49 protein-coding genes and 1 pseudogene (2 of these 50 cut by a window edge) are annotated in these 57671 nt (G+C 64.1%); 14 read left to right on the top strand and 36 right to left on the bottom strand.

Going from position 1 to position 57671, the window contains the following annotated elements; genetic code table 11:
- The 21 genes from traC to TBU01S_RS04450 all read right to left on the bottom strand — a co-directional run.
- Positions 1–526: the 5' end (the start) of a type IV secretion system protein TraC gene (traC, locus tag TBU01S_RS04550; RefSeq protein ID WP_068635450.1), read on the bottom strand. Its footprint begins 2036 nt before the window's first position; 526 of the gene's 2562 nt are visible here — the first part of the coding sequence; the start codon lies at positions 524–526; its stop codon lies off the left edge, out of view.
- Between the two features lie 7 nt (positions 527–533).
- Positions 534–1121: a type IV conjugative transfer system lipoprotein TraV gene (gene traV, locus TBU01S_RS04545; RefSeq protein WP_068635449.1), complete on the bottom strand. Its 588-nt coding sequence runs from the start codon at positions 1119–1121 to the stop codon at positions 534–536.
- Complete coding sequence (locus tag TBU01S_RS04540) at positions 1118–1921, bottom strand: DsbC family protein (RefSeq protein ID WP_068635448.1); 804 nt, start codon at positions 1919–1921, stop codon at positions 1118–1120. Before TBU01S_RS04540 ends, traV begins: the two co-directional genes overlap by 4 nt.
- Positions 1908–3275 (bottom strand): TraB/TrbI/VirB10 family type IV secretion system protein, encoded by a 1368-nt coding sequence (locus TBU01S_RS04535; protein ID WP_068635447.1) that lies wholly within the window; start codon positions 3273–3275, stop codon positions 1908–1910. Before TBU01S_RS04535 ends, TBU01S_RS04540 begins: the two co-directional genes overlap by 14 nt.
- A complete protein-coding gene (locus tag TBU01S_RS04530) occupies positions 3272–4060 on the bottom strand; it encodes a type-F conjugative transfer system secretin TraK (RefSeq protein WP_245650849.1) in 789 nt (262 codons plus the stop codon). The genes TBU01S_RS04535 and TBU01S_RS04530 overlap by 4 nt, the downstream gene beginning before the upstream one ends.
- A 70-nt stretch (positions 4061–4130) precedes the next feature.
- The gene (gene traE / locus TBU01S_RS04525) at positions 4131–4697 is read right to left on the bottom strand and encodes a type IV conjugative transfer system protein TraE (RefSeq protein WP_068635445.1); all 567 of its coding nucleotides are present in this window, start codon (positions 4695–4697) and stop codon (positions 4131–4133) included.
- Between the two features lie 15 nt (positions 4698–4712).
- Positions 4713–5012, bottom strand: coding sequence for a type IV conjugative transfer system protein TraL (gene traL, locus TBU01S_RS04520; RefSeq protein WP_068635444.1), 300 nt, complete (start codon positions 5010–5012; stop codon positions 4713–4715).
- A 28-nt stretch (positions 5013–5040) separates the two neighbouring features.
- Entirely contained in the window at positions 5041–5391 is a 351-nt protein-coding gene (locus TBU01S_RS04515) for a hypothetical protein (protein WP_068635443.1), read from the bottom strand.
- 134 nt (positions 5392–5525) lie between these two features.
- Entirely contained in the window at positions 5526–6206 is a 681-nt protein-coding gene (locus TBU01S_RS04510) for an OmpA family protein (protein WP_068635442.1), read from the bottom strand.
- Entirely contained in the window at positions 6203–6739 is a 537-nt protein-coding gene (locus TBU01S_RS04505) for a lytic transglycosylase domain-containing protein (protein ID WP_083953463.1), read from the bottom strand. The genes TBU01S_RS04510 and TBU01S_RS04505 overlap by 4 nt, the downstream gene beginning before the upstream one ends.
- Before the next feature lie 189 nt (positions 6740–6928).
- Positions 6929–7426 carry a hypothetical protein gene (locus TBU01S_RS04500; protein ID WP_068635441.1) on the bottom strand — a complete coding sequence of 166 codons (498 nt, stop codon included), beginning with the start codon at positions 7424–7426 and terminating at the stop codon, positions 6929–6931.
- Between the two features lie 149 nt (positions 7427–7575).
- Positions 7576–8709, bottom strand: a complete 1134-nt coding sequence (mcrC, locus tag TBU01S_RS04495) for a 5-methylcytosine-specific restriction endonuclease system specificity protein McrC (RefSeq protein WP_068635489.1) — start codon at positions 8707–8709, stop codon at positions 7576–7578.
- Complete coding sequence (locus TBU01S_RS04490) at positions 8709–10934, bottom strand: McrB family protein (RefSeq protein WP_068635440.1); 2226 nt, start codon at positions 10932–10934, stop codon at positions 8709–8711. The genes mcrC and TBU01S_RS04490 overlap by 1 nt, the downstream gene beginning before the upstream one ends.
- Before the next feature lie 13 nt (positions 10935–10947).
- Positions 10948–11673: a hypothetical protein gene (locus TBU01S_RS04485; protein WP_068635439.1), complete on the bottom strand. Its 726-nt coding sequence runs from the start codon at positions 11671–11673 to the stop codon at positions 10948–10950.
- Positions 11674–11677: 4 nt separating this feature from the next.
- Positions 11678–13672: a BREX-3 system phosphatase PglZ gene (pglZ, locus tag TBU01S_RS04480; RefSeq protein ID WP_068635438.1), complete on the bottom strand. Its 1995-nt coding sequence runs from the start codon at positions 13670–13672 to the stop codon at positions 11678–11680.
- Complete coding sequence (locus tag TBU01S_RS04475) at positions 13669–16497, bottom strand: helicase-related protein (RefSeq protein WP_068635437.1); 2829 nt, start codon at positions 16495–16497, stop codon at positions 13669–13671. Before TBU01S_RS04475 ends, pglZ begins: the two co-directional genes overlap by 4 nt.
- A complete protein-coding gene (locus TBU01S_RS04470; protein ID WP_068635436.1) occupies positions 16497–19265 on the bottom strand; it encodes a DNA methyltransferase in 2769 nt (922 codons plus the stop codon). Before TBU01S_RS04470 ends, TBU01S_RS04475 begins: the two co-directional genes overlap by 1 nt.
- 33 nt (positions 19266–19298) lie before the next feature.
- Entirely contained in the window at positions 19299–20648 is a 1350-nt protein-coding gene (locus TBU01S_RS04465; protein WP_068635435.1) for a hypothetical protein, read from the bottom strand.
- A gap of 9 nt (positions 20649–20657) precedes the next feature.
- A complete protein-coding gene (locus TBU01S_RS04460; protein ID WP_068635434.1) occupies positions 20658–24383 on the bottom strand; it encodes a DUF6079 family protein in 3726 nt (1241 codons plus the stop codon).
- Positions 24384–24401: 18 nt separating this feature from the next.
- Positions 24402–24860 (bottom strand): BREX-3 system P-loop-containing protein BrxF, encoded by a 459-nt coding sequence (brxF, locus tag TBU01S_RS04455; RefSeq protein WP_068635433.1) that lies wholly within the window; start codon positions 24858–24860, stop codon positions 24402–24404.
- A gap of 9 nt (positions 24861–24869) precedes the next feature.
- Positions 24870–25784, bottom strand: coding sequence for a WYL domain-containing protein (locus TBU01S_RS04450; protein ID WP_068635432.1), 915 nt, complete (start codon positions 25782–25784; stop codon positions 24870–24872).
- A 152-nt stretch (positions 25785–25936) separates the two neighbouring features.
- Here TBU01S_RS04450 and TBU01S_RS04445 point away from each other — a divergent pair, with 152 nt between their 5' ends.
- The 5 genes from TBU01S_RS04445 to qatD are packed head-to-tail and all read left to right on the top strand — an operon-like array spanning position 25937 to position 31861.
- The gene (locus TBU01S_RS04445) at positions 25937–26899 is read left to right on the top strand and encodes a hypothetical protein (protein ID WP_068635431.1); all 963 of its coding nucleotides are present in this window, start codon (positions 25937–25939) and stop codon (positions 26897–26899) included.
- Between the two features lie 9 nt (positions 26900–26908).
- On the top strand, positions 26909–28861 hold the full coding sequence (gene qatA / locus TBU01S_RS04440; RefSeq protein WP_068635430.1) for a Qat anti-phage system ATPase QatA: 1953 nt from the start codon (positions 26909–26911) through the stop codon (positions 28859–28861).
- A complete protein-coding gene (gene qatB, locus TBU01S_RS25050) occupies positions 28789–29733 on the top strand; it encodes a Qat anti-phage system associated protein QatB (protein WP_369404193.1) in 945 nt (314 codons plus the stop codon). The genes qatA and qatB overlap by 73 nt, the downstream gene beginning before the upstream one ends.
- A complete protein-coding gene (gene qatC, locus TBU01S_RS04430) occupies positions 29730–31106 on the top strand; it encodes a Qat anti-phage system QueC-like protein QatC (protein ID WP_068635428.1) in 1377 nt (458 codons plus the stop codon). Before qatB ends, qatC begins: the two co-directional genes overlap by 4 nt.
- Positions 31103–31861, top strand: coding sequence for a Qat anti-phage system TatD family nuclease QatD (gene qatD / locus TBU01S_RS04425; RefSeq protein WP_068635427.1), 759 nt, complete (start codon positions 31103–31105; stop codon positions 31859–31861). Before qatC ends, qatD begins: the two co-directional genes overlap by 4 nt.
- A 238-nt stretch (positions 31862–32099) precedes the next feature.
- Here the strand turns inward: qatD and TBU01S_RS04420 are convergent, their stop codons facing one another.
- The 11 genes from TBU01S_RS04420 to TBU01S_RS04370 form a co-directional block, all read right to left on the bottom strand.
- Positions 32100–32723 (bottom strand): IncC plasmid conjugative DNA transfer DtrJ family protein, encoded by a 624-nt coding sequence (locus TBU01S_RS04420; protein ID WP_068635426.1) that lies wholly within the window; start codon positions 32721–32723, stop codon positions 32100–32102.
- Positions 32720–34624: a conjugative transfer system coupling protein TraD gene (gene traD, locus TBU01S_RS04415; protein WP_068635425.1), complete on the bottom strand. Its 1905-nt coding sequence runs from the start codon at positions 34622–34624 to the stop codon at positions 32720–32722. The genes TBU01S_RS04420 and traD overlap by 4 nt, the downstream gene beginning before the upstream one ends.
- Position 34625: 1 nt before the next feature.
- A complete protein-coding gene (gene mobH, locus TBU01S_RS04410; RefSeq protein WP_068635424.1) occupies positions 34626–36287 on the bottom strand; it encodes a MobH family relaxase in 1662 nt (553 codons plus the stop codon).
- 96 nt (positions 36288–36383) lie between these two features.
- Positions 36384–37013 (bottom strand): FlhC family transcriptional regulator, encoded by a 630-nt coding sequence (locus tag TBU01S_RS04405; protein WP_068635423.1) that lies wholly within the window; start codon positions 37011–37013, stop codon positions 36384–36386.
- A 12-nt stretch (positions 37014–37025) separates the two neighbouring features.
- Entirely contained in the window at positions 37026–37325 is a 300-nt protein-coding gene (locus TBU01S_RS04400) for a hypothetical protein (RefSeq protein WP_068635422.1), read from the bottom strand.
- A 336-nt stretch (positions 37326–37661) separates the two neighbouring features.
- A complete protein-coding gene (locus TBU01S_RS04395) occupies positions 37662–38726 on the bottom strand; it encodes a DUF932 domain-containing protein (protein WP_068635421.1) in 1065 nt (354 codons plus the stop codon).
- 285 nt (positions 38727–39011) lie between these two features.
- Complete coding sequence (locus TBU01S_RS04390; protein WP_068635420.1) at positions 39012–40022, bottom strand: DUF7146 domain-containing protein; 1011 nt, start codon at positions 40020–40022, stop codon at positions 39012–39014.
- Positions 40009–41631 carry an ATP-binding protein gene (locus TBU01S_RS04385; protein WP_068635419.1) on the bottom strand — a complete coding sequence of 541 codons (1623 nt, stop codon included), beginning with the start codon at positions 41629–41631 and terminating at the stop codon, positions 40009–40011. The genes TBU01S_RS04390 and TBU01S_RS04385 overlap by 14 nt, the downstream gene beginning before the upstream one ends.
- A gap of 71 nt (positions 41632–41702) precedes the next feature.
- On the bottom strand, positions 41703–42020 hold the full coding sequence (locus tag TBU01S_RS04380) for a hypothetical protein (RefSeq protein WP_068635418.1): 318 nt from the start codon (positions 42018–42020) through the stop codon (positions 41703–41705).
- A gap of 10 nt (positions 42021–42030) precedes the next feature.
- Positions 42031–42285 carry a hypothetical protein gene (locus TBU01S_RS04375; RefSeq protein ID WP_068635417.1) on the bottom strand — a complete coding sequence of 85 codons (255 nt, stop codon included), beginning with the start codon at positions 42283–42285 and terminating at the stop codon, positions 42031–42033.
- A gap of 64 nt (positions 42286–42349) precedes the next feature.
- Positions 42350–42862, bottom strand: a complete 513-nt coding sequence (locus tag TBU01S_RS04370; RefSeq protein ID WP_245650848.1) for a hypothetical protein — start codon at positions 42860–42862, stop codon at positions 42350–42352.
- 611 nt (positions 42863–43473) lie between these two features.
- Here TBU01S_RS04370 and TBU01S_RS04365 point away from each other — a divergent pair.
- From TBU01S_RS04365 to TBU01S_RS04340, 6 genes and pseudogenes are all read left to right on the top strand, one after another.
- On the top strand, positions 43474–44232 hold the full coding sequence (locus TBU01S_RS04365; RefSeq protein ID WP_068635415.1) for an AcaB family transcriptional regulator: 759 nt from the start codon (positions 43474–43476) through the stop codon (positions 44230–44232).
- Positions 44233–44377: 145 nt separating this feature from the next.
- Positions 44378–44737, top strand: coding sequence for a helix-turn-helix domain-containing protein (locus tag TBU01S_RS04360; protein WP_083953467.1), 360 nt, complete (start codon positions 44378–44380; stop codon positions 44735–44737).
- Between the two features lie 664 nt (positions 44738–45401).
- Positions 45402–45677, top strand: a complete 276-nt coding sequence (locus TBU01S_RS04355) for a helix-turn-helix transcriptional regulator (RefSeq protein WP_217999564.1) — start codon at positions 45402–45404, stop codon at positions 45675–45677.
- Positions 45678–45934: 257 nt separating this feature from the next.
- Positions 45935–46879, top strand: a complete 945-nt coding sequence (locus TBU01S_RS04350; RefSeq protein WP_068635413.1) for a site-specific integrase — start codon at positions 45935–45937, stop codon at positions 46877–46879.
- Between the two features lie 7 nt (positions 46880–46886).
- A complete protein-coding gene (locus TBU01S_RS04345) occupies positions 46887–48095 on the top strand; it encodes a DUF1173 family protein (protein ID WP_068635412.1) in 1209 nt (402 codons plus the stop codon).
- 836 nt (positions 48096–48931) lie between these two features.
- Positions 48932–49401, top strand: a pseudogene (locus TBU01S_RS04340) (enoyl-CoA hydratase-related protein); the annotation flags it as partial.
- Between the two features lie 109 nt (positions 49402–49510).
- On the opposite strand, the gene TBU01S_RS04335 reads toward TBU01S_RS04340, so the two are convergent.
- From TBU01S_RS04335 to TBU01S_RS04325, 3 genes are all read right to left on the bottom strand, one after another.
- Positions 49511–51106: a hybrid sensor histidine kinase/response regulator gene (locus TBU01S_RS04335; protein ID WP_068635411.1), complete on the bottom strand. Its 1596-nt coding sequence runs from the start codon at positions 51104–51106 to the stop codon at positions 49511–49513.
- A gap of 139 nt (positions 51107–51245) precedes the next feature.
- A complete protein-coding gene (locus TBU01S_RS04330; protein WP_068635410.1) occupies positions 51246–51569 on the bottom strand; it encodes an EthD family reductase in 324 nt (107 codons plus the stop codon).
- Between the two features lie 207 nt (positions 51570–51776).
- Complete coding sequence (locus TBU01S_RS04325; protein WP_068635409.1) at positions 51777–53204, bottom strand: OmpP1/FadL family transporter; 1428 nt, start codon at positions 53202–53204, stop codon at positions 51777–51779.
- Positions 53205–53430: 226 nt separating this feature from the next.
- Here TBU01S_RS04325 and TBU01S_RS04320 point away from each other — a divergent pair, with 226 nt between their 5' ends.
- Positions 53431–54060 carry a helix-turn-helix domain-containing protein gene (locus tag TBU01S_RS04320; RefSeq protein ID WP_217999563.1) on the top strand — a complete coding sequence of 210 codons (630 nt, stop codon included), beginning with the start codon at positions 53431–53433 and terminating at the stop codon, positions 54058–54060.
- Between the two features lie 172 nt (positions 54061–54232).
- Here the strand turns inward: TBU01S_RS04320 and folE2 are convergent, their stop codons facing one another.
- On the bottom strand, positions 54233–55042 hold the full coding sequence (folE2, locus tag TBU01S_RS04315) for a GTP cyclohydrolase FolE2 (RefSeq protein ID WP_068635408.1): 810 nt from the start codon (positions 55040–55042) through the stop codon (positions 54233–54235).
- Positions 55043–55211: 169 nt separating this feature from the next.
- Here folE2 and TBU01S_RS04310 point away from each other — a divergent pair, with 169 nt between their 5' ends.
- Positions 55212–55847 (top strand): helix-turn-helix transcriptional regulator, encoded by a 636-nt coding sequence (locus TBU01S_RS04310; RefSeq protein ID WP_068635407.1) that lies wholly within the window; start codon positions 55212–55214, stop codon positions 55845–55847.
- Between the two features lie 460 nt (positions 55848–56307).
- Positions 56308–57671: the 5' portion of a sigma-54-dependent Fis family transcriptional regulator gene (locus TBU01S_RS04305; RefSeq protein WP_068635406.1), read on the top strand. 646 nt of this gene lie beyond the right edge of the window; the window shows 1364 of its 2010 coding nt (coding positions 1–1364); its start codon is at positions 56308–56310; its stop codon lies off the right edge, out of view.

The raw sequence follows: 57671 nt of genomic DNA, 5'->3' as shown, positions 1-57671 counted from the left end.
CTTCTGCGTCGCCCGGGAAGGCGACGGAGAGCATCAGGCGAAAGTCCCGGATCGTGTAGTGGAAGCCCGCCGTGAGCGACTTCTGCGCGCCTTGCAGCAGGTGGCCGACGCGCTGGCGGGCGAGCTTCCGAAACAGGTTGCCGTTACGGGCCGGGCGGCCCCAAGCTTTGGCCTGTTCGGCCTGGGTCGCGTCCTCGACCCGCAGGTTGGCGTAGCGGCGCAAGGGCTCGTGCACCTGGGGCGAGGCGAAGAGGTGGAACTGGATGCCAGTGCCGGTCGGGCAGTTGGCGTAGAGGGAGACCAAGACTTCCGCCATGCGCTCGTCGGCGCCGGACTGGGGCATGACTTCCAGTAGGAAGCCCATGCTGTCGCGGTTCACGAAAATCTTCTCAGTGGCGAGGTAGGCGGAGTAGGGGAGCCAGTTGGCGAACTGCTCGGCCGGCGTCTCCACCGGCTGGCCGAAGGGGAAGCGCGGCGCCTCGCGGCGGCTGCGGGGTGTAGGGGTGTCGAGATGCGGGGTGCTCATGACGTCCTCACTGTGCGCGGCTGGCGCCGGGTCCGGTGATGGGCGGCCGCTGCAGCAAGCCCGGTGCGGCCGGCGAGTTGCCCCCGGGGTTCGCGTCGGTGGCGCCATCAGGCGCGGACTGGGGCGGCGGCTTCAATGGCGCATAGGCGTCGAGGATCTGGCGCTGCAGGTGGTCGATCAGCCATTGGCCATTGTCGACTTGCACATACACGTAGCCCTGGTCGTACAGGTCACCGTCCGCGTCTTCCCAGGGCTTGATCCACAGGCGCAGCACGCGGGCCTGGGAGCGCAGGGGGGCGGGCGTCACGCCGGGAACGGCATCGTCGGCGGCTGCGGACGATGCGGCGCGCATCGTCGCTAGAGGCGCCCGCTCGCCGGATTCCTCTTTCTGCACGGCGGGGGAGCGCCGCGCCCGCTGGCTGGGCAGGTTGTGCTGAAGGGCGTTGGCATAGGTGCCCGACACCGATTCGCAGGCGACCCCTTCGGGAGCCTTGCAGGCGTACTTCGAGTCGCCGCCCAGTCCCGACATGTTCATGCAGGCGCTCAGGGGGAGGAGCAGGCAGGCCGTGGCGATGCGCAGGACAAGGGCCTTCATGGTTGCCGCTCCGGGATGCCGGCCTGGGCGAGTCGTGCCTTCAGTACCGTGCGCCCCACCAAGCCTTCGGTACGCGTGCCATCTGCCCAGACCAGGGTGGGCGTGCCTTGCACGCCGAGGCGGCGGGCCAACTCCAAGTTGCGGGCGATGGGGTGCTCGCAGGTTGCGCCGGGGCTGAGGAGCGTCTCGTCGCCCTGGAGCATCAGGCGCTCCCAGGCCTGCTCACGATCGGCCGCGCACCACACCGCGATCGGTTTGGTCTCGCCCTGAAAGGGCACGAGGAAGGTGTAGACGGTGACGTTGTCGAGGCTCGCGAGCTCCGGCTCCAACTGCCTGCAGTAGGGGCAGTTGGGATCGCTGAAGACGGCGAGCCGGCGCTCGCCCTTGCCGTGCACCGTCTTGATCGCATCGGCGAGCGGCAACTGGTCGAAGGCAACCGGAGGGATTGGTGCTTGCACGCCGGCCGATTCGCCCGAGCTGCCGGTGCGCGCGGCCTGCGCCAGCTTCGGGCCGGTGAGGTCCCGCAGGGTATCGGTGTCGAACAGCCGGCCGAACAGGAAATAGCGCGGGGTGTTGGCCGAGACGTAGGCGACGTTGCCGTCCATCCAGACCTCAAAAAGGCCGGCCACCGGGGAGCGCGTGACCTCGGTGAAGCGCGTGCCGGGATGGGCCTTCTGCAAGGCGGCCAGGAGGCGGGATTCGTCGGACGTCGCGGCGTGCGCCGGCGGGAATGCGCCCGCGAACGCGGTGACCAGCGCGATCGCCGCGTAGCGGCCGCGCACGGCTTCAGTAGTTGCCATCGTCGGAGGTCTCCAGGTAGCGGGTTTCGGGAGCGGCGGGGAAGCGCGATGCCGGGGCGGCATTCGTGGCCATCGGCACGTCGATGCGCACGCCCTTGGTGATCACCACGTCGATCTCGCGGCCGGCATCGACCTCGATGACCGGGAAGGTGTTCTCGGCGAGCTTGATGTAGTACTGGGCCAGGCGGTCCAGCGCCTTGCCGACCCCGGTGCCGAGGCCGGCACGGTAGGCTTCGGCGCCGGTGGCGCTGGCGACAGTGCCGAGGGCTGAGGTGCTGTATTCGGTCGACGAGGTCGCCAGCCCCTGGCCGATGCCGCTCACCACGCCGGCCAGTAGCGCATTGGCGAGCATCTGGCCCTGCTTGGTGACCAGGCGCCCGCGCATGCCGACCTTGCCGTCCTCGCCATAGACGCTGCCCTGGATCTTCACTTCGAGGGTGGCGCCGTCGGGCCGCACGCAGGACAGGTTCTCGGTGCGCAGGTAGGCGCGCTCGGAGCTGATGTCGCCGTAGCCGGCCGCGATCACGAAGCAGTCGCGGTATTCGCCGCGGAAGCGGTTCGGCAGCACGCTGTTGTCCGAAAGGCGGATCAGCACCGGGTGGGGGTTGGCCTGGGACTGGCCGCCGGTGGGCGCATCGAGCCCGCCCAACAGGGTGCCGCGCGTGAAACTCACCGGCAGGAAGGTGGAGACGGTGGGCCTGGTCCGGGCACCCGGGCCCGATGCCGAGGCCGCTCCCGTGTTCAATGTTGCGCCGGGGCTTGTGCCGGACCGGGATCGATCGCCCAGGGAGATGCGGGTGATCGTGGGGACGGCCGGCGCGATCGCGGGTGTATCCACGTTCCCCGGGGCGCCAAGAGGCATCACGCCTGCCGATGATGCCTTGGGCAGCGGTGGCGCCGGCGGCAGGGATGTCGGCGGATCTGCCGGCTTGGGTGCAGGGGGCGCCGGTGTGGCGGCCGCCTGTTGGGCCGAGGTGAGCCGCTGTTCCAGCTCCGCGAAGCGCTGCAGGGTCTTCGCCTCGAAGGCCTGGCGGTCCTTGTTGAGCCGTGCTTGCTCCTCGCGCTCGGCTTCGTACTGGGCGAGCTTGCGTCCTGCCGTGCCGACCCATTGGTCCACCGGGTTGACCGGGCCGCCGGGCGGCATGACGCCTATGTTGGTGACGGTGCCGGGTTGCCCAGCGGCAGTGCGGGCCTCGCCGTTCCTGGCACTGGAGCCGGTGAAGGCGAAGATCAGCCAGAGGATGCCGACGCCGCCGGCGACGATGGTCCCCAGCATCGCGTACTGGCGCTGCTTGGGCGACAGGCGTTCCGCCAGGGCGCGCAGGGCGTGGGCGGGTTGGCGCGGCGCGTTCATCGCCCACCTCCGCGCCGGATCACGTAAACGCTGGTGCTCTCGCCGGGGCGCAGGTTGTGGTGCTCGATGGCGATTCCGGCGACCTCACCGCCGTCTCGGTCGAACTCCTGCTCCGCCAACACCATGGGTTCGGTGCCGACGTTCTGCAGCAGGAACTTCTCCCCGATGAGACCGCGCCCCTCGTACTGGCGTACCAACGAGAAGCGCACTTCCGTCCAAAGCTGGATCGTGCGGTGGGCTTCCTCCACCTGGACATCCGCCGGCACACGGTCCGTGGTCATCGCCACCAGCAGGGCCTTCATCGCCCGGATGGGATTCGGCGACGGCCCGGCCGCCGCCTGAGCCGCCCCCGTCGCCCTGAACGCCTTGGGCGTCTTGTCGCGGATGACGATGGTGTCGGCTGGCGTGTCGGCACGGCGCAACAGCAGCGTGTAGGTGGCGTCGGCCGACGAGACGAACAGGTTGACCGGCTTTGCCGAGTCGCCCACCGGGCGGATATAGACCTCGCCCTTGTCGCGGTCGCACTCCAGCACGATCTCGCCGCCCGGATTGATCGTCGGCAGGCCGGCCCCGGGCGCCGTGGTGCCGGGGTTCGTGGGCAGCGCCGGAGACGGGCCGCAGTTGCTCGACAGAATGTTGCCGAATACGTCGGTGATCGGCGCGTTCTCGATGCGGATGCGCGTCGGCTCCTTGATCGAGAGGATGGCTTCGACGGAAACGCCGTCGCTGGCCTCGACGAGCTGCAGGGCATGGACGGGCGCTGCCAGGATCACGGCGGCGACCATGGTAATCGCCGACAATGCCTGTCCAATGCGCTGCCGCGGCAGCGGTGTCGTGGCTGGACTACTTGCTGATCTATTTGCTCGCATAGGGCACCTCCTTGAAGGCTTTCAGGTGCATCCGCGCGCCGGCGTAGCTGAACTCGATCAGGTATGCCTTGAGCTCGTTGGCCGTCTCGAAGCCGTTGACCAGGGTGCGCAGGCGCCCGCGGATGACGACGCTCTGCGCCGCCTCGCTGGGGACGAGTTGCTGGGGCGCGAACACGGTGGCCGCGTTGATGCGCTTCAGGCGCTCGGCTTCCACATCCTGCCGCGTCTTGAGCGGGCCGTACTGCTCGGGCTCGACGTAGCCCAAGAGGACGTCCTTCTTCCAGTCGATCGACGCCGGCGTCACGTCGAGGATCAGCCAGGCGATGAAGCTGCCCATCTGCTCGAGGTATTCATGGCTGGCTTGGTCGCGGGTGACCCAGAAGGTCTGGTTGAGGGCAGGCGGCACAACGACCGTGCGTACCGTCCCCAACAGGTTGAGGATGACCACCAGGGCGAGAATCTGGCCGGCAGCCAGCACGCCGACCGCCAGGCCGAGCCCGCGATTGCGGCGCCGCATCTCCTTGATGTCGCCGTTGAGCCGTTCGAAGTCCATGGGCGCTCTCCGGGCTCAACCGACCATGCGGCGAAGGTGCGAGGGCGGTGTGGCGCGCATCGCGGTCAGGGGGCTCGCGGGCAGATGCCAGTACAACCAGTGGATGGCATAGGCCGGGTGCTTGTCTGCCTTCAGCCGCGAGATCCAGCGCGAGAGGAAGATGCCCGTCGCCAGGCAGATGGCGAAGGACATCCTCGTGCCGGACAGGTAACCGACGAAGAACATGAGAGCGACCGGCGCCGCGACATCGACGTCCCAGAAGCCGATCTTCCACTGGTCGTCCAGACGACGGGGAATGTAGGTGTCGGTGCGCATGCCGGTCTCCCGGGGCTAGAGGCCGGCGTCAGACCACCGCGCCCATGATCGCGCCGGCGATCACCAGGCCGACGGCGGCGAAGATCGCGAGGCCGACGTAGAACAGAACGGGACCGAAGTTGCGCAGCGCGGAGAGGGAAATCAGCGCGACGACGAAGCCTATGAAACCGACTAGCGCCTTGATCCCTGGCCCCAGATCGGCGAGCTGGGTCAGGGCCGAGGTGAGCGGCCCGGTGATGCCGGTGAAGGCGACTAGGTCCAGGGCGTAGCCGGGGAAGGCCGCGCCGAGGCCGAGCACGATCGCCGCGAGCAGCATCGCGACGGTTATCGGCTTGCGCGGGGAAACGCGGGGGGAAGCGACGAGTACTGCAGTGTTCATGAAAACCTCCGGGCAGGCATAGAGTGTTGAAAGGGGATAGGGGAGACGGGTGGGCGTAGGGGAGCGCCGGCGGGTGGGAGCGCGAGGGCTCGACGGGTGAAGGACTTCAAGGTCAGGGAACGAGCGGCATGGCGTCATGGCTGGTCCGTCTCGTCCATCTGGAAGACCACCTCGACCCGGCGGTTCTGCGCACGGCCGGCCAAGGTGTCGTTCGGTGCGATGAAGCAGCACGCGCCACGGGCCCGCAGGGTCAGCGTGGCGGCCAGCGCCGGGTGCGTCCTGCGAAGATGGTCGCGAACAGCGAGGGCGCGTGCCAGGGCGAGTTCCTGGTTGAACGCCAGCGGCCCCGTGCTATCGGTGCGGCCAATGATGGTGATGCGGCGCGCTCGGAGCAGGTCGCCCATGCTCCCGTCCAATCGGGAGCGCGCGGCGGGGCTCAGCTTCGCGCTGCCCAGGGCGAACTGCACAGTGATCGTGCGGGAGAGCTCGGCCTGCGTCGCCGGGGATGGCGGCACCGGGGCGGGTGCAACGGGTTCGGCCGGGGCACGCAAGGCAGCGGGATCGATTGGCTGCCTGGGCGCTTCGCTGGCCAGGGTCTTGGGCGTGCGCGTGGGGCAGGCCGGGGGCACGCACTGCGCGAACACGGCGTCGCGGCCGAAGTCGAGTTGGGCCAGCCGTGCGGGTGCCGTCGCGTGCCGTCCGGTTGCGGAATTGGCCGGCACCGGCGTCCGGAACAGGCTGCACGACGCTGCGACGGCCGTGCAGCAGCCGACAACCGCAAGCCAACCGGCGCGATGCAGAACGCGAGCCGTCATGGCGAGACCCTCACCGACATCAGGGCAGGGGGCGCCGCCGTCGAGACCGTCTGCGAACCCGAGCGTGCGCCGCGTTGCCGAGGCAGCTGGCGGTACACCCGCCAGGCGTAACTGGCGCGGGCCTCGACGCAGTCCTTGCCCTTGAGTCGCGAGCAGGCCGCGTTGTAGGCGCCGACGGCATCCCACGTCGCGCCCCGCCGCGAAAAGCTGTCGGCAAGCAGCCAGGCACCGACATGGATGTTGGTGCAGGGCTCGAAGAGATCGGCTTCCCGGATGCCGTGGCGCGACAGGGTCCGCAGGTGGCCGCTGTTGATCTGCATGAGCCCGATGTCGTAGGACCCGGTGCGCCGGAGGTGCGAGCGGTTGACCGCCCGGGGATTCAGGTTCGACTCGACGCGGGCAATGGCATAGAGCAGGTCGGCCGAGATGCCGTAGCGCTGGGCAGCCTCCTCCCAGCAGGCCTGCGCCCCGGTGGGTACGAGCACCAGGAAGGCGAAGGCAGCCAGGGCAGCAAGATGCGGCAGTCGACGCATGGATCACCTCTCCAAACGAAACCGGACCAGCCCGCAGGGAAGCCGGCAGCGAGGTCTGGGCCGTCGGCGGTGCGCAGACGGTCAGGGTCGGGTTCGGGTCGGTCCGGCGTCTGGCCGGGCGAGGTAAGCGAGCGGGTCAGGAACGGGTAGGTATGCCGATCAGGAACAACCGTTGAGGCGAGCGAAACCTCAACGGGGCGGCGCATCCCACCCGTGATGGGCTCTGTCGGCCATGTTGCGGCGCGCCTGCTGCAGAATGGCGGTACCTGACGGATCCGCTGTCCGGGACAGGGCGACGCAGGCCGTCGTCAGTTGGTCGAGTTGAAACTTGGGGTTGGGGTGTCGGTTGGCGGGGGAACGCTGCAGTTCCAGCAGCAACTGGTACTGCTGCCGCCACATCGATTCGCGGCGGCGCGGCGTCTGGGGCGAGCGAAGAATGAGTTCGGTCCCGAGAAATTGGAAGATGCTCGCAGACGCATCCTGGCGCGTGAAGACAAGCGAGACGCAGGAACTGATGAGATCCGGGAAGCGGAACGTCGGTGACACGTTCTTGTCGCTGCGCAGCAGGCCATAGAGCCAGTCGTGTTCCTCGAGCCACAGTCGCGTTTCGACGATGTCCTGCCGATCGATTCTTGGTGACTCAGACTTTGCCCTGTCCGGATATTCCTTCGGCGTAGCGATGAGCATGATGTTGACCTCGGGTCGATGGCTGTCGATCGCTGCTGCAATCGTATGGCTCGAAGAGTAGGTGTTGTCTGCTGAGGAGTCTCCCAGGAATGAGGGCCTTCTGAGGGGGTTTTCGGACTCAGCGCGAGGTCGATGACCGCGGTCGACCGTTACGAAAGAGCTTTCCATACCGGCGCGCACAGACTCAGCAGTCGTGCCCGGATGTCAGAAGGCGATGTCGCCAGGTCGACCGTCGCAAATCGGATGCTGTGCCCTTGGATCACGGCCGTTTGATCCACTTCTTCGCCGACCGACGGATGCAGAAGCAGGCCGCTCGCAGAATCAGCGAGGGCGTCACCGCGTCCCGTTTGTGATCGGAGGTAGGCATAGATTTGGTAGACGTAGCCGCTGCGAAGGGTTTCCTCGCGATACCAGCCACTCGTCACAATCGATGTGAACTTGGTGTCAATGACGATTCTGCGTTCGGAAGTCTTGTGTTCGAGAACCATGTCCGTCCGCATCGTCGGGAGGATCTTGTCGATGCCGTCCGTCTTCCGGTCGATTTGCCACGTCAACGTGCCTCCGCATTGCACGCACCAGCCCAGCGGGCTAAGGACGACGTCGTAGAACCCTCCGATGGCCTTCTCGAAGAGCCGTCGCACCCAAGTCACTTCGCGCTCAGGCAACGGGAGCACCTGGTTTCCGGCAGTCTCGGTCGGCAACGCCATGTCCATGGCGAGTTTGGCCGCAGCAACCATCATGCGGTCATCTGCATCGTCTCTGCCGAAGCGGTCGACGCTCATTTCGGCTCTGCCAGGTGCTTCTCCGGAGACGCCCATGGCCTTCATGCCAGTGGCAAGCGATCGGCAGCGATGCGCGATGTCCTGTCGCCGGACGATACGGCAAACCGATTCCAGGGCCGCACGCACGAATCGGTTGCGAGGCGTGTCAATGGTCAGTTCATCGAACTCGCATGCCACAAGGCCCCGCGATAGCAGTAGATGGCGTTCGGTTTGCAGGATGTCAATCCGGCCCCGAACGCGGTTCAACACTGCATCACGACGTCGATAACCCTGGCTTAGTTGCCGTCGTTGCCGCTTTTCCACCGAATGGGCAAGGATCTCGGCTACCAGATCGGGTAAGTCATCGGGACTATCTTCCAGGCCGACCAAGCCCGCACCACGCGCGCGAAACAGGTCCGACGCGTAGAGCATCAACAGCCAAAGATTCCGGACCGGTATTCGTCCGATATGGCCCGCTTCGGGCGATGGCTGGCCGGGCGTAGTCGTGGCCGCGAGAGACATCACCACCCCTGGATCAGGCGCTCGCAGGCCTTCTTCGCTTCACCTGGAGCATCGAACCAGTACTCTTCTAGCAAGGGACCGATCTCAGTCTCGACGACATCCTGAAACCACTGACGAGTTTCACCAACCTCCAAGGGATACGCTGGTGTGACGTAGCTGTGGCCGATGCGGAACTGCTTGCCCAGCCTGGCGTCAGCCGTGATCAGATCGTTGAGATCGCGGATCCGACGTTCGACATCCGCGGCTAGCGCGGGATCCACCGCTCTTTCCCCAACGACAAACTCCCGCCACGTGGATCCGAGGCGGGGCTCCAGGTCCACAAAAGCGAATCGACGCCTCAGCGCAAGGTCGACCAATGCCAGAGACCTGTCGGCGATGTTCATTGTGCCGATGACGTAGAGGTTCTCGGGAATGTGCACCGGACGACGTTTACCGTCCGGATCGGGGTAACAGAGCTCGAGTGCCTCGTTTGGCGTACGTTTCCCGGCTTCCAACAGGGTCAGCAGTTCACCGAAGATCTGCGCCGGGTTGCCGCGATTGATCTCCTCGATGACTACAACAAATCGCGCCGTTGAGTCCTTCGATGCTGCCTTGATGGCTTCCATGAAGACCCCGTCTACGAGGGATAGACGCCCGTCTCCCGTGGGACGCCAGCCTCTAACGAAGTCTTCGTAGGAAAGATTGGGGTGGAACTGGACAGCGCGCACCTTGCTTTCGTCACGCTGCCCCATCAGGGCAAACGCGAGCCGCTTGGCCAGCCAGGTCTTGCCCGTTCCCGGAGGCCCCTGAAGAATCAGGTTCTTCTTCGTACGTAATCGCTGCAGCAGGCGGTCGATCTCGGATCGATCCAGGAAGCAGCCATCGTTGAGAACGTCGTCCGCCGCGTAAGGGACGATCGGTACAGCGCTCTTTGCCGCGCCTTCGCCGAGGTCGTCTCCCGGATCGTCGCTTTCGGCGTCATCTCCCGGCTCTGTCCCCTCATCCTCAGCGGGCTCCGCTGTGGGGTCCTTGTACATCCAGGCTTCCAGCGATAGTTCCGGATAGGAGTGCACGGGGTACGACGCTTCTTGAAAGCGGGGCTCCAAGGCGTCCATGACGTCGAGGTAGTCCGCAGCGCTGCAGCGCCGCTTGGGCCCATGACGACCGATCGGCACGCTGAGCTTTTTGGTGACATAGACCTGCGAGTTGTGGTCAAGACTCGGGAATGCCCATGGTCTCGCCCAGTAGAGCCCGAACGTCAAATTCCATCCCACCCCTCGGCGGCCATTCGCGTCATCGAACGCGGCGGCGAACTCATCCTTCCCATCCTCGTTGTCTACATCTGCGAACTTGATGCCCGCCGCGAAGACGGCCCACAAGGAGTCGATATGGTCCGGATCCCGATTGTTTTCGCGTGGGAAGTACCAAGACTTCATGTTGTTGAGCAGAGGAATGCCCTCGAAGCTCTCTGGCACCGCTTCCTCGACGCCCAGGAATTTGGCGAGCTCGACCGCGACGATCTTGCGGTTGGAGTCCTTCATTCCCCGGTTGAAGATGCCCATCGCGGTGAAGGGACAGATATCCTTCACGAACCCCTTCGTGCCGTTCGCGTACTGGTCTTCGGCGAGATACCCCAGACCATCGACGCGCGATGCTATCTCCTGGATTCCTTTGACCAACGCTGATCGGTTGTGACGGAAGTCGAGCAACTTGTCTGCAACGGCTTCATAGAATTTCGTCCACCCGAAGCGGCGCTTATCGGGTGCGACTGATCCGAACCGCTCCTTCCAGTAGGGCGCGTTACGGAACCGATCGATGTCCTGGGGATTATCTTCAAAGGTGAAGGCGATCAGTCCATCGGTCATCCACTCGCCAGGTAGTACACGCCACACGGTGCCCCGGTGGGTGTAGAAGTACCACTCCCGGGCCGGTTCGACCTTCGTCCACTCCACACGCACATGGCGACCGTCGTTCAAATTCTCGGTGATGGTCCCGGTCGCCTTGATGGCCATCACGGACACCGACTGGCCACGGTTGTCGAAGGGCAAGCCGTGCTTACGTGTGTATGACGACTTGACCGCAATCCGGTCCCCCGGGCGCATCGACCGGACCACGTCGAGGTGCTTGTCCTCGTAGCCGTTTTCCCAGATGCCTTCGGACAGGAACCGAGGAAGCTGATCGTCAGTTCCTCCGAAGCTGGCTCCCACAAACCAGGTGGCCGCGACATGTTGCGACTCTTTATTCATTCACCCTCCCTAACTAAATGCTTGACCTCAGTGCCACGAACTGCTGGGTTGGTCCTTCCGACCGAACCTCCAATTCAGTGCTGTAGGAGATGACATAGGCCAGCGGGGGTTCGAAGGCGAAGGGATACAAAACAGCGGTGGACTGCAGGGTTGCCAGCGCGATGGCGCGGCCCTGGTAGCGCAGCGCCGCTTCGATCAGCCAGGAGACTCGTGCCGGATCCGTCAGTTGTATCGGTGCCAGCCGCTCGATTCGATTGCCTTTGGTGACCCGGCGTATGACTCCCCAGTCCACCTGTGTTTGAATAACGGCTCGGGTAGCGGTTTTGACGTTGCCGCGCTCCCCGTACAGCTCGCTCATGCGTCGGTGCACCTCGGGCATCGAGCAGTCACCTTGCATGGCGGTCAGACGGCCCGTGAACTCGGCAACCTTCCCGAAGTACGGGTAGGCTGCCAACGCGGCGCCCCACGCAAAGCAGGCGATGTCCTGACGGGAATTCGCTTCGGACCAAAGGCCGGCGCCGCGGCTTATGAACTCCTCAAGCTCGGATCGAGGTTCGAGCACCAAAGCGTTCAGTTTCGTCCGAGTCTTGATCTTGGCTTCTTTGCCGAGGCCGGCGGCGCCGAGCAGCGCATCCAGATCGCCCTGGTCGGCCAGCCCGTTTCGCACGCGCAGCGCGGCAGCTACCCAATCGAGCTGGATGAACCGATCGAAGCCAATTTGAGGGGCTATCGAAATCATACAGTCAACTCACATGACTCACGCTGACGAACGGCACCAAGAGTTCTTCGACCGAGATGCCACCGTGGACGACAGCCTGATCTCCCTGGAGCAGAAAGGCAGTCCGTCCGCCAGCGAATAGGGCCAAGAAGTTCGCCGGTAGTCCAGCGACATCGAGGCGGTAGGCGTTGGTCGTACTCGCCGCCGACTCCGCAGCCAGCGCTTCGTTTCGGTAAGTGCGAACCCGCTCGCCTCGCAACTCGGCCGCCACTCCCTGCTTCGGGCGGCCCTGTCCGACTGCATCCACGTTGCCGTGATCTGCCGTCAAGTAGACGTGGAAGCCCTTGCCGAGAAGTAGGTCCAGCAACCGCTCGACGAATCCGGTATCCACCCAGCTGGCGATCTGCGTGGCGACACCGCGCTTGCCAAGGACAGCGCCATGAACAATGTCGTCGACGGTGTCGACGACCAGGCCGACGACCTTCACATTCGGGCTGGCCAGCGCCGCTGTCAGCTCTTCCAAATGGTCATTGCGCTGCAGACCCTTGCGGTAGATGACCTCATTGGCACGCAGGCCCTGGTCCAGCCAGAAGCGAGACCATTGGGCTGGCTCCGCACTCGTCGTTTCGATGGAGTCGGGGAACTCGCGCGGCCTCATGCCCGAAAAGATGGCCTGCCGGGAAACGGAAGTCAGCGTCGGTGCCCACGCGAAGCAGGCGCCTTCGTCGAACCCCATCTTCGGCGCACGCTTGGCCAACGCCTCACGAATCTGTACCCACTGGTCGATCGCCAGTCCGTCGAACACCAGCAGGGCGATCCGGTCCTCGCCAGAGCTTCGGCGCATCGACAGGTAACGCGGGATGTGGTGAACCATGACCGGCGCCTTGGCCGCCGGCAGCGACGGCAGATCTGCGTAGTGCTTGCGAACCCACTGTTGCAGCGATTCGTCCGCTGCCACCTGCAGCTCGCTCATGGCCGGCTCCAGCGCCTGTGCGCGGGCCGAATCCAATGAATGAAAGCGTGCGATCAGCTCGCCAAGCTTGCGCGCCGTGCTCATCCAGTCGCGGAAAGACGACTCCAAGCCGGGTAAGGCCTGCCGGAGACCCTTAATCCCTTCCTCAACCAGATTGCGCAGCGCCAGCGGGTCTTGCACGATGCCGACCTTCGCCCAATCAGGAATCGCCGGCAGCGCACCCGACACCGACAAGGGATGCAACAGGCCTTCCAGAAACATCGAGTCGACGATGACCCGGACGTCCGGGTGCTCGAACGGAATTTCGGCGTTGCCCGCAAACTCGGCCGGAAGTGGCTCCCCGGTGCGTGTACCGGTGATGCCGCGTTCCGCCAAGTAGCGATACCAGGCGTCCTGCACGACTCGCAGCAAGGTCATCTTCGAGGCGAACAGTTCTTTCAGAGGCAGCGCCTTGAAAGCAGGGATATCGCTGAGTACCTGCGCCACATACTCGGCCAACACCGAGGGTAGCGCTGCATCCCGGTAATGCAATCGGAGTAACTCCCGCCAGATGTCTTCGGATCTTCCGATCAGGTGCGGGCTGAGCTTGAAGATGTGCGTCAGCACAAAGTCCTTGGTCGCGGACTCTCCCAAGGTCTGGGTGGCGTGGCGAGCCTGTGCGGCATACAGCGCATCATGGTGCTCCGGGTCGATCTGCCGAATCACCGAGTAGCTCAGTTTCGGGAACAGATCGGCCAGCGTCAGGCTTACCCGTCGCGCACGCTTCAGGTAGTCCCAAGGCAAGTTGCCGGTGTTCGTACTGCGCAGCTGAAGGATCAGCGCCTTCGCCGGGCCATCATCACCACTGTCCCAAGCGGCCCGATAGCGCCCTTCATACTCTGCCCGGAACGCTATCGAATCCTCGAAGGGCAGAAGGTCAAAACCACGCTCTCGCAGGCCGGCAAGAAGGCCCTCGTCGAGCAGCACGCCATCCGGATCCGCGGCGATCCACAGCCGCGACAGGTCAGCGGTGAACTCCTTCAGAATGCGATCGACCCAGGCGCTCATGCTTTGCTCTCCGCGCCTTCGATCGCACTGAACCTGAGCATCAGCACCGCGTTCAAGTCGGGTATGCAGGCTGCTGCGTCCTCCAGTGCCGCCATGCGCGCCTCGTGCTCGGCGTTCAGGCGCTTGCGGCGGTGCTCTCGCACCGCAGGCAGGCCGATGCGGCCGATCGCCTGTTGTCTGGACTCGAAGGCATAGCGCGTGCGTTCGCGCTCCTCGTTCAATCGGGTGCGGTGTTCATCGAGCAAGCTCGAAAATAGTCGCTCCCCTTGGTTTTTCGCAGCAGCCAGAGACGACTCGTACCGTTCGGCAGAACCCTCAGCCGCAAACGTGCCCCAGCACTCGACCCTTTCCGTCAGCAGCAGATCCCACACCCGCTTCGCGGTGGGCATGAAGGCACGGCCATCGTCGTTGACGAACACCGGCAAGAAGCGCCGGCGGTTGAAACCTGGCGCTGACAGGCTGACTTCCCAAAGCGACCAGATCCCCTTGACGGCGTCCGGCAGGCCATCCACTCGCACGCAGGGCAGGGGCTGTCCCGCCACCCAGCGCGGCAGTTCGCTGATGACGGCGCGTGCGCGCGGATCCTCCAGGGTAATCCACTCCAGGTCCGGCCGTTCCTCGGACGTCCGTGCGTCAAAGCAGGCCCGGGCCGACTCGCTGCCATCGGCCCACTTGATTCGCCAAGCATCTCCCTCGCGGATCGCGGCACCGCCGCGCGCAGGCAGACCGGCAGTCAGCGCGCGCTCAAGCCAGAACTGGGCAGGGTGATCCCGCCACTTGCGCGCATCGTCGGCCTCGAGCACATGGCCATCGCTCAACAGCTCGCCGGTCTTGCGCGCATCGACCACCTTTTCCCGTACTTGATCGATGACGGCATCGCACTCCTGCTCGATCGATGTCGGGTTCTGCAAGCCGTGCACGAACAACTCGTCGAAGAGCGGCTCTGCCTCGACGGAGTCCATCACGTCCGATGCCTTGTCCACGCCGAACTCTTCGGCGATGACGGCCAGCTTCTCTTCCAGCACCTGCCGGACTCGATGCTCGACGGTGTCTTCCAGCACGAAGTTGATGGCCCGAACCACATGCCGCTGCCCGATCCGGTCCACCCGGCCAATGCGCTGTTCCAGCCGCATCGGGTTCCACGGCATGTCGAAGTTCGCGATGACATGGCAGAATTGCAGGTTCAGACCTTCACCGCCCGCGTCGGTCGAGATGAGCACTCGCACATCGCGCGAGAAGGCCTGCTGCGCCTTGGCGCGGGCATCTAGATCCATGCCGCCATTGAGCAGCGCCACCGAGAAGCCCCGACTTTCGAGAAAGCCTGCCAGCATCGCTTGCGTGGGCACGAACTCGGTGAAGACCAGCACCTTGAGCGCCGGGTCGTTCTCTTCCTGCTGCAGCTTGTAGATCAGCTCCAGCAGCGCCTCGGCCTTGGCGTCGGTACCCTGCGCTTCGGTTTCGCGCGCCAGATCGAGCAGTAGATCGACCTCGGCCTTCTCCTGTGCCCAGCCGGCCGTTTGAACCGCGATGTCGGCTTGGGCTTGTCCGTCCAGCTCGGCCCACTCATCCCAGTCCGCTGTCTCAAAGAGATCGGATTGAGACTGCGGCGTGTCGAGAAGTGCCTGCCGCTTCTCCAGCGTGGCGCGGATGGCGGCGGTGCTGGAGGTGACGAGGCGCTGCATCAGGATCATCAGGAAGCCGATGTGGCGCTGCTTGGCGGCCAGGGCCTGGTTGTAGCCGTGGCGCACGTAGTCGGTGACAGCCTCGTACAGGCGCTGCTGGGCCGTGTGCCGTTCCTGCCAGGCAACCGGAAAGAGGCGCGTCATGCGCGGCTTGAAAAGCGGCTCGCCTTCGGCGTTGATGGCCAAGCGCTTCTCGGTGCGGATCACGTAGGGGCGTACGCGGTCGCGGCTCACACTGCCTTCGTCGGGGAAGGCCTCCCGGTCGAGCAACTGCATCAGGCGCAGGAACTGGTCGGTCTTGCCCTGGTGCGGCGTGGCCGACAACAGCAAGAGATAGGGCGAGGCTTCAGCCAGCGCGGCGCCCAGCTTGTACCGGGCCACCTGGTCGGTGCTGCCGCCCATGCGGTGGGATTCGTCGATGATGACCAGGTCCCACCCCGCGGAGATCAGGTCCTCGAAGCGCTCGCGGTTGTATTGGTTGAGCTGGTCCAGACTCCAGCCACGTCTCCCCTCGATCGGTTTCACCGAGTCGAGCGAGACAATTACCTGGTCGTGCATGCGCCAGAGGTTGTCCTCGTCGTTGCGCCAGGGCCGGAAGGCCACCAGCTCTGCCGGGTCGATGTACTGCAGCTTCTCATTGAAGTGCAGTCGCATTTCCGCCTGCCACTGGCGTACCAGCCCCTTGGGCGCCACCACCAGGATGCGCCGTGCCATGCCGCGCAGCTTCAACTCGCGCAACACCAGGCCGGCCTCGATCGTCTTGCCCAGCCCCACCTCGTCGGCCAACAGGTACCGCACGCGGTGGCTGCTCATCGCTCGGTTCAGTGCATAGAGCTGGTGCGGCAAAGGGACGACGCTGGACTGGATCGGCGCCAACAGCAGATCGTCCTCCTGCGCGTCGAGCAGCTTGGCGGCCGCTGACGTATGGAGGATGTGGTCCACTGACGGTGCCACGCTGTCCAGCGTTGCCAACTCGGCTGCGCGCGCGCGCACCACGGCGTCCTTGGCTGGCAACCAGACACGGTAGGCCAGCTCACCCCACATCTCCTGCCGGTCGATCACCCGGCAGGGTGTGGCATGGCGCTGGTGCCAGCACCACGTGCCGATGTCGTGCCCGGTGGTTGCGGGCTGCGCTTCTGCCATCAGGCACCTGCCTCCGCACGGGTCAGCGCCTGGTCGTACCAGAGCAGCAGCTTCTCGTCTTCCTGCAGCGCCTCTTCAGGGATCTTCTGGGCCACCTTGATGATGGTCTGGTAGTCCTTGTTGCCCCAAGCGGCCTTGAAGCCGGCGCGCAGCGCTTCCAGCCGGAACTCCTTCAGCTTGCGGCCGGTGGCACCTGCGTAGGCCTCGAACTCCTTCAGCAGCGCCTTCTCGCGCTTCTTCTCCAGGTCCTGCGCCTTGTTCGGGTCGGGCACATACCAGCGGTCTTGAGCCTTCGCATTCAGCCGAGGGTCGGACTTGTCTAGCCCCCGCAGATCCTTGTGATTGGTGGAGAGGTAGCTGTGAACCTGGCTCGGCACCTCGCCAGTGCCGTCGTACTTCAGGAAGTTGTTCTCCAGCAGCGCAGCCAATTCCGGCTTGGCCTCGTGCTTCTTCCAACCGGCGCCCAGTTGCGTGATGAACTCCGGGTGGATCTCCTGATAGGTGGAAGGCCGAGCCTTGAGAAAGTCGGCCAGCCAGTCGATGGCGCTTCGTTCGTCGCTGACGAACAGCTCCATCTGTGGCGCTTGCGTCACCTGGGCGCGCTTCTTGTCGTAGACGGCTGCTTGCTCTGGCAGGAATACCATTCCATCACGTTCCGGGAAGCGGCTGCGCAGCCCGCTCAGGAACTCGTCACTGGATAGCGGAACGGGCGCATCGTGGCGGACGAACCAGGCCACCAGGCGGTCGTAAATGCGGCGCGGGTCGCGCTCGACGATGAACTCCAACGCGCCATTCTTCACTTTCGTGACGGAGAGCTGCCCCAAGTGGGTCTGCACGAAATCCCAGGCCGATTCCGGCGTGGCGCCACGTTGGGCGAGGCGCTGCTCCAGCCCGCCGTTGGGCTTGTAGGCTGAAATCACCAGATCCTGCTTGACGGCGGTGGTGGATGTCACCTGGCGGTAGCTGCCTTGCACCTTATCCAGCGCCGTCACCTCAGCCACCACGAAGCCGGCCTGCTGCAAGGCGACCTGGATCGCGTTCCACACTGCCGCCTTGCTGTTGGAGAACACCACCGTCATCCAGCGCCCAGGTTTGAGCACGCGGTGGTATTCCGCGAAGCAGCGTTGCATCAGATGCTGGTAGTCCGGCAATGCCTTGTTCTTGAACCGGTCGATGATGGCTTCGGGTTGGGCATCGGTGGCCACGCCATGCCATGACTCGACCAGGAAGTTCAGGTCGGCGTAGTAGATGTTCTCGCCGAAGGGCGGGTCGGTGAAGACGTAGTCGATGGACGCGTCTGGCAGCGGCAAACGCGTTGCCGTGCCGGTGTTGACAACAGCATTGCCTTGCGTTGCCCGGTATGCCTGGAAGGCTTTCGTGAGGCGATCGAGCTTTCCGCCAAGGTTGTAGGACGGGCTGCACTCAGCGTGCTGTGATGCCACGTAGTAGACGCCGTTGAGTGCACGGTTCACTTGCGAGAAGTGCGAGGGACTATATCGATTGAGAACCGAAAAGCCCCAGATCGCCTGCTCAACCATGAACAACAGGAAGGCCCGGATTCGCGCATCCGGATGCGCACGAGCCTTTTCCCAAAGCTTGCCTATGGCCTGCGCCGCGCGGGGAAGGAAGAAGTGGTGGACGTGCGTGATCCCTGCATAGTCCATGCGCGCCCGCTCGTGCGTCATGTGCATGGGCGGTATTTCGATGGTCGGCACCTGGGATGGCAAAGGCAGTGACTCGATACGCTGGAGCACCGCCAAGTCGTCAGCGGTCGGTTTTTTCTCGTAGCGGGTTTTGCCGACGGTATAGGAGATCAGCGTTGCCGCACGCTTGGGTACCTGGATCGTCTTGCCTGTGCTCGGGTCGCGCTTTGTCGTATACAGCCGGTCGAGTCGAGACTTGGTGAGCTCGGCTCCACAGTGCGGACAGGGGAAGGCATCTTTGATCCGCTTGGACTCGTCGTCCAGCGCTTCCTCGGTAAAGTTCACTTCGCCGGCACACTCGGGGCAGCTGTAGAGCTGACTCCAGGCGGTGAACTCGATGCGCCCCTTGGTTTTGCCGTCGGTGTGTAGGGTCTCGTACATCCAGCCGATGTCTTGCTCGACCGACTTGAGCAATTGTTTGCCGGCCTGTGCGAAGGTATCCACGTCGAACGGCAGGTTGTAGTTGGCGCCGATGAAGGTGGCCGCGGGCGACAGGTCATTGAGCACCACACGCCGTGCGCCCCATTGCGGCGCCGGTCGGCCTACTTTCTTCCACGCCAGCTCGATTTCGTGCCGATAAGTGGCCGGTGCCGTACCGCACCACTGGGCCGCTACGCCCGTCATGCCTGAACCTGCGAAGCCATCCAGCACGACGTCACCCGGCTTCGTGTAGTGCAGGATGGACGGCACGATAGCGAGGTGTGGCACCTTGGTGTGATAGGAGTGCGCCTTGTAGATCGCGTCGGTCTTGCCGACCGACACGTCGATCGCCGACGGTTCGCGGCTGTACTTGTCCTGCGGGTCGTATGGTTTGCCGTAGTGCTTGACGAAATCCGCCAACCACGGATTGGGGCAGGCGGTGTAGTACGGCGGATCGGACATGGTGAGGATGGCCTCGTCCGTTCCCTTCGGGAAACCGTCCTGCTTGCGGAAGGCTGGATCCTTGAGCTTCTCGGCCAGCAGCTTCAGGAAGTGCTCACGTCGGGCCTGGTCGCTTGGGAACTTCAGCCCGAGGCACTCGACTGGGCCGGTGTTTTGTTCTTGGTGTTGGAGGAGATCATTCATCGGGGCATTCCCAAGATCAGTTGTCTGAGAAGGTCAGGCGGCAGCCAGTTTGGCGCGGATGCCTGGGTAGGAATAATGGGCATCAACCTTGCCACCGTGCTGCGCGGTCATCTCGTCGACGAAGCGCTGCCAATCGGGCCGGGTTTGCTCGAGAAGCCCCTGGGTAAGCCTGAACACCTCAGCGAGTACATCTGGCGAACCAGATGCGTAGGAGATCTGGCTATTGCCCAGAACCGCGTCTAGGCAGGTCTTGATGTCCTCTGCCGTGAAGAACGCCGCTAGCGGGACAATGAGGGCTTGGCCCTGCTGCTCTGCCGTTCGATAGTTGCCTGCCGACGCATAGATGGCGATGGCCTTGCTCACGAACTCCTTGCGTGGCGTGTCCGAGATCAGCTCGATCTGCCCGTTCTGATCCAAGCCCGAGAATTTGGCCAACAGAAAATCGGCCAGATCCGGGACCGCGAATGCGTCGAATGCCATGAAGGACTTGAGGGTCGGAACGTCAGCGTTCTCTAGGAGCCGCGTCACGCGCAAGCGCACTGGCTCGGAGAGCCACGCCCACATCCGAGGTTCGGCTCCGAGGTGCACACACAGATGGAGGAGATTGGCATCGTCGACTCCGTCGAAGAATGTCGCCACCAAGGGCCGGCCTACCTCCTCGAAAATTGCCGTTTTGGATGTGGCGACTTCGCTGAGCGTCCATGCAAGCTGCCGGCGCTTCGCTAGGAACTCCTGCGCATCCGACAAGAACAAGGCCTTAAGTAGCACCTTGACCAAGTTCGACACCAAGGCATCCTTGGCTCGGTTTAGGTACTTCGCAGCGACATAGGTGCCGATACCTTCGCGAGTCACTGGGTAAGACGGGCTGAGGATGTCGACCCGAATGCGGTTGAGCGCGCTCTTGCCCTGTAACGGCGCATGTACCAGCAGGCATTGCAGTGCGTGAACCAGGTGGGAGCGGACCAAGTCCGGCGCCGGTTGGAACAGCTCGTCTTCTGTGATGAAGGCTGGGTGCGCGCAGAGGTTGCGGTCAGACTGAATGCGCGCCAGGACTTCTAACTCGTGCTGCGTCGTCAGTTGGAGCTCGGTTCGTGCTGTGGTGAGCAGATCTCGCTCGATGGCCTGCATCTGGGCCACATTCTTACGTTCGATGGCTGCATCGAGCGTAGCCACGAACGCGGCCGCTGCCGGGTCGCCTTGAGCTGCCAATTCACGTGCCTTAGAGAAGACGTCGTAAACCACAGCAATCCAGACGGACATGATGGCGGATCGCAGAGCACCACCCCGGTAGGCGGTGATGGCTTCGAGAATGAGGCGGCGCGATTCGCGATCACGTACCGCCAGCGCCAGTACGTCAATATCGGTAACTCCGTGGGCTGACATGACTACACCTCACTCAACCACAAAGCGGAGCTTGCTGGCATCCTTACCTTTGCTGTGCTCGCGCAGGAATGCCTCGAAGCGGTCTCGCAGCTCCTCGGGCTTCGCGGGGGATCCGCCGCGCAGCAGGGCCGCCTTGATGTCGTCTCCTGTGAGGCGAACTTTTTCAAGCCCAGAAAGCGCCTCCTGAACGGCGCTGACGAAGTCGGGCGGCACCGGATCCGGCAGCTTCTTCGATGCAATGAACTGCTTGATCAGTTCTCGGGCCGATGACTTCAGCAAATCAAAGTTGGCCTGGATGGTCGGATCATCGAGGTTGTCGAGCAGCGTTTGCTGCCAGCCGTCAAGCAAGCGGTCCAGTTCGTCGTCGAGCGCCTTGAGTACGTTGGCCGCTGGCAGTAAGTCCCCTTGCTCGTTGGCGGGACGGAAGTTGCAGTGCGGGCAGTACGGACTGGCGGCGAGGTCCGCTTCGACCAGTGACGCGCAGCTCTTGAGCTTGTCGAGCTTGTCGTCGAAGGTCGTGAGCTGGGTGGTGGGCATCAATGAGATGCCGGCCAGCGCCCGCATGGAAGCGAGGCGCGGATCCTTACGAAGCGCTGACTTGGTCTTGTCCTCGGCTACACCCAGCCGTGCCTTGCTGTGCTGGGCGATGTACGCGGCCAAGTAATCCTTCTTGAGCCGCTCCAGTGCCTTGCGGTATTCACCAGCATGCTGCGCGCTGCGGTCCGTGGCCAGCTTATCCAGGATGTCTTTGCGCGTGGCCTGGGCCTGTTTGACCCAGGGGTGGTCCGAGGCCAACACCAGCTCGGCTGACGACAGGTAGCCAGCCGTTGCGCCCAGCTCGGCGACGAGTTCCTGCAGACGCTCGACGGATGCCAGTACCTCCAGGTTCTTCTTCTGCGCGTCGATGTCGTCCGAGCCGATGCGCAGATTCTTCAGCTTGCCCACCGTGTTGTACGGGGTGAGGCTCTCGGTGAAGGTCTTGAGCTGTTCCAGCCGCATGCGCCAGTCTCGGATCTCGTCATCCGTGAGCAGCGGCTTTCCCCAGAAGCTGAGCTTGCCTTGCAGGTCGGTGCCCGCGGTCAGCACTCGCCCGACCAGCTTGGCCACGGCCTCCAGCAATTGCTTGACCGGCTCTTCCGAACCCTGCGTGGCCAGCTGGGCAAGCCCTGGCGACAAGCCCAGCAACTCGAAGAGCGAGCGCAGGACGGCGACGTTGATCTCCTTCGGGGCTTCTACATGCTTGAACGACTTCAGCTCGTCCAGGCTGCGTTCAGCCAGCTGGGTGATCTTCCCGGAGTCGATCTTGTCGCCGGTGATGGCTAAGACGACGTCGCCCGAGTACACCAAGCCCCCGAGCACAGCAACCAGAAGGTCAGGCTCCAGTCGGAATTTGATCGGATGGAAGTACTCGACGTCGGTCGCACCACTCAGGAGCTCGCTGCGGTTGAGCACTTGGCCGTGCCCCTTGGCCTTAAGGCGAGCCAGCACCTCCTGGGCATAACGAGACCGTCCCGCCTCGATGCGGTCGCCGTCAAGCATTTCCAGGGCATCCAAAACGGCGGTGGCGTCTTTGGTTCGGGTGCCGCCGGCCAGGGCCTTCAGTGTGTTGCCTACCAGTTGCTTGCGGTTGGACTCAGTTACCAGCACCGAGAACACCGGGTAGTCGGGGGCGACGTCGGCGAAGTGCTGATTGAGCGCCAGGCCGGCGATGACGTTGACGATGTCGCGGAAGTTGGCGCGCTCGTCGGCGCCCAGACGCAGCTTGTCCCGGATGGAGACGCCCTTGGTCCCCTCCTGCAGCGTTTTGGTCTTGCCCTGGTACGTGACTTCGTAGGCGGTCATCTGCTTGTCCTGCAGCCACTTGCTCATCTCGCGCAGGGCATCCTTAGCTCTGTCGAGATAGATGGCCTTGGCGCCACCACTGGCGGTGGACGCAAGGTCCTGGGCGGCGGCGTAGAACGACAGGTGCCGTTTGATCGCGTCGTCCAGACCCTTGAGGCGGAGGAAGACTTCGTCGGCCTTGTTCTCATCTCGAAAGCGCGGCGGCTCGAACGGCTGGATGAAGTAGACGTAGAAGTCGCGCTCGGGCTGGGCGGTCGGGCGGTCGTTAGGGGCGCCGAAGAACAGGTAGCCATTGCGGTCCACGCGATGTTCCTGCCACTCGATCTGGTACTGCCAAATCTGATGGCCGGTGACGTAGGTGCTCTCGTCAGTGCGCTCCATCAGCTGCTTGATGGCGCCGTAGTAGGCGCGGTCCAGCGCGTCGTCGGACAGGGCTTCTGCGCGTTTTTCGATCTGGGCGTCGTAGTCGACGTCTTTCTTGAGGTCGAGGTAGTACTGTTCGGTGTCGGGCGCCTTGGAAATGAACTGGCCGTTGACCGTCTTGACGATCTCGCGCAGGGTCGTCTGGACCGCAGTGAGCAGATCGTCCGCCGGATCGCCACCCATCTCTTCGATACCTGGCTGGTACAGGCACAACGTGTCGCGCAGCTCGACGGCCGTCGGCCCGACCGGTACGTAGATGTCACCCCCGGTGGTGAGCCGATGCACGGACAAGCCGTTGATGACGCGAGTCGCCATCGCCTTGTAGGTTGGGCGGGAGAAGGCCTTCTGGACCCGCTCGGACAGCACCTCGGAAACCTTCAGCACGGGGCCGATGCTGGGATCCGAGCGCAAGACCGAGTTGGAAGTGACGGTCTCCCAGAATTTGTCGTAGCCGATCAGGCCGGGCCGATCCTCGGGCACGTCGGTGTTGAGAATCGCCTGAATCTGGTCGCGCAAGGTGACCAGTGCGCCCCGCTTTTCGGTAAACACCAGTCGCTCGAAGGTGCCGATGTACTCCGGGTGGACGGGAAACAGGCGCACGTACTCGTCCATGCGCTCGTTCATCGCGCTGTAGAACTTGGCGAACTTGGTGAGATAGGTGCTGATGCGGTTCTGCTGGTCAGCGGTCTTTTTCAGCAGCCGCTCTGCCACGACGAAGCTGACGTCTTGGCGGGCAAGCAGCACCTGCGTAAAGCGGTCTTTCACGCGGCGCAGACTGTCGGCGACATGTTGGAAGCGGCTGCTGTCGAAGATGGCTTCCTGCACGCCGGCCACGAAACGGAAGCGCAAGTGCTTGGTGACCTCGCCGATCTCGCGCAGGAACGACAGATCGAGGACAAGATCATGGTCCTTGCGCGAGCGCAGGTACTCCAGGAACTCATCCACCACGAGCAGGACCCCGTGGTTGGGGTGGACTTCGGCGAAGGCGGCCATCATCTCCTCGAAAGCCGCCTTGTTGTTCACCACCTTGTCGGCAGGCGGGAAGGTGTAGCTGACGCCGTGCTTGTCGAGGAAGAGCTCGAGCTGCTGGGTGATGATGTCCCGCAACGACATCTGGCTGGAGATCTCGATGCGATGCACCTTGAATTTGCCAGCGATCGCCGTAGCCGCTTCGGCGACCTTGGGGTGGCGGATCATCTCCTGGTACCCGGCATCCTCGGCCACGAGGGAAATGACCGACATCAGGTGCGACTTACCAGTGCCGTAGTTGCCGACCACCAGCAGGCCCTTGTGGTCAACGGACTCATCGAATGAGAGCTGGGGGATCATCAGCTTGGCGATCCGCTCGGCCATGTCATCCGAGATGACGTAGGTCGCGACGAGCTTCTTCGCCTCGTCCGGCCGGTTGGCGTCGAGCAGCTGAATGACCGATTCGATCGGTTCGAATTGAATGAGATCGCCGTAGCGCATGCGTTCCTTTCCTCCCCGTTACTGAATTTCGAAGGGCACCAGACCGTCGATGCTGTAGTCATGGTGCTCCGGATGTCCCATTTCGGCGTAGATCAGCCGTCCCTCACGCAACTGGCCGGGCCAGACCGCCACCACCCGACGTGCCCGAGCAAGCTGCTTCAGCAGGTCGAGCGGATCTAGCCGCAGGCTGCGGTCAAACAGCAGCTCGATGTTGTCCAGCAGCACCAGGCCGTGAGCCGCATGCCTGTCTGCCAGCTCGCGCAATGCTCCGGGAACAGCCAATGCACGTTGCTTGACAGGGAGTGCGGCCAAGCGCGCGCCCAACTCGCTGCCGACGTTCAGCACCATCGTGCCGCGACGTTGAGCGAGCTCGTGCAGCAAGGAGGACTTGCTCGTCCCGCCTTCTGCCATCAGCAGCACCAGTTTGCTGTGCAGTGCTTCCACCTCGTCGACGATGCGATCCAACTGTTCGACCACGCCGCCTCCTCAGTCCGCCTCGGCTTCAAGCCGCTGTTGATCAGGGGACCGGTATCCCGGGGCCAGCACTGCGTTCTTGACGCCGTAGATCGCGAGATGGTCCTTCAGCCAAAGTCGGTATTCAGGCCCACGGAGGCTATGGTCGGGAGAGCAGTCGACGCTCCACTTGCGAAGGACATAGCCGACCGTCGCGGCCCTGAGCTTCATGTGCAGCGCTCCGTTGTGCATGCCGTAGTCCATTTCCGTGATCTCGGGCCTGGGTTGATCCGGGTGCGGGACCAAGTCGATCTCGACGATCCGTGTCCACTGGATGTCCTGGTCGCTGCGCTCGTGCGCCTCGATCTCGCTGCCTTTGAGCACAGTGGGGCGCTTGATTCGGGTCAGCACGAAATCGCGGAACTCTCGGGTCTTGCGGTCGAAGGCGCGCACATGCCACCGCAAGCCGTTGTCGATCAGCGCGAAGGGAACGATCTCCCGCTGGGTGCGACCGCTGGAGATCGAGTGGTACTCGATTCTTAGCGGGCATTCCTGATGGATGGCCCGGGTGACACAGGCGAGCCCATCCAGATCTGGCTGCGTGAGTCGCGCAGAGATTTCGTTGTTCACCCAGACCTTGATGCGCAGGGGCTCGCCGTCGCCGAAGCCTTGGGTGAGCCAGGAAAGCACCCGTTCCTGCGGGAAGTCGAACACCGGCCGGAAGTCTTCCCCCAGGACGTATGCCTTCGCAGTGGCGTCGTAGTCGATGTTGCCGGGGGTCAGTTCCTTGTACAGGGCCAAGTCCCGGGTCGCCGCCGCTGACTGGATTCCAAACCGGGACACCAGGTCCTGTCGGCGGATCTCTCCGATGAAGCGGACGCGCAGCTCGACGAAGGCAAGCCGGTCGCGTTGTGGCTGGGTTAGGTCCGCGAGCTGTTCGTATGACATCCTGGCTGGCTCATTCGGGTTGACGAATAGTTATGAAGACTGTTGCGGTAAGTATATGGGACGCTCTAGAATGTGTCCATCGAACCAGCAAGACACGTGTATGTGCATCATGATGATTAGCATCTGAGTGTCGAGGCCAGCTCGGGAGCAATATGGAATCAGCACGCGATAAGTGCACAGGGGGGATTGTCGACGCCGAACAGTTGTGGATCATCGACACGGTCGATCCGCTGGGCTATGAATGTCGGGGCTGCGGCGCCCCTGTCACCCCTTGCTCGTACCGACCAGAAAACAAGGTCCGTCCCTACTTCAGCGCGAAAGACGGGCACAACGCCGGCTGCGACGTCGAAGGCGAAGTAGAGCTGGTGAAACGAGCCCGAAAGCAGCGTATCTCAACGCGCGAGGGCTTCCCAGGCAGCTTCCCGAACCGGCTCGTGCTCCGAGACACGCGCCCGGCTGGCTCGAGCGGAACGCCGACTGACGCGACGAGTACTGGAAGATACCGAGCCGGTTCCAATGGCTCGGGCGAGGCGCAACGAGATCGCCACTGGGCGGCCCAAACCATTCGGCCGATCTGTCGCACCTTCGTCAACTATCCGTATGATCGCGACCTCCCTTTGGCGGTGCCTGGTATCGCTGCCCACACCTACCAGCGCGCCTTCCGCCCTCTCAAGAGCGATCAGATCCTCCAATACCCCGAACCGCGCCTTTTCTACGCTCCTATCAGCTGGAAGGCGCCTATCGAAGTTGATGACCAGTTCGAAATCCAGTTGAGCTACGGCGAGTGGACAGAGCGGAAGCTCACTCGCCCATACCGGGTGAGAATGGACTGGAAAGACTGGAGTGCAGCGAAGCGCAACTATGTGTTCCGAGAGATCGAAACCGCCAGGCTGGAATACATGGCGGCGAAGAAGCGCGGCGACAACGAGAAGGGATGGCTGTTTTTCATTGGAAGGCAGGACGAGGATGACCCGACCCTGTTTCATGTCGATGATCATCGCCTCGTCTGTTGCGTAGTCGCCGAAATGATCTATCCGCCGCGGCCCGCCAAGCGCCAGGAGGAGCGGCACGCTGCCGTACGCGCCAGTACAGAGTTCGCCGACCGAAACGGATGAGGATCCCAAATGTTCTTGAATGATCAGGAGACGGCGACAGACCTTCTGTACTACGAAGCGATCGCGAAGACCGTGGTTCGGTTGATTCGCGAAACACCCGATGCACCGGTAACCATCGGCGTTCACGGGGATTGGGGGGCCGGCAAGTCCAGTGTGCTCAGAATGCTTGAGAGTGCCTTTGCAAAAGACGAGCGTGTGCTTTGCCTCTGGTTCAATGGGTGGACCTTCGAGGGGTTTGAGGACGCCAAAACCGTTGTCATAGAAACCATCGTCGATGAGCTGCGCCGTGCCCGTCCGAAGTCAGCAAAGGTCGCAGAGGCTGCCCGCAAGGTTCTCAAACGCGTTGACTGGCTCAAGCTGGCCCGCAAGGCGGGCGGATTCGCCCTCACGGCTGTTACCGGCGTTCCCACGCTCGACCAGATCAAGGGTTTCGTTGATGTGGCGAACGCCGTCGTCTCCAAACCGCAGGAGCATCTGTCACTGGAGGACTTGAAGGGCGTGGCCCAGAAAGCCGGTGAGTTCCTGAAGGAAACCCCTGACGAAGCAGAGCACTTGCCGGAGCATATCCACGCCTTCCGGGAAGAGTTCAAGGAATTGCTGGATGCGGCCGAGATCGATCAGCTGGTAGTAATCGTCGATGATCTTGATCGGTGCCTGCCAAAGACGGCAATCGCCACTCTGGAAGCCATTCGCCTGTTCCTGTTCGTCGAGCACACCGCGTTCGTCATTGGCGCGGATGAGCTGATGATCGAATACGCCGTCCGCGAGCATTTCCCTGACCTTCCACCCAGTTCCGGACCGGTCAGCTATGCGAGGAACTATCTGGAAAAACTCATCCAGGTTCCTTTCCGCATCCCGGCCCTTGGCCTTGCCGAAACCCGCGTCTACGTCACTCTTCTGCTCGCCGAGAACGCGCTCGGCGCCAAGGACGAACGATTCCTACGTCTTCTTGACACGGCGCGTAACGACATGCGTCGCCCCTGGATGAGCCGAGGCCTTGACCGGAAAGCTGTTGAGGCCACCGTCGGATCCCCCTTGCCGTCTGAGGTTGAGCAAGCGCTCGTCATCAGCGCCCATGTAACGAAGATCCTTAGCGACGGTACCCGAGGCAATCCGCGTCAAATCAAACGCTTCCTCAATTCAATGATGCTCCGGCACGCTATCGCCGAGGAGCGTGGTTTCGGGACCGATGTGCAGAGACCTGTGCTCGCCAAGATCATGCTAGCTGAACGCTTCTATCCCGACTTCTATGAGCAGATCGCACGTTTGGCGGCGAATACGGCTGACGGAAAGCCTGAGGCAATCACGCTGTTCGAACAAAGCGTCCGAACACCTCAGAAAGATGTCGAAGAGGACAAGCCCACTGGCAAGGGCGCGCGCAAGCAGGCGGAGGCGAAATCCATAGTCTTACCGGCCGAGGTTGAGGAATGGACGAAGAACGAGTGGGCGAAGGCCTGGGCGGCTATTGATCCCCCTCTGTCAGGCGTTGACCTGCGGCCCTACGTGTTTGTTACGCGGGATAAACGAAGTTCCCTTGGCGGCCTGGTCGCCGCCAGCCATCTCGAGGGTCTGGTGGAGAAAATGTTCGGGCCGTCGATGATGGTCCAGGCGATCGCGGGCGACGTCGCGAAACTTGCTGGGCCCGAACCGGAAGAAGTGTTCGAAGCTGTCCGTAGCCGGATCCTTCAGCACGATAACTTCGCTTCCAAACCCAAGGGCGTCGACGGCATGGTGAAGCTCGTCGAAACCCATCCGGCTTTGCAGCGCAAACTGCTTGAGTTCGTGCGGGAACTCCCGACGACCAAGGTCGGTGCATGGGCCGCATCGAGTTGGGGTAAATGCTTCTCCGATACAGGTATCGCATCTGAATTTTCGGCTGTCTTGCAAGCATGGGCGGAGCAAACGGACAACAAGTTTCTCCAAGCCGCCGCCCAGGGCATCGTCCAATTGAAGCGGGGCTGAGCAGGATGGGGACTTCCAAGAGCTATGGTGGCCCAACCTCAGGCTTGGTCCCTTCCTGGGTTGACGATCCACTTCCTGGCACGCCGGGAACGCCCCCCGTCCCCACACAGCCGGGAATGCCAGGCTCACCCCTGACTCCACCCGGTGAGCCGCCCGGCCCGTCCCAAACGCAGCCGCGCCCTGACACCAGCGGTGCCGGCAGTCTGGGCGACGCACGAGGCAACTTCTCGCGCTTTTCACGAACCGGGAGCCGAAGCTCGCTCGGGCGAGCCCTTTCGGACTACGTCCGCAACGGCACCGGAGGTGCGGGGCGCGCCGCACGTCGCATGGGGGCATCGCGAGCAGTCAGCGCGGGGCTGCTTGGCGTCGTCCGCGATTTCCAGCAGCTTGGCCCCGCCGAAACGCTACGCAAGCTGAATCTCGCTGGTCTAGCGGGTCGCCCTGCCACCGAGGTGTTCGTGGCAATCATCGACGCGGTCTGCCCCCCAGGCGGCGCCGTCGACGAGGCGATCGCTCGCCAAGCAATGCTGGAGACGATCGGCGACATGGCAGAGGCGGGAATCGCCGGCTTTGACGCGCTAACGCCGGAACAGCTTCGAGAGTTCTTTCTCGATTTCATCGCCCGTTCGATTGAGGGCCGCGTCATGGCCGATATTGGAGGTCGAGGCATCACGCTACCGGACGATGTCGCAGCCGTCGAACACGCACAAGCGCAACTGCATGACTTCATCACTGGATGTACGCGCGGAGCCCTATCTTCGCGCCTGGACGGCATCGAGCACTTGGCGGATCGGGAAATCCAGGAAGTTGTTAACCAAATCTACGAGGTGGCCTTTGGCTTGGTCGCTGCCGCCGGGGAGGGCGCCGCATGACGCACCACACTATCGTTGCACGCTTGGGCCCGGCCGATCTCCTGCCCGTCACTCCCACTCGCCTCAACACCCATCTGACGGAAATATCCTTCATCGATGGAGGCCATCGTCTCGGCTACGGACTCGGCCAAGCACTCGATCAGCTGCGCGATCTTGGCATGCGCCCATCCGAAACAAGCATCGACTTGGCGCTTCTCGCCGCAGTTATCACCGCGGCTGACACGCGAATCTCACGAGCGACTGAAGCTCAGGACGCCTGGAGCCGCGAGATCGACCTGATTATTCCCGTCCACAACCCCGATCTTTGGACGAGTCTCGCCGCGTTAGCCGTGACCACATTGAACTTCCTGACGGGAGATCGTTGGACGCTCCGCTTCCGCCCGCGTATCTCTGGGCTCTCCGAACTTGCGACGCCACCGGAAAGGCTGCGCATCACCAATCCGACAAGTGTTTGCCTCTTCTCGGGAGGGCTCGACAGTTTCATCGGCGCGATTGACCTTCTCACGTCCGGGGAGGAGCCAATACTTGTCAGCCACTACTGGGACAGCAACTCCACTGGCAAGTACCAGACCCACTGCGCTGAGGCGCTGAAGCGTCGATTTGCGTTGGCCGATATCGCCCACATTCGTGCGCGCGTTGGCTTTCCAAGAAACACGGTCGAGGAAGTTCTGGCCGAAGACACGCTTCGCGGCCGGTCGTTCCTATTCTTCTCCCTGGCGGCGATGGTTGCCGACGCCGTCGGTGGAGACATGGTTATTCATGTGCCTGAGAACGGTTTGATTTCGCTGAATGTACCTCTCGACCCGCTGCGGCTGGGCGCGCTCAGCACACGCACTACCCATCCGTTCTACATGGCGCGGTTCTGCGACCTGCTACGAGGATTAGGGCTGAAGGTACGCCTGCACAACAGATACGCTCATCAGACAAAGGGACAGATGGCAAAGGGCTGTGCCGATTTGGACTTCCTCCAGAGGGAGGTCAAGAACACCATGTCCTGCTCATCCCCGGGCAGCCGACGCTACGATCCGGATCCGTCCCAACGGGATCCGAAACATTGCGGGCGCTGCGTGCCGTGCCTGATCCGACGCGCGGCGATCCTTGAAGCCTGGGGCCTGGACGACACCCCCTATCGTATTCCAGATCTCCGAGCACAGGTGCTCGACACCAACAAGGCCGAAGGCGAACACGTTCGTTCATTCCAGGTTGCCCTTTCACGTCTGGCGAAACAGCCCGAGCGGGCAAAGCTGGACATCCATCGCCCGGGTCCCCTCACCGACCACCCAAATGACCTCGCGGCCTATGAGACGGTTTACGTTGCAGGTCTTCAGGAAGTTGGTCGCTTGCTCCAGGGCGTCCAGGCTCGACCACTATGACCGATTCCATTCGCCCCCGCTGGGTCGACTTCCATTGTCACCTGGACCTCTACCAGGATCATGCGGCGCTCATTGCTGAGTGTGATCAGGAGAGGGTCGCGACTCTCACTGTGACAACAACTCCAAAGGCATGGCCATGCAATCGAGACATGGTAGCCAGATCATCTCATGTACGAGTCGCGCTCGGACTGCACCCGCAGCTTGTCGCGGAGCGCGAAAGTGAACTGCCACTCTTTGAGCGCTACCTGCCTGATGCGCGCTACGTGGGTGAGGTCGGCCTCGACGCGGGAAATCGGTTCTACAAAAGTTTCGCCGCACAGGAACGGGTATTCGAGCACATCTTGCGCGCTTGTGCCGAGCAGAGTGGCAAGATTCTGACGCTACACAGCGTGCGCGCCGTCTCGAAGGTGCTCGGGCATCTTGAGCGGAGCTTCCCTCCAGATCAGGGTCGAGCGATCCTGCATTGGTTCACGGGGACACCCGCCGAGGCGAAACGCGCGGCAGCGTTGGGCTGTTACTTCTCCGTCAATGGCGAGATGCTCCGATCGCCGAAGCACCGCCAAATGGTTATGGGCATCCCACTCGAGCGCCTCCTGACCGAAACCGATGGCCCGTTCGTGGAACAGGATGGGCTGCCTATGCGACCACGTGACGTCAGTCGCACCGTTGCAGAGCTGGCGACTTTGCATGGAGTCCCTGAGGACTCTATGGCAAGCACGATCATTCAGAACCTGAAACGACTAGTCAGCGACTGAGTTATGCAGTCATTCAATGGTAGATGCCGTCCCGAATACGATGATCGTTTCGGTTGCTCCCGTTGCTCAGTAAGCGCCATTCGCTGCTCAAACTACTCGGCACATTGGGAGAGCCTTCCTCAGCAACGTAGGTGATCAATTTTCGGTGTCTGGCAGTTGGGAGTTTGATCGGCCACCATGGTGACCACCAACTTTGATGGTGGACACTATGTCAGAGCACATGTTGACTTGACGTAGTTCATGCACGCCGATGAAAACACCCCACCGCCCGGCCCGCCAGCACCCCGACCACCAGCGGTACGCAAGGCAACAGCAAGGGATGCAGCGTCACCGGCAGTACGAAGCCGATGACCGTCGCGCAGAGAGAGATGATGCCCAGGCTCGCGTACAGCGCGAACATCTCCGGATCGTGCTGCAGGAATTCCTTGGCCTTAATGAGCCGTGCGAACCCGCCGTCACCGAGTGCGGCCAGGACGAACACCGTCAGCTCGGGCAGCCATTCGAGCAGCGTGGCAAACCGGTAGCTGGCGAGCAGGAGCAGGGCGTCGACGGCGCGAAAGTAGGCGTTGTTGAAGAGGCGCTGGTTGACCGAGGACATCTCCCGGGAGACGGCGCCATTCACGCCACCTGGCGAAGGCGAATCCTTCGCGGCAGGAATCGGGGTGACCTCGGCCGCCGTCTCCTGCATCCTCAGCGACCGATTCAGCATGCGGGTGGCCGGCTCGCCGCCCCAGTATGCAGCCGCCGCCTCATGCTCGGCGCGCAGTTGGGCCAGGAAGCGCTCCGGCGGATGCGCTGCTGGCATATACAGCACGAGCACCAGCAGGATGAGCAGCGATACCACGGCGACGGCGCGGATCATGGCGCCTTCCCCGGCGTGCGGTGGGGCTGCGCATCGGGATCGAGGATCGGAAACCGCCCCTTGATGATCCGGCCTCCCGACACTGAGGCGAAGTACTGGAGGTTGGGCAGCTTCCCCAGCACATCGGCCGGCACCATCTCCTCGAAGCTCTCGGTGAGCTGGGTGGTATAGCTCGACGAAAAGTCGCCGAGGTGGGCGTCCGAGCCGTGGCTCAAGCCCACGCGCACGGTGTGGATCGCCGTCTTGCCGAAGGTCTCGACGACGAAGTCCTGGGTCGGCCGGTCCTTGGTACGCAGGGCGATCAGGTTGTTGAGGTTGCCCAGCGCCATGCGTGCCGCGTCCTCGCTGCCCAGCCGCTTGGCCAGGTCGGCCAGGGTCTGCATCGCGCAGGTGGTGAAGATGCCGCCCTCGGCACCCTTGTTGAGGATCTCGATCAGCGGCTGGTTGATGACGTTCGAGACCTCATCGACGAAGAGCGCGATGCGCCGGTAGCTGCCCAGGTTGTAGCGCATTCCGGCCCGCGCCGCCTGGTCGGCCAGCGCCAGGGCGCCGATGGCCGAGGCGACTGACGGATCGGGCAGGGAGTCCAGGCACATGTAGAGCACATGACCCGCCCGCTCGATCTTCTCGAAATTCATGATGGGCCGCCTGTCGTCCGCATCGAAGGGATCAGGTGAGAGGCTCTTCCCAAGATCGCCCGAGGTCAGCATCGACAGGATGGGGAGCAGGTTGGCAGTGATCTTCTGATAGTGCTCCCGGTTGTGGCGGAAGGTGCGCACCTGGGCGTCGATCACCTTGTTGCGCTGGTTCTGGGCGATGTGGTGCTCGTAGTACGCGACGAAGGCCACCAGGTCGGCGCTGGCCGCCTCCGACGGGCGCTTGAGGTTGCCGCGGTGGCCGTCATTGAGGAGCTTCTTCATCTCGGGCAGTTCCCGCCAGCCGGCACCGAGGGTCTGGTCGTAGTAGCGGCGCAGTGAGCTTTCCAGAACCGGCTCGATGCCGCCCTCGATGTACTTGGTGAGCTTCACCAGATTCGGCCGCTCCTCGATCTCGACCAGGCCCTGCACCACGACGTTGACCGCATCCCAGCCGAAGGCCGAGAAGGCGCCGGCGGTGTCGGGCGGCATGATCGCCTGAATGCGCGAAGCGATCTCGGTGGGCTTCTGCCAGTTGAAGGTGAAGTCCAGGCGCACGCCCCGCTCCGGGAAGGCTGGGTGGAACTCCAGGAAGGTGTCCGGCTCGCGGTAGTCGGCGCAGGCGCGCTCCACGACGCGTTTGAGCCGCCGGCTGTTCTTCGGGTCGATGACGATTACCACGTCGCCGCGCCGGATCGCCTGAGTGATCAGGTTGGCGAGCGCCACACCCTTGCCGGACTGGGTGGTGCCGACCAACAGCGTGCCGCCCTCGAAATTCTGCAGCGGCCGGTGCAGGGGGCCTTCCTTCGGTTCGACGCCGTGGATGTAGGGCAGACCGATCTCGGCGTCCGGCTGGGGCTTGGCGTTGTAGCCGAGCAGCTGCAGCAGGCGCGGTGACACCGCGAATTCCCGGTAGTCGATCTTGGCGAGCTCGTAGAGCCGTTGCGAATGCACCGGCCGCCATTCGAAGCCGAAGCCCAGGAACACTGAGGCCGGATCCTTGCACCAGTGGGCCAGGTCGTCGGTGCCGATGACCTCGATACCGCGCCCGCCCAACGACGCCCGCAAGACGAGCATGTGCAGCGCCTGGGCCACCCGCAGTACGCCCATGGCTAAGCAGACGAGCGCCAGCGGCAGGGCCAATTGCCGGGGGAGGGCGCCGGTCACGCCGACGCCGACGAAATAGAGCAGCGCCAGCCACCAGGCGATACCGGCATAGACCTCGTAGGCACGGCGCCAGGGCATCTCGTAGCGGCGTACCAGCATCTCAGCCTGCTTCCACCGGTGGCGCGACAAAGCCCGCCAGATCGAGGCCGCGCACGCAGCCCGGGTCGAGCACAAGGCCAACGGTGGGATTGCCGTTGAAATCGCGCGACAAGGTCGGCGGCCCGTCCCGATTTGGCCTGACCAACAGCTTGGTTTCGGTGAGCGCTCGCATGGCGAGCGACGGCTGGATTCCGCGTCGCTCGAATTCGACCAGGGGCACGAACACCCCTTGGGCGATGGTGCACACGGCGGGCGGCCCCATGCCATCGTTGAGGGTGCGGATGGCCTCGGCCAGGGCGTCGCGCACGACCGGATTCAGACGCATCGGGGCTTGCAGTGCGAAGGTGGCGGGCGGCGGCTCCGAGACCGGCTCCGGTGGGGATGGGTCGGGCGTTTTTTCAACCGCTGCACTGGCTTTGCTGCCGGCGGGCGGCTCGGGCGGCGGTATCAGCGATAGCTGGGTGCCGCTCTTGACGGGAATCACCGACGCAGGCTCGGGCCCGGGCGCTTGCGGCGCAGGTGGGGCGGGCGCACGCTCCGGTTTGAATTCCAGCGCCTGAGGTAGGGCTACCGGTGGCGGATCGATTCCCGCGAGCAGAATTGCCGGGGCCGAGAGCTTGACGGCTTCGAGGGGGGCCTTGGCACCGGGCGGCTGGATCGACCAGGTCGAGCGGCCTGTCGTCTCTGCCTCGAACACGCCCGCGGCCAGCAGCAGTTCCAGCACGGTCTCGGGCGCCTTGGGAATGCCGGCCAGTTGGTCGGCCTCGAGCAACTGGTGGATATCCTCGGCGCCGCCGGGCCAAATCAGGAAGAGGCCATCCTGCCCGAACCACAGACGCGATTTATCGCGGTTGGGAAGCCAGGCGGAGTTGCCGCGGGTGAGCCGCCGCAGGGCATCGACCAGGTAGCGTTCGAGGTGGGAGCCATATTGCGGCGAACCGTAGCGGTCGGCGCTGGCGATCAGATTGCGGTCGATGACGAGCGCCAGCGAGCGGCGCACGAGCTCGTCGAGGATGTTGTGGTCGCGATAGACCGGGATGCCGCCGATGCTTGCCAGCAGGTGGGGCACGATGACCGCATTGCCCTCGGCGAGGTCGGCCATCACCGCGGGCGGCACCACATGGGGCAGGGCGAAGAGTCCCAGGCCGCGCGTTTCGACGGCATGGGGCCGCCAGCGCAGGAAATAGCGTTCGCTGCCGCGCGAGGCCAACCAGTCCGTCAGCGGTTGCAGGAAGGCCGGCCAGGTCTCGCCGGCGGCATCGGTGACGATGACATGGCTCATCAGGCGGTGCAATTCGCTGCACAGGCCGGCAATAAAGGTTGCGTGGCGCCAGCGCGGCTCAAGTTGCCGGCGTGCCGAGATGCTCATCCGCCCTGAAAAGATGTGCGCGTCGGTGCCTTGCAGGCTGAAGAAGGCCGTCTCCAGGCCGAGGCGGAAGAGCCCGCCAGGCGTGCTGAAGTAGTTGTCGGCGGTCGCCGGCAGGAGGTGCACGCAGGCGGCGTAGCGGCGCACCAGCGCCAAGATGTCGCGCTCGAAGCCGTCCCGGTCGGCGCCGTAGCAGAGCTTGATGCGCGCGATCAGGTCTGCTTCGCCGGCCAGCAATTCGTCGACGGGTAGCGCGGCGAAACCGGGATCGGAGGCGGGGTAGGCAGTGGCGGGCATTGAGTGTGTCAGGCATGGCGGTACCGCGATGCCGGAAGGCATGGGATGTGACCATTCTCGTGGCGTCGGCGCGGGCCTGTCGCGTCGAAACGGGGCCTATTCGGCGGGGGTATCGCTCCCGGGGCTCAGCAGGTGAAAGAGCGCCAGCATGCCCAGTTGGCGCTCCGTCATGTCGCGGGTGGCGCGGGCCGGGTAGGAGGCCTGGATGCGATGGTCCAGGTGAAAGCGCTCCAGGAGCTTGCAGAAGGGGCAAGCGTCGCCGTGTGCCACGGTGCCGACCGCGGCAATGAACTCGCAGCCGCAACTCGGGCAGGGGAGCACGGTCAGCGTGGGTGCGGTGGCCAGCCAGATGCCGTCGATATAGGAGACGAGGTTGAAGGCGCGATCCAGGCTGATGCGGTGAGGCGGCTGCGTGGCGGCTTGGTAGGCGCGGTAGGCGAGGACCAGGGCGTCGCCAGCGGTGAGCCCTTGGACGCGCAACTGACGATACTTGGCGCCGATAAGGCAGGCGTCGGCACGCAGAATGAGGTTGGCGCCGTGGTACCACTCGGCCGAATCGGGGGCGCGTCCACGTGGGATGCTTCGGGGATCGGGGAAGAACAGGGCCTGCACCTGACGCGGTGGGATGCCGGTGACGAGGTGGATAGTTTTCAGCCGTGCACCGAGCGCCGCCAACTGCTTCGCCAGTTGGATGGCGCGCAGGTGCCGGTCGCCGCGCGTCGGCATGGGGCTCGGTTCCTACCGCCGGCCTTCGATGGGTTTGGGTGGATGGACGAGTGCCATGGGGCCTGCCAGCGGCCGAGGAGCGTTCAAGATCGTTACCAGGTCGGCGCGCGGCGGGAACAGGGTCGTGTCGCCGACGTGGATCACCAGAGACCACAGATCATCAAGGCTCAAGCTTCGAAGGTAGTTGGCTTGTTCGGTGTCGAGCCCGTACCGGCAGCAGGTTGAAGCCATGTCGTGCTGTAGACCGGCGCGTATGACGATGAGCATGTTCAGGTTGATCCATTCGGCGTCGGTAAGGGTCACGTGACTCATGGGCCTGGTCTCCGGTTCGCCCTGGTGCGACAGAAGCCCACGATGTATGTTGGAAACCTTCGTGAGCGATCGGGCGCGATGGGGTGTAGTGAGGGTAGATCTGGATCAGAATAGATACCGCGAACGCTGTATGGCAATAGCATTTTCCGGGAGGCAAGGACCTTCGCCATCCTTGCCACACGCAAGGTCCGATCGATGCCGTCGCTTGGGGAGTCGCGCCATCGCAGACCGGCTGCGACGACCACGGCGAAGGGAATATCCATGTCGTACATGACGGGGAAGGGCAGAAAGCCGGCCGGGGCAATTCCCCCGGCCGGCTTTCTGCGATCTTCAGGGTCAGGCAGCTTCCGCCAGCCCTTTCCATTCATTTGCCGGCAGATCGATCAGGCGGCCGCCCAGCGCTTCGAACTCCGTCGCGCGGTCGTAGTCCTCGACCTCCTGGCTGTAATGCGTGACCGCATTGACCAACCCATAGCCCGAGAGCTGACCTTCGGCGATCAGGTGCCGCAGCACGCCGGCGCGCTCGCTGTCGTTCAGGGTGTAGCGCTGCGCCAGCACCTCGACCGTCTTCACCGGATCGCCCACCAGCGGGATGGCGAGCGTCTTCTGCAGCTTCTGCGCCGTCTGGCGGAAGGTCGCTTCCGACACTGCCGCCTGCACCACATCGCGCACCTTCAGGAAGAAGGCCTTGTCGTCGGCGCGCAAGGTGTCGTCCTGATACACCGTGATGCCCTCATCCTCGGCGCTGAGCGCGCGGCCCACGTGGGTCTTGCGCAGTGAGCGGTCGGCGGCGATCAGGCCGTTGCTGCACACCAGCCGGAACAGTAGGGGTTGCACCGATAACGTCCCGTGGCCGACCTCCGAGTTCGAGATCACCACCCCGGCCTGCACCACGTCGCCGGGCGCCATCTCGTACTTCAGGCGCGGCGTGATGCACTTCAGGTACATGCGCGTCTCGGTCAACTCGACCGACTCGAAGCGTACCTCCGGCAACTGCTGCAGGATGGGCAGCACGCTCTCGGCCAGGTCGAAGTTGTCCAGGCGCCGGTAGCGATCCGACAGCACGGCCCGCACATGGCCGTCGAGGGTACGCAGCATGCGCCGCTCTTCCTCGCTTAGCAGCCAGGTGTTGACGTTGCGGTCGAGCAGGGCCGGCTGGTCTTCACGCATGCGTTCGAAGTAGGCATACGGAATCTTCAGCTTGTCCGCCAGTTGGCGGCGCGCCAGCGGGGTGACGCTGTAGCGCACCGGGCCGCCGCCTTCCTCGATCACGAGGCGGGTCTCGCCCCGGTCGTCGGTGGCATGGCGCACCAGCGTCGAGGGCACGATCAAATCCTTCTTCGAATGCAACTGGCGCTCCAGTTCCTGGGCCAGGCTCACGAGAGAACGTCCGCTCTTCATGGCAATCTCCTTGTCACAATGGAAAAGCGGGGACGGCACCACCCGGTCGCGGGGATGCACATCCCCGCGAGGGTCGATGGCAGACCGGCAATCGGCCGATCTGGATAGGGCGCGACGTGAATCGCGCGAGAACTCCAGGGCTGTCTTCGCGACGCCGTCAGGCGCCGCCTGGTCTGACAACTACCAGTGGGGCAAACCGCCTTTTCACCGAAACCGCCGGATACAGTCCCGCTGGAAAGGCGGGTGCGGCGCCATCACAAGATGGACCGCACCCTCATCAAACGCTCATGCCGCGCGGGGCGCCTGGGCTTCCAGGCGCTGGCGCCAGACGTCGGCCCAGTCGGTACCGGGCTGCCTGGGCAGAAATACCCGCACTTCCCGCCGACCGGTGGTTTTCTCCTCGCGCTTCAACCGGCGCGCCAGTGCAAAGGCGAAGGCTTGGCCGGCGAAGTCGCCATCGGCATCGTTGTCCGCATAGATGCAGACTTTGCGCACCATGTCGGGCAGCCACAGCTTCTCCAGGTTGCCGGCGTTGAGCCCGGCCCAGACCGGCTTGCCGGTCGCCAGATGCAGGGCGAGGCCGGTCTCGATGCCTTCGCTGATCGCCAGTTCCTCGGTCGCCTCGGAGAGACGCACCGCGGCGCCGTTGATCCCGGCCGAGAGCACCTTCTTCGCATCCAGGGCCGTGAGCTTGCCGCCGTTCTGCAGATAGGTCCGGTGCAGCGTCACGGCATGGCCATCCGCGCCCTGGATGCAGGCCAGCATCGCCGGGTACTCGGCGATCTTGCGCGACTTGCCGGCGGAATCCTTCTGGTAGTAGCCGAGCGCCGGATGGAAACGCAGTACCTTCGGGTACACCGGTAGCGCCAGGCCCCGGCTGCTCAGATAGCGATCCACCTCGTCGCCCACCGCCACCGGCCGGGCTTCGCTCCAGATGCGCTGGGCCAGCTTCTTCATGCGCTCGGCCGACGGTTCGTCCGTCCGGGATGGTGCCGTCGCCGGCATCATCCCCAGACAGCGCTCGACGTCGCGCAACGCGGTGTTGAAATCCACCCCCAGCACCGCCTGCAGCAGCTTGAAGCCGCCGCCCGGACCGCACTGGCGGCAGTGGTAGTTGCCCTCGCCGAACTTGTCGGTGTACTGGAACCGGTCAGTGCCGCCGCACAGCGGGCAGGGCAGGTTGCGGCGCTTCAAGATCCGCTCGTCCACGCCCAGACTGGCCAGGATCTCGGTCCAGTGGCCATGCGCACGCTGCTTGACCGCTTCGATGCGGGCCGCGTAGTCACGATCCTGCATGGCGGCCTCCCATCCCGGGCGCTTCGGCGAGCAAGGCCACCGAATGGCCGGGTGCCGAGCCCACCCCCACGGAGACCTGGAAGGCCTTGCCGTGGAGCAGGGGATACTTCCCCAGCCGCAGTTCCTGCAACAGCGAGTCGAGCGTCTGCACCGGATCGACCGAACGCAGACGACGGATGAGGTCCGCCAACGCGTCGCGGTCGGCGTCCAGGTCCGACCCCTGAAACTGGTCGTTTTCGTCCATGAAGGACGAGACCTGACGCACGGGCTCTCCAGACGTCTCGCCGGCCGGGATGTATAAGACGTCTTCGTGGCAGACGCCATGGTCGGCGATCTCGACGACGTCGTGGCCGACGCGGATGCGCACGGCCTCGCACAGGATCACGGTGGGCCACACCCAGCGCCCTTCCAACTGCACGCGCAGCTGTTCGGCCACCGGCTCGACCCGTACCGCTTCTTCCTCCAGGAAGCGCACATGGCGCTGGGCCCAATGGTCGAGATGCAGGCCGATCCAGTCGAAGACCAGATAGCCCTTGGCCCGGGCCAGCATCCAGCGCGCCGCGTTGTCGTCGCCCATCCAGTTGAGCGAAACCAGTTGCACCGCACCGCTTTCGATGGCTTGGCGGGTGGGGGCTACGGCCACTTGCCGGACGTAGTCGCGGTCGTCGTCCTGGATCGGGTAGCCGACGATGTCGTCAAACAACTCGGCCGGCAGCACGTCGAGGTCGTTCAACATATCCACTTGCCCCGAGCCCCGCATCGCTGCGTAATAGATCTCGACGAAGCGGTCGGGCGGCAACTGCATCTTGGCCACCTCCAGGGTCCGGCGCCAGCAGGCTTTCAGCTCGGCATCGATGCGTTTGCTCTGCACGTCCTCGTCGATCAGCTTGTCGCGATCCGGCAGGCGGGCGGTGAACTGGCGCGAGTCCAGGTGCACGACATTCACCTTGTCGAGCAGGGAGTAGGTCGGCTTCATGACGCAGAAGCCCTGCAGGAACACCATCGTCTCGTAGCTGTTCTTGCCGTCGCGCGTGCCGGCGAGGTGGACCGCGCCCATCGGGCTCGGCATCGCCGCGAGATTCGCCAGCGCAAAACGCCGCACGAGCGGCTTGCCGTTGAACAGCACCGGCACCGGAAAACCCAGGCACAAGGTTTCGATGCGGTTGCCCAGGTCAGGCAGGTCGACGCCGTGCAGTTCGATCCGCGTGCCGGCGACGGTCTCCGCGATCGCTTCCACCTCGATCGACGCCTTGGCCAGTGCCGCAGCAGTCTCGATATCGACCCGCTGGTGGTTCGAGGCGACGATGCAGCGCGTGGCGGCATAGAGGCACCTCGAGAATCCCACCCCGAACGGGCGCTCCTCGGCGGCGGTGGCCGCATCCCAGCCCGACTCGTGGAAGCTCAGAAGCTTCTGGAAGTCGTCCAGGCCGCAGCCATCGTCCTGCACCCGCAGCACCTGGGCAGCGGGGTCGTAATCGATCTCGATCCGCGTCGCACCGGCGCGGCGGGCGTTCTGCAACAGCTCGGAGACAAGCGTGAAGCGGTCGGTGAACGCGTAGCGCTGGTTGCGCAGTGCGCCATCCTCATTGATTCGAACCTGTATCTGCATGATGTGCTCCATAAGTGCAGACGGAACCCGGCCTCGGCGGGACGGGCCCGCCAAGGGGGAAGAACACCTGGTCAGCCGACGTGGCGGACCGGTGGGGTGAATAACTGGCCGGCGGCCAGGGCCTCGATCAGGCTGTGCCCGAGGAACTCCCAGGGCAGCAGGTGCTGGGTGCTGAGAACCCGGCCCTCGACATCGAGCCGCTCGACCTTCAGGCCGATCGGATGCCAGTGCAGCCGGTAGGCCAGCCAGTCGGCGCCGGCGATGACGAAGGTGCGGCCGGCCTGGCCGGTGAGGACTTCGCTTTCCTTGACCAGGAACTCGATGTCGTCCGCCGCCTGAACGGTCAGCAAGCTCGGGCTGACGGACGTGATGCGTGCTTGGTCCTGCATAGCGACCTCCTCACATCAAGCGCGGCCAGCAACGGCTGTCGTCCGGCCGGTTGCGGTTCGCACCTTGGTTTGGTGGATCCGGGGACGGATTGCTGATCGGTTTCGCAGGTTCGCGGACCGGCGGCATCGCTGTTAGGCATTCAGCATGCTGTCGTTCCCGCGTAATCTGTTCCAGCCGTACCGCATCCTCATAGTCCAGGCGTCCCACGATGCCGTAGGCGATGAAGATCGCCAGCAGGCAGAGGACATCCTTGAAAGCGGTCATGACGACTCCTTGAACGGGGCGGGCCTCTCGCGTTGGCGAAGAAGGCCTGCAAGGGGAAAACGGGTCAGGCGAACAGGTCGCCCTGCACGGACATCCGCTTGACCTGCTCGTTGATCCACTGGGGATTCCTGGCCAGCCGCGCCTCGACCCATTCGGGATTGCGTACGACGGCATCGCGCACCCAGGCGGGATAGCGCGCCAGGGTGGCTTCGAGCCAGGCCTTCAGCCCATGGCGGATGCGGTCGCGCACTTCCTCCGCATCGACCCGACCGCAATAGGCGATCGGCGACAGCGGGCTGCAGCCAACGACGCGCAGGCAACTCACGAACGAGAACGGCAGGCCGTCCTTCTCGCGCTCGGAGAAGACCCAGCGCAGGGTGTCGAACTTCTCTTCCAGCGGTGTCGCGGGATCGGCCAGTTGGCTGACCTCCTGCAGCAGGCGCCAGTGGAGGAAGACGATGTCCTCTTCGCTCCACTCGACGGGTGCATCCTCGTCCTCGAGCAGGCTGTCCAGGGCTGCGCGATCAGGGATCGCAGCAGGACGGTGGCTCGACGCCGCCGTGTAGGGGGGTAACACAGGTCCCACGGGTGCGGGGCGAGCGGCTCGGGAAGAGAACGCGGATCGGTTCGGGTTCAGCATCGTTGTCTCCAAGGAAGAGCAGGAGGCAACGCGCACCACGGCTGGAGGCGTAAGCCCCCAGGGGGTGATGAACGGCCGGCCCAGAAGGGGCCGGGTCGGTGCTACGGGGAAAGACTCCAGGGCTGGCGGGAACGGACGGGATGAGCCGCCGGGATCGGTGTGCCAGCTACCGATCGAGGAAGGCTTTCGGGGGAAGGGCGTCCGGGAAACGCAGGGAACGACGCCTCGCCCCTGCCTCGAAAGCTCGCCTCGATGGCATGGACGCGACTGGCACCGCAAGCGGTGCCGACAAGATCGGCGCACGCGGCACCGGACAAGACCGGTGGCCTACGCGAAAGACGGGAAACTCCAGGGCTTGCCTTGTTTGAATGCAGGGCCAGCTGCTGCATGACGTAAAGGTAGTGGCGCCGGAGGGCCGGGTCAATACCGAAATGCCGCCCGAAAGGGGGCCGATGCCGAAAGCCCCCTCAGGCGACGGCCATTCCCGGTGGCGAATGCAGATACCGGCGTGGATGATTGCCCGAACGCTGTACTTGGAGGAGCACGGCATGTCGGAGATCCAGATCGTCAAGGTGGACCAGGGTGGCGTCAATGCCCGCATCCTCGCGAAAGAGGCCAAGGCCGACTTCCGGCGCGTCGAGGCGGCCAGCCTGAAGATCCCGACCCGCTTCACCAGCGCCGAGGGCAAGCGCTTTTTCGCGCGGCTCTTCAACACGCTGCAGCTCAACACCCACTTCATCTCGGTGATTGCCCGCACGCGCCTCGACCACGCGGACGTCTCCAAGGTCGAGGACACCATCCGCGCCCAGATGGATGCGGTGACCACGAACCTCAACCAGGCCATCGACGGCGCCGAGGCGCTATTCAAGGCGCACGGCATCACCAGTTCTGCGACCTACGACACCGTGCCGCTGGATGTGGACGTCCATGTGCTGTCGTCGATCGGTCGACGCTTCCTGGAGGTGCTGGGCAAGCTCGACCAACTGATGCCCTTGCTGCAGACGCTGGAGATCCACGAGGTGATCACCACCCAGGCGGTGGATATCCAGCGCGCCAGTCTCAAGCGCCAGGTGCGCGACGTGGCCAATGGCGCGCGCAACTTCGCGATGGGGCTGAGGCGACGGATGAACGCCCTGGACGCGCGCAGCGGCGAGGGGCGTAGCGAGGGAAGCCGACCAGAAACCGTGACCGTAGACGTCGCGGATGGCACGGACGAGCCGGGCGCGGAGCGCGAGGCAACGCTCGATGCGATCGCCGATGCGCAGCCGGAAGCCCCGAAGAGCATCTCGTCTTCTGTGGGCGACTGAGCTTCGGTTACCGCAGCCCAATCCGGGCCGATTTGTCACTTCCTAGCTCGCGGATCAACAAGAATGATGATAAGCAAAACCACATAATAACCCCTGTTTCGATAGTCCAGTGACCGTCATTCTTGTTGAGTGAAAGGACAACATGATGGCGGTGAAGAAGAAAGAGTCCGCCCGTCTGGCGAAGCGACTTGGGGGCAACCTCTCCGAGCGGCGCAAACAACTGGGATGGACACAGGAGATGGTTGCAGAGCGGGTCGGCGTCGACGCCGAGACCATCTCGCGTATCGAGCGCGGCGCCCATCTGCCGTCTTTGCCGACGCTGGACCGGCTTGCGGGGGCGCTCCAATGTTCGGCTGGCGACCTGTTATCGACGGAAGTGCCCGAAGAGGTCAGCGAAGCGGCGACCTTTGGCGCATGGATTTCCGAACTCGGGGCTGACGACCGGGCATTCGTCATGTCGGTCGTGCGGAACTGCTGTGAATACCTGGGTAGCCGCTCGAGATAGTAAATTGTCCCTCCCGCGGAGGGGGAAACGGGCCGCCAGGCCAAGTTTCGCGCGCGAAGCCCTCTCGGCGCGATCCCCGCGGTGCGACTTCCAATCGGACTTCAAAACGCCCGACGAGAGCAGGAGGGAATCATGGCCCTATCCGCCACGGCGGGCTTGAGTCGGATCGGCTTTGTCCGCGATCCGATGTCTGGGCCGCAGCCCTGATCACGGCGCGCCGGAATGGCCTCGGCTCCGCTGCCATCTCCAATCGTTGGCGTGTGCCGTCCCTTTCGGCTGGCGCGTCCGGGGGCGCCTTGCGTCGGCCCACGGACCTCAATATCCTACCGACAGGCTCCACCTCAGGCTGACCTGACGCCGTGGGAGCCCGCACCGCTCTCGTGGCGGCGTCGCAGTCGTTACCTGCCTCTTGTCCGACGATCCGCTGTCGCGCGTGCTGCGCGGCATAGATGCGGCTCGCCTGATCTTTCCCGACCCGGACGCTCTTGGCCGTCCGGCGCCGGGATTCCCTTTCCGGCTCATTCTTCCATGCCGCGCGACCGGGGCGCCCGTGGCATGCCGTCGAGTTCCGCGTTCCCTATCGGCCCGCGCCATTCTGACCTAGCGGGGCCGCAACCGAGCAGGTCATACCCCTTACCGGCGCCCGCCGTGACGAGGTCCGATCATGCCAAACATCCGTACCCGCGTCGACGCGATGGCAGCGACTCCCGTTGCTCCTCCGGCGACGCCTGCCGCTCCGGTTCTGACCCGGACGCTGCCCGAAACCGGCTTCCTGCGGCAGCCGCAAGTCCTGGCCTTCGTTCCCATCTCCAAATCGACCCTCTGGCGGCGCATCCAGGCGCGCACCTTCCCCGCGCCCGTGAAGCTCTCGGAACGGGTGACCGTCTGGCGCGTGGAAGACATCCGCCGCTGGATCGCGCAGCAAGGCCAGTCCAACTGACGGGCACGGCCAACTGCGGAGAGCGGCTCGGCATGGATCGACGGTCCCGTTCGCGGATTGACCGCGCCGGCACCGGCCCGCCGCACGCGGGGTGCCTGCTTTTCCAGGTCCAGCCGGCCGGTGCTTCAGCGAAGGGACCGCCGTCGGCCTGATGACGAAATCCCGCGCCCTTCCCAGCGATTTCGGCTGGCGAAAGGCGGTGCCGGCGCCCGAACATTCGGGCTATGACGGTCGAGCAGTGATGGGAGAGGCAAGTCATGCAAGACAATCAGGAGGTCAGCAAACACCACGAGAACGCGTTGCAATCGGTCGAGATGCTCCGCGCCGTCGTCGGCGGTGAAACCTACGAGGCGGTGGCCGCGCGCTTCGGTGTCTCACGCACGGCGGTCGAGCGACGCATCAAGTCTGTCGCAGTCCAGCTCACCCAGGTCGTGGGCGTCGACGGCCTCAAGGAAGAAGGGGCCGCCTTCGTGCGGCGACTGCGCTTGCATCGGGAGGCCATCCTGGTCGCGCTGGAAGGGTTCGAGCCCCAGCCACCGGTCGGCGCCCGTCCGGCACGGGTACTGTCGGCGGCGGAAGTGACCCAGGGGGCCGTGCGCATCAAGGGCCGAACCAACCGTACCTGGCACGACCTGGCCCTGTACTACATGCTGTTCGCTACCGGCTTGCGCCCCCTCGAGATCGCCCGGCTCGAAGTACGAGACTATCTGCTCGTCGACGGCAGTGTGTGCTGGGAATCCGAGCTGCGCGCGGAAGTCGCCATCAACGGCAAACCGAGGCCGCTTTACTTCGGCAGCACTCGACTCGACGACGCACTGACCGCTTACTTCCGCGAACGGCTCCACAGCGGCCATGGGTTGGGCGAGCCCGACTGCTACCGCGGCCTCGATCCCGAAAGCCGGCTGTTCCTTTCCCCGGGCGGCGAGCCCTACAAGATCGCGCCCAACAATGGTGCACCGGGGCAGAACCGCTACGTCTGCCGGGCACTGCTCGAGATCTACCGCAAGTTGTTCCGCTACGCCGAGCTCAAGGGTCTGAGCGCCCAGTCGGCGCGTCTCACCGTGATTTCCCGGATGTATGAGCGCGGGGCCGACGAGGATCAGGTGGGCACGATCCTGGGGATCGGCGAGCGCAGTGCAGTGCGGGAGCTGCTGCCGCGGCCCAAGCCGACGCTGGCGGAACTGCTCGACGAGCTGGTCTGAGCCGGCAATGGAAAACCAGCGCTTTACCATCAAGGGACGGGTCATCGCCGCCGACGATCCGCAACTGCAGGACGCGCTCTCCCAGGTCTACGACACGCCCGAGCGGCCGCGCTGCCTATGCGTGCCCGGTGGCGTGGAGATGTACGTCGCATTGCACCGCCAGTTCGTGGTCAAGCGCATGCCGGATAGCGGCAGCACCCACCATCCGGGGTGTCCCTCCTACGAGCCTGAGCTCCAGCAATCGGGGCTCGGCGAGCTGGTCGGGGAGGCTGTGCTAGAATCGGAACCGGGCCGCGTCGAGCTGCGCGTGGATTTCCCCTGGACGCGCGTGATCGGGCGCGGCGTGCCGCGCGGCGAACCGCAAGACGTGTCGGAGGTCGGCGTGCCGGGGCGGCGCATGACCTTGCGGGCGCTGATGCACTTCCTTTTCGAGCGCGCCGGCTTCAACCGATGGAGCCCGGCGATGGCGGGCAAACGCAACCAGGGCGTGCTGCGCAAGTACCTGCTGGAGGCGGCCGAGGAGATCATGGTCAAAGGCGTGCCGCTGGCCGAACGCCTGTACGTGCCCGACCCCTTCAAGGAGAACGCCAGGGCCGAGGCCGCCCAGCGCCGACGCGAGAAACTGGCCGTGCTGCGCCCCAAGGATGGACAAACACCCCTGGCCATCGTGATCGGCGAGTTCAAGGCGAGCGAGGCGACGAGCCAGGGGCGCCGGGTCTGGATCCGGCACATGCCGGATGCGCCGCTGCTGATCGCCGGCAAGAGCTGGGAGCGCATCGAGCGCGTGTTCGCCCCGCTGTTCGAGGCTCGTGACGCCGACACAGGCCACCCGGTCCGCCTGATCCTGGCGGCACTCATCCGCGCCCGCAGCGAATACACCTATGAGATCGACGCGGCGAGCCTGATGCTGGCGAGCGAGCACTGGATTCCGATCGAGGGGGTGCATGAATTGCCGCTGATCGATGCCCTGGTGGCCCAGCACCGCCGCTTCGTTAAGCCGCTGCGCTACGACGCCCGGAGCGGGGCAGCCTTTCCGAATGCCTTGCTGCTGGATACTGGAGCACGACCCGTTCCCTTACACGTAGCCAGCGCTTTTATGGACCCCAAGGAGCGGGCGGCAGAGGAGAAGGCGATCGCATCTGGGGAACTGGATGCCTGGGTATGGTGGACCGATCAGCCGATGCCCGCCTTTCCTGCAGGGGCTTCGGAGTGCTGACGTGGTATCGCCGACAAGGCGATACCACATCAGCACCTTACAAGTAGGGTGGGCGATGACGACGTCCGGAAGGCGTTGAGCTGCGATACTCCCGGCCCATGCGCCGCTGGCTTGCCCTTGTCCTGCTCTCTGCTACCGCTCCAGGTCTCCTGGGCGATGGTGGCCGACTATTGCGCGCACGAACGCGGACAAGCGCAGCACTTCGGCCACCACGACGACAAGCATGAGGTCTGGGCCGGCAAGTCCGCCGCCCCGGCGAAGCCGGGCACTTCAACACCTGCGCACGATCTTCACAGCCATCAGGTGGGCTTCATGGCTTGCCGAGCGACGCCGCGCCGATCGTCGGCGATGCTTGGGGCGGCGAGTTGCACGCCGCAGACCACCCCCACCCCGCCTCCACCACGCCGGACCAACCCGAGCGGCCCAAGTGGTTCGTTGCCGCCTGATGCGGCGGGACGGGCCCTTCATCATCCTATCTGCCTGACCTGCAACCCAGCCTGAAGCCCGGGCAGTCCCGTCTCGCCGAATTCGTTCCCCCTCGTTCGTGGAGAATTCGATGCGAAGGCTTTTCTTGCCGCTCGGGCTGGCGGCCATTTCAATCCAGCCCGTCCCTGCACAGTCCGCGCCGCCTGCAGCGGCCGCGGACGTGCGCGCCCCGGCCCCGGCCGACGAAGGCGCCTCGCGGGTCGCGGAACCCGCCGGCGCGCTTACGCTGGAGGCGGCCGGTGGCCGAGGCGGGCGTGGCGGTCGAGGGCGCCCAGGCCGCCAGCGCATTGCGCGCCGCCCGCAGCTGCCTCGCCGCCTTCTGAGGCAATCCCGCGCCGCACTTCGAGCGGGCGGCCGTGGGGGGCTACGCCTTCGCCGGAATATGCACTGGGGATGATGTGCGATTTCATCATCGCCGCTGACAATGCGGTGTTCGCCCAGCCGGAAGTGGGCCTTGGCATCCTGCCAGGGGCCGGCGGCACGCAGCGCCTGCAGCGCGCGGTGGGCAAGGCGAAGGCGATGGATCTGTGCCTCACTGGCCGACGCATGGACGCCCGCGAGGCCGAGGCCGCTGGACTGGTCGCGCGCGTGGTGCCGGCCGATAAGCTGCTCGCCCGCCGCGGCCGAGAAGATCGCCTCGTATTCGCTGCCGGTGGTGGTGATGATCAAGGAGTGCGTCAATCGCGCCTACGAGAGCGGGCTCAACGAAGGGTTGCTGTTCGAGCGGCGCACCTTCCATGCGACGTTCGCGCTGGACGATCAGAAGGAAGGCATGGCGGCCTTCGTCGACAAGCGAGCGCCGTGCTTCACGCATCGCTAATCCTCTTCGCGACCCGACCCGGGATCGCTCTGGGGCAGATTCGCACGTCAGACGCGTCATCCTCTCTCGCTTAATTCCGTTGGACGATGTTTTCGGGAAGGTTCCGCCGCTACGCGGGGTTGTCATCGCTATTGCTCAAATCTTCGATGTAGGCATGCAGGGTCTCAAGATCCAAAGGCTTGTGGAGAACGACGGCGCGGTGCAGCGCGATGTTGCTCGGCAGGTCAGGGTCCGTATCGCCGGTCATCAGGATCGCCGGTACGTCCCGGCCGACGGCATCTCGGGTCGCCCTGATGACATCCACTCCCGTCTCGCCGTGGGCGAGCCGGTAGTCCGAGATCACGATATCGGGTGCCGCCTCACCCAGGACAGCGCATAGCGCCGGGCCGCTGTCGGCGGCCCACACGCGGCGACCGATCGACTGCAACGCTTCAGTCAGCGCCTCGCGCACGCTGGCGTTGTCTTCGGCCAAGGCAATGCGCAGGGCGCGGCCGGGCACGATGTCGAACTCCGGCAGGATGCCGGGCGAGGAGCAGCCGAGCGGGAGCTCGATGGCGAACGCCGAGCCGCGACCGGGTCGCGAGCGCACTCTGACCTCGAGCCCGAGCAACTCCGCCGTCTTGGCCACGGGGGCCAGCCCCAGCCCGCTGCCGCAGGTGCGCGCGCCGTCGAGCTGGCGAAATTCCTCGAAGATCTCCGCCGTCTTGTCCGGGGGGATGCAGATCCCGGTATCCCACACCTCCACCCACGCCTTACCCCCGCGCCTGCGGCATCCGACCAGGACGCCGCCGTCGTCGGTATAGCGGACCGCGTTCTCGATGACATTGCCGACAATGCACTCAAACAGCACGGCGTCGGTCCGGCCCCACAGCGTGGACGGCCAGCAGTGAAGGCGCAGGCTCTTGAGCCCAGTCTCCGGCTCGTGAACGGAAAGCAGCCGCGCCAGCACGTCGGCAACGGGGAAATTGCCGCAGTTGGGCTTGATAGCGCCCGCCTGCAGCTTGCTGAGGTCGAGGAGTTCCGAGAGCAGTGCGCCCAGGCAGCCCAGGCACGCCTTGAGCTTGGCGAGGAAGGGTGCGCCGGCCGAATCCACATGCCCTTCCAGCACCTTGGCGTAGACGCTCAGCGCCGACAAGGGCTGGCGCAGGTCGTGGCTGGCCGCCGGCAGAAAGCGGGATTTCGCTTCGTTGGCCCGCTCGGCTTCGGCCTTGGCCGCCTGCAGCGCGTCTTCAGCCTGCCTGTGCTCCGTGATATCGACGACCGAGCCGACATAGCCAAGAAATGAGCCGCTGGGGGAGAAGGGGGGGGGGCGCCCTTGATCGAGAACCCAGCGATAAACGCCGTCGGCACGCCGGAGTCGATATTCGCGGGCAAAGGGGCTTTGCTGATCGATGGCTGCCCCGAATGAAGCGGTAACCTCGTCCCGATCCTCGGGGTGGAGCACGTCGAGCCACCCGTGGCCCAGCGCAGCGGCTTCCGTTTGGCCGGTGTATTCGTACCAGCCGCGGCTGACGAAGGTGCCTGCACCGTCCGGTCCGGTCTCCCAAAGGATTGCCGGCGCCGTATCGGCGATGCTGCGGAAGTGCGCCTCGCTCTCGCGCAGTACCGCCTGCGCCTGCATAAATGGGGTGATATCCAACCCAGCCAGCTTCGGCATCTTTTCGTCCTCCTCATGCACCCGGAATGTGAAAAATTCCAGGTCCATCTCTACGGCGGGGCGCCTTCCAGGCCGAACGCTGCCTCCTCTAAGCAATAACGTGGGGCCCCAACCCGATGCCACGAGTGCGTACCGGTAGCCACATGGGAACGGCACGCACACAGCACAGCGGCCCCCCGCGCCCCTCTCAAAGGACGACCGTTGCTTCCTCAGCGACCAGGAAGATGGGAGCGCCACCGGACGAGATCCGCCTCGCGTGGTCGACGGTCTGCTGCCCCCCTTCGGAGGCCGCACACTCGCCCAACGCGACCATAGAAGGGAAATGCACCTCCGCAATTCTGTGAAAGGCCGGGTTTCCGTCAGGCGCCCCGACTACTCTCGAGGCTACGATCTTGGTTGCTCCCTTGAGCTTTTCCATCGCCATCGGCACGTGTTCGTCGCGATACACCTCTTCGAACGCCGCAACATCCGTCGGCATCGGATAGATCACAATCAGCTTCGCTCCACTCATGATGTTTCCCTTTGCTGGTTAAAGAAAAAAAAGGAAAGACGACTGTCTGTAGTGCATCCTCCCCCAAACGCCGGTCCTGGACCTACTTCACAAGCGCCGGAATATCCTTGCAAAACACGCGTATACGAGGCCAAGAGAAACTTTGTCGTTTGATTCGCCGTTCAATCGCTACAAATTCGTCTACCTGACTCGAATTCACCTCCTCGATTAAAAGCTGAAGTTCACGCCCGCTCCGACCGCCCACGCACTCACCTCGGCCTCGTACGTTTCCGGCCCGACCGGGCCGGCAAGCGCCGCGCCAATGGAGGTCGTTCGCTTATCTTCGTTCTTGAAGCCGTAGGCGCCGAATACATCGAGGCGGACGTTGGAACTGAGGTCAAACCCGACGCCGGCCGCAATCGTGTGCTGCCAGATCACTGGGACAAGGCTCATCTGAACCAGCTTGACGACATCCGTACCAAGGGACCCCGCCGCGGCCCCGAGCGGAATCGGGCCGAGTCCGCGCAGGTTGCCGAGTGTATTGTTGGGGGTATCCCGCAGGATATCCTGCGCGTAGCTGTATCCGAGGCGCAGACTCCAGGGCCCGGTCCGGTATTGCGTCCCGAGGAGGACGAGGAACTGGTCGTCATAGACGTCTTCATAGGTCTCGGCGCTGCTCCAGTTCTTCCATACGACGTCCGCCTCGACCATCCAGCTCGGGGTGACGTCGTAGGCCATCCCGACGATCGCCTCCAACGGCTGCTCGACGGTGAGGTCCTGGTATCCCGGGGTACCAACCGCGTTCTGGTACAGGATGTTCTTGAACTTGTACTTCACCGGGCTCTTCAGCGCCGCGCTCAAGGTCAGCGCCGACGTGAGACGGTGAGTCAGGCCGATCGACGCGCCGAATCCGACGTCGTGTACACTGGAAGTGTTACCGCCGAACCCGCACGAGCCTGCCGTCGCGGGATCGCAACCGGCTGGTCCGAGCAGCCCTCCAAACGACCCGGAAGGGCCAGAGGTGCCGAGCTGGGCCAAACCGAAGCCAATCGTAAGCGCGGCCCCGACCGCGGTCTGCGGCGTCAATTGCTTGGCGGCCGCGACATTGGCGTTGAACGAAATGAGTTCGACCAGCAAGGGCAGCCCGGTCACGCTCGGATCGGTACTGACGCTCGGCACGGTAATGGGATCGTCCCTGAAATCCACGCCAATCCCGGCATCCAGCTCAATCCCACCACCGAGGAACCAGCCCCCACCGATTTCATGGGTGACCGCGGTGTCGGGAACGACATAGTTTCGGGCATCGCTGCTCGACGTGCGCGACCCGGCTGCCCCCCTCTGATGGACATCCACTTCGGGAATGAGAAAAGCGGCGCCGATGCCGAAATGGGTTCCGCGGAGCTGCGTCATCGTGGCAGGGTTGCCGAACACCGCCGCCGAGGGCTCTTGCGGCTTCGTGTAGGCGGCACCCGCCATGCCCCCCGAAGCCGGTTTGTAGGACATGTTCATGTCCGTGCCGGTATTCAGGGCATGGGCTACCCCCGTAGCGCACGTCAGGGCAATGACCGTGGCAAGCCTCCCTGCGCCGCTCGTCGCCGAGCCGGATGACCTTTCGGCACGGCAGCCCATCATCGCCTTCTTCTGGTTTTCTGTCATTTTCGCTCCTATCTCCTTTCCCTTAAATGCGAGCACACCGGGATCCGCGCGGTCGTCGAATCTCTAACTCCGCAGACCGCCAGGGCTCGACCCACTACGCAACGTAACACCCGCTCAGCCGGGTTGTAACATTCGCAAGTACCACCTGTTACAGGCTGCATCACTTGTGTAGCTCGATACACCCCTGAGTCACATCAGCCCCCCAGTTAATCGAATTGCGGAGCACTTGGCGGCCGACGTTCAGCAGGCAGCAAAGACCATGCCAAAAAAAGCGACGCAGTCGCGGGCGGGTGCGCTCTATGTCGTCCACATGCTCTTCCGCCAGCGCTATCCGGGCGTTCGCCTGGACGAGACGCGCATGCTCGCAACATCGGGCGCTTTCGTCACCGCCGGCGCCGCGCTGGCGCACGTCGACCTGGCTCTCAGCCTGATTCGTAGGCATAGCCCGGCGCTCGCAGCGCTCATCGCACGATATCTGCTTGTCGAACCCAGGGCGTCACAGGCGGCCTTTATCATTCCCGACCATCTTGCGCACGACGACGCGCTGGCGGAACGCTTCGAGCACTGGGCGCGCCGCAACTTGGCCGAGGGATTTTCGCTGAGTCGGGCTGCTCTCAGCGTGGGCACCAGCGAACGCACCTTGGCGCGTCGCCTGCAGGCAGTGCTCGGCAAATCGCCTCTTTCCTACTTTCAAGATCTCCGCGTCGAGCGGGCGGTGCATCTCCTGCAGACGAGCAACGCCAGCGTGGAGCAGATCGCTTCGCAGGTCGGTTACTCGGACGGCGTCACGCTGCGTGCACTGCTCAGGCGCAAGCTCGGCCGCGGCGTTAGGGATCTGCGCTCGCGCACTGCCTGAGTCGCCAGGACGGCGTGCCAAGAGGACGGGGCGAAGCAGCGAGTAGCCGAGGGCCTCCCGCCCAACTCGCACCGCACCAGCCCGCAGACGTAACTGAGCGCCGCGGACCCGGCCATGTTCCCTTCGGCGATGTCTTTAGCGCCTCAGAGTCGGATTTCGTGCGTACTCACGTTCATCCTCCTGCCTGCACAGGTTTGACAATGCGTGCAAAGGACGAATGGTTGTGGATCGATTCGAAGTTTTCCGCTTCTACCACATAGTCCGCCAAGCGCCGATCCCGGTTGAGCGCCAGGGCCACATCCCGGACCAGATCCTCGACGAATTTCGGATTGTCATAGGCCCGCTCGGTAACGAATTTCTCGTCCGGCCGCTTGAGAAGCCCGTACACCTCGCAGGAGGCGCTCTCTTCGGCGACGGCGATCAATTCCTCGATCAGCATGTCGCCAGCCAGCCTCACCTCGATGCCGATATGGGAGCGCTGGTTGTGGGCGCCGTAGTCGGAGATTCCCTTGGAGCAGGGGCACAGGCTCGTCGCCGGCACCAGGACGCGCAAGGAAAAGGAATACTCCCCGGCATCGGATACCGAGCCCTGCCAGCAGACCTCGTAGTCGAGGAGGCTCCGCACACCCGACACCGGCGCCGTCTTGCTCACGAAATAGGGAAAGCGCATCTCGATCGTGCCCCTCCTCGCCTCCAGCCTGTCCAACATTGCGAGGGCCAGGGCTTTGAACGCCGCCTGATCCAGCGGGCCGGTCTGCTCCTCCATCAGTTCGACGAAGCGGGACATGAGGGTTCCCTTGACGTGCGCCGCCAAACCGACGGTGAGCGACAGGGTGGCAACGGTCGCCAGCCGCTCGGCGCCCGACCGGATGGTGGCAGGGTATCTGAGGCCCTTGACCCCGACCGCATGTATGGGTAGGTCACGGCCATCCAGTTGCGACTGGACGTCCGGCATCAGAGTTGCTCTGTCAGGGGCATTCATCTCGGTCCTTCCTCGGGAATGGGGTCGAACAAAACGGAGAACTGGCCGCACTAGAGTAAAGTAGATAAAATCCTTTCTCAATGGTTTTATGTATAAAGCCCCAGAGCCACCGACCGTGTCGATGCGGAGCGCGTCAGGAGGCGAGTCCAGGACAGTCGGAGAGCGTGACATGCTTGCCATATTGGGAACGCGCCAGCGGGAGTTGCTGAAGCTCCTCCTGAGGAGCAAGGGCGGTTTGACGGTGGTCGAGCTCTCGGCGCGGCTGGGCATCTCCAGCAACGCGGTTCGCCAGCATCTTGCCGCCCTGGAGAACGAGGGGCTGGTCGCCCACGGCGAGTCCCGTCCTTCCGGCGGGCGGCCGGAGCAACTCTACGTGCTCACTGCGGCGGGCAAGGAGCTTTTTCCCCGTCAGTATTCCTGGTTCGCCCAGTTGGTGGTCGAGTCCATGAAGCAGGAAGCCGGCGCCGAGGCGACGCGGGAACGCCTCGCGGCCATGGGATCGGGCATTGCCCGCTTGTTGCTCCGTCAGCATGGCGGGCTCGAAGGCCGGCGGCAGCGCGTGGCCAAGCTCGCCGAACTCATGGAGGCGCTGGGTTACGAGATCGGCAGCGTCGATGCCGAAGGCAAAGAGCCGGTGATTGAGGCCAACAACTGCGTTTTCCACAAGCTCGCCATGGACGACCCGGATATCTGCGAGTTCGACCTGGCCCTGCTGTCCACGTTTACGGACAGCAAGGTCGACCATCAGGAGTGCATCGCCAAGGGCGGCAATGTCTGTCGTTTCCGGTTCTCGCGAAAACGCTAATACATCCGGTAATGAACGTGCGCTACCACACTTTGATGGCTCACCCCACAGACACGCTGCGTGGCAGACCGTGCACCAGGGCGTCGTGCCGGCGCACTGCAACTGGATTATGATATCGCCATCGACCGCCGCCGACGGCAACGCCCGGTAGACGAACGTGTACGCCGCCGGCGACGGCATGAACGCCAAGCATCGTCCTCAATCAGGTACGAGATCCGGAGAACCTGAGTGCGGAGCGACGTTCTATTTTCGTATTCAGTAACAATTTGTCGAGAATCGGTCTGATCCGCGGCTTCACGCACCTGCCCGAGGGGCTTGCGCGGACCTTGAGGTGACCTTGAGCGGGCAGATACCACCAAAATTTCCCACGTGCTATTATGGTTTTGCTAAAGCTCTCGACAGCGAGGAGAGACTCGCGAAGATAAGCAATTCGCCCGACAGAGGTGAATGAGGAGACGGTATGTCCAAGATGCAAGAGTTCGCGCGGCTGGAGACAGTCGCGTCGATGCGCAGAGCGGTCTGGGACGGCAACGAGTGTCAGCCGGGGAAAGTGGCTGATGTCGTTTTGCGCTCGTGGACCCGGTGTCGTGCTGAAGGTGTCGTTCCCAATGCCCGCCAGGAGTTCGACCCGATCCCGCGAACGGCGCTTGACGAAACGGTTGAGGCCAAGCGGGCGCTGATCCTTGCTGCCGAGCCGGTCGTCGACGCGTTGATGGAGCAGATGAACGACGCCCCCAGGATGATCATCCTGAACGACGAACGGGGCGTCGTGCTGCTGAACCAGGGAAACGACACCCTCCTTGAAGACGCCCGCCGCCGGGCCGTGCGGGTGGGCGTCTGCTGGGACGAACACGCCCGAGGCACCAATGCCATGGGAACCGCGCTCGCGGAGAGGAGGCCCGTAGCGATCCACGGCGCAGAGCACTACCTCGAGTCGAATACGATTTTCACCTGCACCGCGGCGCCGATCTACGATCCGTTCGGCGAGTTCACCGGAATTCTGGATATCAGCGGATATGCGGGGGACATGGGCCCGGTTCCGATTCCCTTTGTTCAGATGGCGGTGCAATTCATCGAGAATCAGTTGTTCCGCCAGACCTTTGCCGATTGCATTCTGCTGCACTTTCATGTGCGCCCCGACTTCGTCGGAACGATGCGCGAAGGGATAGCCGTGCTGTCGCGCGAGGGAACCATCGTCTCGATGAACCGTGCTGGGCTCAAGATCGCAGGGCTCAACCTGGAGGCCGTCGCCGATCACCGTTTCGATTCCGTCTTCGACTTGAATTTCGGGGCCTTTCTCGACCACGTGCGGCAGTCCGCCTTCGGTCTCGTCCGCGTCTCGCTCTACGGCGGCGTTCAGGTCTACGCCCGAGTGGAACCGGGCCTGCGTGTTCCGCCACGTCCGGCCGCCCACGCCCGCCCTCCTCGGCCGGCACCGCGGCCTCTGGATTCGCTGGACACGGGCGACGCAGCAGTCCGCCTCGCGATTGACCGCGCCCGCCGCGCGATCGGCCGCAACCTCAGCATCCTCATCCAGGGCGAGACGGGTGCCGGCAAGGAAGTGTTCGCCAAGCATCTGCATGCCGAGAGCCCGAGAAGCAAGGGGCCGTTCGTTGCCGTCAATTGCGCCGCCATACCCGAGGGTTTGATCGAGTCCGAGCTTTTCGGATACGAAGAAGGGGCCTTCACTGGCGGACGGCGCAAAGGCAACATCGGCAAGGTCGCCCAGGCCCACGGCGGCACGTTGTTCCTCGACGAGATCGGAGACATGGCGCCGGGGCTGCAGACCAGACTGCTGCGGGTTCTACAGGACCGGGCAGTGAT

The sequence above is a fragment of the Thauera butanivorans NBRC 103042 genome, from assembly GCF_001591165.1.
GTDB lineage: Bacteria > Pseudomonadota > Gammaproteobacteria > Burkholderiales > Rhodocyclaceae > Thauera > Thauera butanivorans.
The sequence above is the reverse complement of the archived record's forward strand: the minus strand, read 5'-3'. Positions and strand labels throughout refer to the sequence as shown.

Bases quoted from the DNA above. Each gene is read 5' to 3' on its own strand.
- TBU01S_RS04490 (WP_068635440.1), bottom strand. From the start codon at position 10,934: ATGAATAAAGAGTCGCAACATGTCGCGGCCACCTGGTTTGTGGGAGCC.
- TBU01S_RS04390 (WP_068635420.1), bottom strand. From the start codon at position 40,022: ATGCAGGATCGTGACTACGCGGCCCGCATCGAAGCGGTCAAGCAGCGT.
- traE (WP_068635445.1), bottom strand. From the start codon at position 4,697: ATGGACTTCGAACGGCTCAACGGCGACATCAAGGAGATGCGGCGCCGC.
- TBU01S_RS04510 (WP_068635442.1), bottom strand. From the start codon at position 6,206: ATGACGGCTCGCGTTCTGCATCGCGCCGGTTGGCTTGCGGTTGTCGGC.
- TBU01S_RS04330 (WP_068635410.1), bottom strand. From the start codon at position 51,569: ATGAGTGGAGCGAAGCTGATTGTGATCTATCCGATGCCGACGGATGTT.
- qatA (WP_068635430.1), top strand. From the start codon at position 26,909: ATGTTCTTGAATGATCAGGAGACGGCGACAGACCTTCTGTACTACGAA.
- TBU01S_RS04350 (WP_068635413.1), top strand. From the start codon at position 45,935: ATGCAAGACAATCAGGAGGTCAGCAAACACCACGAGAACGCGTTGCAA.
- traV (WP_068635449.1), bottom strand. From the start codon at position 1,121: ATGAAGGCCCTTGTCCTGCGCATCGCCACGGCCTGCCTGCTCCTCCCC.
- TBU01S_RS04420 (WP_068635426.1), bottom strand. From the start codon at position 32,723: ATGATCCGCGCCGTCGCCGTGGTATCGCTGCTCATCCTGCTGGTGCTC.
- TBU01S_RS04385 (WP_068635419.1), bottom strand. From the start codon at position 41,631: ATGCAGATACAGGTTCGAATCAATGAGGATGGCGCACTGCGCAACCAG.
- TBU01S_RS04310 (WP_068635407.1), top strand. From the start codon at position 55,212: ATGCTTGCCATATTGGGAACGCGCCAGCGGGAGTTGCTGAAGCTCCTC.
- TBU01S_RS04460 (WP_068635434.1), bottom strand. From the start codon at position 24,383: ATGCGCTACGGCGATCTCATTCAATTCGAACCGATCGAATCGGTCATT.
- mcrC (WP_068635489.1), bottom strand. From the start codon at position 8,709: ATGTCTCTCGCGGCCACGACTACGCCCGGCCAGCCATCGCCCGAAGCG.
- TBU01S_RS04485 (WP_068635439.1), bottom strand. From the start codon at position 11,673: ATGATTTCGATAGCCCCTCAAATTGGCTTCGATCGGTTCATCCAGCTC.
- TBU01S_RS04375 (WP_068635417.1), bottom strand. From the start codon at position 42,285: ATGACCGCTTTCAAGGATGTCCTCTGCCTGCTGGCGATCTTCATCGCC.
- TBU01S_RS04445 (WP_068635431.1), top strand. From the start codon at position 25,937: ATGGAATCAGCACGCGATAAGTGCACAGGGGGGATTGTCGACGCCGAA.
- qatD (WP_068635427.1), top strand. From the start codon at position 31,103: ATGACCGATTCCATTCGCCCCCGCTGGGTCGACTTCCATTGTCACCTG.
- TBU01S_RS04380 (WP_068635418.1), bottom strand. From the start codon at position 42,020: ATGCAGGACCAAGCACGCATCACGTCCGTCAGCCCGAGCTTGCTGACC.
- mobH (WP_068635424.1), bottom strand. From the start codon at position 36,287: ATGCCCGCCACTGCCTACCCCGCCTCCGATCCCGGTTTCGCCGCGCTA.
- TBU01S_RS04365 (WP_068635415.1), top strand. From the start codon at position 43,474: ATGTCGGAGATCCAGATCGTCAAGGTGGACCAGGGTGGCGTCAATGCC.
- TBU01S_RS04395 (WP_068635421.1), bottom strand. From the start codon at position 38,726: ATGAAGAGCGGACGTTCTCTCGTGAGCCTGGCCCAGGAACTGGAGCGC.
- TBU01S_RS04515 (WP_068635443.1), bottom strand. From the start codon at position 5,391: ATGAACACTGCAGTACTCGTCGCTTCCCCCCGCGTTTCCCCGCGCAAG.
- TBU01S_RS04360 (WP_083953467.1), top strand. From the start codon at position 44,378: ATGGCGGTGAAGAAGAAAGAGTCCGCCCGTCTGGCGAAGCGACTTGGG.
- TBU01S_RS04500 (WP_068635441.1), bottom strand. From the start codon at position 7,426: ATGCTCATCGCTACGCCGAAGGAATATCCGGACAGGGCAAAGTCTGAG.
- pglZ (WP_068635438.1), bottom strand. From the start codon at position 13,672: ATGAGCGCCTGGGTCGATCGCATTCTGAAGGAGTTCACCGCTGACCTG.
- TBU01S_RS04400 (WP_068635422.1), bottom strand. From the start codon at position 37,325: ATGAGTCACGTGACCCTTACCGACGCCGAATGGATCAACCTGAACATG.
- TBU01S_RS04505 (WP_083953463.1), bottom strand. From the start codon at position 6,739: ATGCGTCGACTGCCGCATCTTGCTGCCCTGGCTGCCTTCGCCTTCCTG.
- TBU01S_RS04345 (WP_068635412.1), top strand. From the start codon at position 46,887: ATGGAAAACCAGCGCTTTACCATCAAGGGACGGGTCATCGCCGCCGAC.
- TBU01S_RS04325 (WP_068635409.1), bottom strand. From the start codon at position 53,204: ATGACAGAAAACCAGAAGAAGGCGATGATGGGCTGCCGTGCCGAAAGG.
- qatB (WP_369404193.1), top strand. From the start codon at position 28,789: ATGGGCGGAGCAAACGGACAACAAGTTTCTCCAAGCCGCCGCCCAGGG.
- TBU01S_RS04335 (WP_068635411.1), bottom strand. From the start codon at position 51,106: ATGGACCTGGAATTTTTCACATTCCGGGTGCATGAGGAGGACGAAAAG.
- traD (WP_068635425.1), bottom strand. From the start codon at position 34,624: ATGCTGGTACGCCGCTACGAGATGCCCTGGCGCCGTGCCTACGAGGTC.
- folE2 (WP_068635408.1), bottom strand. From the start codon at position 55,042: ATGAATGCCCCTGACAGAGCAACTCTGATGCCGGACGTCCAGTCGCAA.
- TBU01S_RS04475 (WP_068635437.1), bottom strand. From the start codon at position 16,497: ATGGCAGAAGCGCAGCCCGCAACCACCGGGCACGACATCGGCACGTGG.
- TBU01S_RS04470 (WP_068635436.1), bottom strand. From the start codon at position 19,265: ATGAATGATCTCCTCCAACACCAAGAACAAAACACCGGCCCAGTCGAG.
- traL (WP_068635444.1), bottom strand. From the start codon at position 5,012: ATGCGCACCGACACCTACATTCCCCGTCGTCTGGACGACCAGTGGAAG.
- TBU01S_RS04450 (WP_068635432.1), bottom strand. From the start codon at position 25,784: ATGTCATACGAACAGCTCGCGGACCTAACCCAGCCACAACGCGACCGG.
- qatC (WP_068635428.1), top strand. From the start codon at position 29,730: ATGACGCACCACACTATCGTTGCACGCTTGGGCCCGGCCGATCTCCTG.
- TBU01S_RS04465 (WP_068635435.1), bottom strand. From the start codon at position 20,648: ATGTCAGCCCACGGAGTTACCGATATTGACGTACTGGCGCTGGCGGTA.
- TBU01S_RS04540 (WP_068635448.1), bottom strand. From the start codon at position 1,921: ATGGCAACTACTGAAGCCGTGCGCGGCCGCTACGCGGCGATCGCGCTG.
- TBU01S_RS04535 (WP_068635447.1), bottom strand. From the start codon at position 3,275: ATGAACGCGCCGCGCCAACCCGCCCACGCCCTGCGCGCCCTGGCGGAA.
- TBU01S_RS04530 (WP_245650849.1), bottom strand. From the start codon at position 4,060: ATGGTCGCCGCCGTGATCCTGGCAGCGCCCGTCCATGCCCTGCAGCTC.
- TBU01S_RS04355 (WP_217999564.1), top strand. From the start codon at position 45,402: ATGCCAAACATCCGTACCCGCGTCGACGCGATGGCAGCGACTCCCGTT.
- TBU01S_RS04405 (WP_068635423.1), bottom strand. From the start codon at position 37,013: ATGCCGACGCGCGGCGACCGGCACCTGCGCGCCATCCAACTGGCGAAG.